At 62.2% G+C, this 57,131-nt stretch carries 54 protein-coding genes (2 of these 54 cut by a window edge); 27 read left to right on the top strand and 27 right to left on the bottom strand.

Going from position 1 to position 57,131, the window contains the following annotated elements; all coding sequences use genetic code 11:
• Positions 1-426, bottom strand: the 5' portion of a protein-coding gene (locus tag NKJ20_RS03700) for a helix-turn-helix transcriptional regulator (protein ID WP_352742638.1). 402 nt of this gene lie to the left of the window's left edge; the window shows 426 of its 828 coding nt (coding positions 1-426); its start codon is at positions 424-426; its stop codon lies beyond the left edge, outside the window.
• A gap of 86 nt (positions 427-512) precedes the next feature.
• Here NKJ20_RS03700 and NKJ20_RS03695 point away from each other — a divergent pair, with 86 nt between their 5' ends.
• Both NKJ20_RS03695 and NKJ20_RS03690 read left to right on the top strand, forming a co-directional pair.
• Positions 513-1,043 carry a hypothetical protein gene (locus NKJ20_RS03695; protein ID WP_352448764.1) on the top strand — a complete coding sequence of 177 codons (531 nt, stop codon included), beginning with the start codon at positions 513-515 and terminating at the stop codon, positions 1,041-1,043.
• A gap of 74 nt (positions 1,044-1,117) precedes the next feature.
• Positions 1,118-1,747, top strand: coding sequence for a MarC family protein (locus NKJ20_RS03690; protein ID WP_023674869.1), 630 nt, complete (start codon positions 1,118-1,120; stop codon positions 1,745-1,747).
• Between the two features lie 8 nt (positions 1,748-1,755).
• On the opposite strand, the gene NKJ20_RS03685 is transcribed toward NKJ20_RS03690, so the two are convergent.
• Positions 1,756-2,181 (bottom strand): OsmC family protein, encoded by a 426-nt coding sequence (locus NKJ20_RS03685; RefSeq protein ID WP_352448762.1) that lies wholly within the window; start codon positions 2,179-2,181, stop codon positions 1,756-1,758.
• Positions 2,182-2,304: 123 nt separating this feature from the next.
• Positions 2,305-2,817: a single-stranded DNA-binding protein gene (locus tag NKJ20_RS03680; protein ID WP_352448761.1), complete on the bottom strand. Its 513-nt coding sequence runs from the start codon at positions 2,815-2,817 to the stop codon at positions 2,305-2,307.
• Positions 2,818-3,025: 208 nt separating this feature from the next.
• Between NKJ20_RS03680 and NKJ20_RS03675 the strand changes: the two genes are divergently transcribed.
• The 9 genes from NKJ20_RS03675 to NKJ20_RS03635 all read left to right on the top strand — a co-directional run bounded on the left by NKJ20_RS03675 (position 3,026) and on the right by NKJ20_RS03635 (position 11,421).
• Positions 3,026-3,415 carry a cupin domain-containing protein gene (locus tag NKJ20_RS03675; protein WP_352448760.1) on the top strand — a complete coding sequence of 130 codons (390 nt, stop codon included), beginning with the start codon at positions 3,026-3,028 and terminating at the stop codon, positions 3,413-3,415.
• A gap of 82 nt (positions 3,416-3,497) precedes the next feature.
• The gene (locus NKJ20_RS03670; RefSeq protein ID WP_352448759.1) at positions 3,498-3,812 is read left to right on the top strand and encodes an ArsR/SmtB family transcription factor; all 315 of its coding nucleotides are present in this window, start codon (positions 3,498-3,500) and stop codon (positions 3,810-3,812) included.
• The gene (locus NKJ20_RS03665; RefSeq protein WP_352742635.1) at positions 3,809-4,333 is read left to right on the top strand and encodes an SRPBCC family protein; all 525 of its coding nucleotides are present in this window, start codon (positions 3,809-3,811) and stop codon (positions 4,331-4,333) included. Before NKJ20_RS03670 ends, NKJ20_RS03665 begins: the two co-directional genes overlap by 4 nt.
• A gap of 26 nt (positions 4,334-4,359) precedes the next feature.
• On the top strand, positions 4,360-4,965 hold the full coding sequence (locus NKJ20_RS03660; RefSeq protein WP_352448757.1) for an ATP-dependent Clp protease proteolytic subunit: 606 nt from the start codon (positions 4,360-4,362) through the stop codon (positions 4,963-4,965).
• A gap of 93 nt (positions 4,966-5,058) precedes the next feature.
• Complete coding sequence (locus tag NKJ20_RS03655; protein ID WP_352448962.1) at positions 5,059-5,355, top strand: hypothetical protein; 297 nt, start codon at positions 5,059-5,061, stop codon at positions 5,353-5,355.
• A gap of 694 nt (positions 5,356-6,049) precedes the next feature.
• Positions 6,050-8,971: an excinuclease ABC subunit UvrA gene (uvrA, locus tag NKJ20_RS03650; protein ID WP_352742633.1), complete on the top strand. Its 2,922-nt coding sequence runs from the start codon at positions 6,050-6,052 to the stop codon at positions 8,969-8,971.
• A gap of 51 nt (positions 8,972-9,022) precedes the next feature.
• A complete protein-coding gene (locus NKJ20_RS03645; protein ID WP_352742631.1) occupies positions 9,023-10,066 on the top strand; it encodes a hypothetical protein in 1,044 nt (347 codons plus the stop codon).
• Between the two features lie 49 nt (positions 10,067-10,115).
• Complete coding sequence (locus NKJ20_RS03640) at positions 10,116-10,586, top strand: GNAT family N-acetyltransferase (RefSeq protein ID WP_502894864.1); 471 nt, start codon at positions 10,116-10,118, stop codon at positions 10,584-10,586.
• Positions 10,587-10,614: 28 nt separating this feature from the next.
• Complete coding sequence (locus NKJ20_RS03635) at positions 10,615-11,421, top strand: DUF72 domain-containing protein (RefSeq protein WP_352742627.1); 807 nt, start codon at positions 10,615-10,617, stop codon at positions 11,419-11,421.
• 45 nt (positions 11,422-11,466) lie between these two features.
• On the opposite strand, the gene NKJ20_RS03630 is transcribed toward NKJ20_RS03635, so the two are convergent.
• The 6 genes from NKJ20_RS03630 to urtA all read right to left on the bottom strand — a co-directional run bounded on the left by NKJ20_RS03630 (position 11,467) and on the right by urtA (position 17,656).
• The gene (locus NKJ20_RS03630) at positions 11,467-11,667 is read right to left on the bottom strand and encodes a hypothetical protein (protein ID WP_023674857.1); all 201 of its coding nucleotides are present in this window, start codon (positions 11,665-11,667) and stop codon (positions 11,467-11,469) included.
• A 212-nt stretch (positions 11,668-11,879) separates the two neighbouring features.
• Positions 11,880-12,575, bottom strand: coding sequence for an urea ABC transporter ATP-binding subunit UrtE (urtE, locus tag NKJ20_RS03625; protein WP_023674856.1), 696 nt, complete (start codon positions 12,573-12,575; stop codon positions 11,880-11,882).
• A 70-nt stretch (positions 12,576-12,645) separates the two neighbouring features.
• Positions 12,646-13,392, bottom strand: a complete 747-nt coding sequence (urtD, locus tag NKJ20_RS03620; RefSeq protein WP_023674855.1) for an urea ABC transporter ATP-binding protein UrtD — start codon at positions 13,390-13,392, stop codon at positions 12,646-12,648.
• 7 nt (positions 13,393-13,399) lie between these two features.
• Entirely contained in the window at positions 13,400-14,632 is a 1,233-nt protein-coding gene (urtC, locus tag NKJ20_RS03615; RefSeq protein WP_352742625.1) for an urea ABC transporter permease subunit UrtC, read from the bottom strand.
• Positions 14,629-16,245, bottom strand: a complete 1,617-nt coding sequence (gene urtB / locus NKJ20_RS03610; protein WP_352742799.1) for an urea ABC transporter permease subunit UrtB — start codon at positions 16,243-16,245, stop codon at positions 14,629-14,631. Before urtB ends, urtC begins: the two co-directional genes overlap by 4 nt.
• A 100-nt stretch (positions 16,246-16,345) precedes the next feature.
• A complete protein-coding gene (urtA, locus tag NKJ20_RS03605) occupies positions 16,346-17,656 on the bottom strand; it encodes an urea ABC transporter substrate-binding protein (protein ID WP_352742623.1) in 1,311 nt (436 codons plus the stop codon).
• A 301-nt stretch (positions 17,657-17,957) separates the two neighbouring features.
• Here urtA and NKJ20_RS03600 point away from each other — a divergent pair, with 301 nt between their 5' ends.
• Positions 17,958-18,353: a hypothetical protein gene (locus NKJ20_RS03600; protein WP_352742621.1), complete on the top strand. Its 396-nt coding sequence runs from the start codon at positions 17,958-17,960 to the stop codon at positions 18,351-18,353.
• Positions 18,354-18,399: 46 nt separating this feature from the next.
• Here the strand turns inward: NKJ20_RS03600 and NKJ20_RS03595 are convergent, their stop codons facing one another.
• The gene (locus NKJ20_RS03595) at positions 18,400-19,110 is read right to left on the bottom strand and encodes a purine-nucleoside phosphorylase (RefSeq protein WP_352742619.1); all 711 of its coding nucleotides are present in this window, start codon (positions 19,108-19,110) and stop codon (positions 18,400-18,402) included.
• An 84-nt stretch (positions 19,111-19,194) separates the two neighbouring features.
• Entirely contained in the window at positions 19,195-21,768 is a 2,574-nt protein-coding gene (gene cckA, locus NKJ20_RS03590; protein ID WP_352742617.1) for a cell cycle histidine kinase CckA, read from the bottom strand.
• Between the two features lie 203 nt (positions 21,769-21,971).
• Here cckA and NKJ20_RS03585 point away from each other — a divergent pair, with 203 nt between their 5' ends.
• A complete protein-coding gene (locus NKJ20_RS03585; protein ID WP_352742615.1) occupies positions 21,972-22,724 on the top strand; it encodes a hypothetical protein in 753 nt (250 codons plus the stop codon).
• 83 nt (positions 22,725-22,807) lie between these two features.
• Here NKJ20_RS03585 and dksA read toward each other — a convergent pair whose 3' ends face one another.
• Complete coding sequence (dksA, locus tag NKJ20_RS03580; protein WP_023674847.1) at positions 22,808-23,224, bottom strand: RNA polymerase-binding protein DksA; 417 nt, start codon at positions 23,222-23,224, stop codon at positions 22,808-22,810.
• A 260-nt stretch (positions 23,225-23,484) separates the two neighbouring features.
• Here dksA and NKJ20_RS03575 point away from each other — a divergent pair, with 260 nt between their 5' ends.
• From NKJ20_RS03575 to NKJ20_RS03550, 6 genes are all read left to right on the top strand, one after another.
• Entirely contained in the window at positions 23,485-23,988 is a 504-nt protein-coding gene (locus NKJ20_RS03575) for a SixA phosphatase family protein (protein ID WP_352742613.1), read from the top strand.
• A gap of 62 nt (positions 23,989-24,050) precedes the next feature.
• Positions 24,051-25,529 carry a YcjX family GTP-binding protein gene (locus tag NKJ20_RS03570; protein WP_352705766.1) on the top strand — a complete coding sequence of 493 codons (1,479 nt, stop codon included), beginning with the start codon at positions 24,051-24,053 and terminating at the stop codon, positions 25,527-25,529.
• Positions 25,526-26,620: a YcjF family protein gene (locus tag NKJ20_RS03565; RefSeq protein ID WP_352448741.1), complete on the top strand. Its 1,095-nt coding sequence runs from the start codon at positions 25,526-25,528 to the stop codon at positions 26,618-26,620. The genes NKJ20_RS03570 and NKJ20_RS03565 overlap by 4 nt, the downstream gene beginning before the upstream one ends.
• An 87-nt stretch (positions 26,621-26,707) precedes the next feature.
• Positions 26,708-27,262 (top strand): hypothetical protein, encoded by a 555-nt coding sequence (locus NKJ20_RS03560; RefSeq protein WP_352742610.1) that lies wholly within the window; start codon positions 26,708-26,710, stop codon positions 27,260-27,262.
• Between the two features lie 365 nt (positions 27,263-27,627).
• Positions 27,628-29,463, top strand: coding sequence for a monovalent cation:proton antiporter-2 (CPA2) family protein (locus NKJ20_RS03555; RefSeq protein WP_352742608.1), 1,836 nt, complete (start codon positions 27,628-27,630; stop codon positions 29,461-29,463).
• A 20-nt stretch (positions 29,464-29,483) separates the two neighbouring features.
• Entirely contained in the window at positions 29,484-30,032 is a 549-nt protein-coding gene (locus NKJ20_RS03550) for a DUF924 family protein (protein WP_352471797.1), read from the top strand.
• Positions 30,033-30,056: 24 nt separating this feature from the next.
• Here NKJ20_RS03550 and folK read toward each other — a convergent pair whose 3' ends face one another.
• The 3 genes from folK to folP are packed head-to-tail and all read right to left on the bottom strand — an operon-like array spanning position 30,057 to position 31,773.
• Positions 30,057-30,581, bottom strand: coding sequence for a 2-amino-4-hydroxy-6-hydroxymethyldihydropteridine diphosphokinase (gene folK, locus NKJ20_RS03545; RefSeq protein ID WP_352448737.1), 525 nt, complete (start codon positions 30,579-30,581; stop codon positions 30,057-30,059).
• Positions 30,565-30,924: a dihydroneopterin aldolase gene (gene folB, locus NKJ20_RS03540; RefSeq protein ID WP_023674838.1), complete on the bottom strand. Its 360-nt coding sequence runs from the start codon at positions 30,922-30,924 to the stop codon at positions 30,565-30,567. Before folB ends, folK begins: the two co-directional genes overlap by 17 nt.
• Before the next feature lie 3 nt (positions 30,925-30,927).
• A complete protein-coding gene (gene folP / locus NKJ20_RS03535) occupies positions 30,928-31,773 on the bottom strand; it encodes a dihydropteroate synthase (RefSeq protein WP_352448736.1) in 846 nt (281 codons plus the stop codon).
• A gap of 96 nt (positions 31,774-31,869) precedes the next feature.
• Here folP and NKJ20_RS03530 point away from each other — a divergent pair, with 96 nt between their 5' ends.
• Complete coding sequence (locus NKJ20_RS03530; RefSeq protein ID WP_352742606.1) at positions 31,870-32,487, top strand: DUF922 domain-containing Zn-dependent protease; 618 nt, start codon at positions 31,870-31,872, stop codon at positions 32,485-32,487.
• 201 nt (positions 32,488-32,688) lie between these two features.
• Complete coding sequence (locus tag NKJ20_RS03525; RefSeq protein ID WP_352455682.1) at positions 32,689-34,170, top strand: MDR family MFS transporter; 1,482 nt, start codon at positions 32,689-32,691, stop codon at positions 34,168-34,170.
• Between the two features lie 26 nt (positions 34,171-34,196).
• On the opposite strand, the gene NKJ20_RS03520 is transcribed toward NKJ20_RS03525, so the two are convergent.
• From NKJ20_RS03520 to NKJ20_RS03510, 3 genes are all read right to left on the bottom strand, one after another.
• Entirely contained in the window at positions 34,197-35,225 is a 1,029-nt protein-coding gene (locus NKJ20_RS03520; protein ID WP_352448733.1) for an NAD(P)/FAD-dependent oxidoreductase, read from the bottom strand.
• Positions 35,226-35,307: 82 nt separating this feature from the next.
• The gene (locus NKJ20_RS03515; RefSeq protein WP_023674833.1) at positions 35,308-35,628 is read right to left on the bottom strand and encodes a 2Fe-2S iron-sulfur cluster-binding protein; all 321 of its coding nucleotides are present in this window, start codon (positions 35,626-35,628) and stop codon (positions 35,308-35,310) included.
• A gap of 97 nt (positions 35,629-35,725) precedes the next feature.
• A complete protein-coding gene (locus NKJ20_RS03510; protein ID WP_292660938.1) occupies positions 35,726-36,094 on the bottom strand; it encodes an Hpt domain-containing protein in 369 nt (122 codons plus the stop codon).
• Positions 36,095-36,379: 285 nt separating this feature from the next.
• Between NKJ20_RS03510 and NKJ20_RS03505 the strand changes: the two genes are divergently transcribed.
• Positions 36,380-42,874 (top strand): apolipoprotein A-IV repeat region-like domain-containing protein, encoded by a 6,495-nt coding sequence (locus tag NKJ20_RS03505; protein WP_352742603.1) that lies wholly within the window; start codon positions 36,380-36,382, stop codon positions 42,872-42,874.
• A gap of 104 nt (positions 42,875-42,978) precedes the next feature.
• On the opposite strand, the gene NKJ20_RS03500 is transcribed toward NKJ20_RS03505, so the two are convergent.
• The 4 genes from NKJ20_RS03500 to NKJ20_RS03485 are packed head-to-tail and all read right to left on the bottom strand — an operon-like array spanning position 42,979 to position 47,061.
• Positions 42,979-43,632, bottom strand: coding sequence for an ABC-type transport auxiliary lipoprotein family protein (locus NKJ20_RS03500; protein WP_352742602.1), 654 nt, complete (start codon positions 43,630-43,632; stop codon positions 42,979-42,981).
• Positions 43,633-43,669: 37 nt separating this feature from the next.
• A complete protein-coding gene (locus tag NKJ20_RS03495) occupies positions 43,670-45,043 on the bottom strand; it encodes an MlaD family protein (RefSeq protein ID WP_352540616.1) in 1,374 nt (457 codons plus the stop codon).
• A gap of 13 nt (positions 45,044-45,056) precedes the next feature.
• Complete coding sequence (locus NKJ20_RS03490; RefSeq protein WP_352593549.1) at positions 45,057-45,875, bottom strand: ABC transporter ATP-binding protein; 819 nt, start codon at positions 45,873-45,875, stop codon at positions 45,057-45,059.
• Position 45,876: 1 nt separating this feature from the next.
• Positions 45,877-47,061 carry an ABC transporter permease gene (locus NKJ20_RS03485; RefSeq protein WP_352742600.1) on the bottom strand — a complete coding sequence of 395 codons (1,185 nt, stop codon included), beginning with the start codon at positions 47,059-47,061 and terminating at the stop codon, positions 45,877-45,879.
• 78 nt (positions 47,062-47,139) lie between these two features.
• Between NKJ20_RS03485 and dgcA the strand changes: the two genes are divergently transcribed.
• Positions 47,140-48,123, top strand: a complete 984-nt coding sequence (gene dgcA / locus NKJ20_RS03480; protein WP_352742599.1) for an N-acetyl-D-Glu racemase DgcA — start codon at positions 47,140-47,142, stop codon at positions 48,121-48,123.
• Here dgcA and NKJ20_RS03475 read toward each other — a convergent pair.
• Positions 48,094-49,311, bottom strand: a complete 1,218-nt coding sequence (locus NKJ20_RS03475) for an MFS transporter (RefSeq protein WP_352742597.1) — start codon at positions 49,309-49,311, stop codon at positions 48,094-48,096. The genes dgcA and NKJ20_RS03475 overlap by 30 nt on opposite strands.
• Positions 49,312-49,438: 127 nt before the next feature.
• Positions 49,439-50,260, bottom strand: a complete 822-nt coding sequence (locus tag NKJ20_RS03470) for a UDP-2,3-diacylglucosamine diphosphatase (protein ID WP_352742595.1) — start codon at positions 50,258-50,260, stop codon at positions 49,439-49,441.
• Positions 50,261-50,380: 120 nt separating this feature from the next.
• Here NKJ20_RS03470 and NKJ20_RS03465 point away from each other — a divergent pair, with 120 nt between their 5' ends.
• The gene (locus NKJ20_RS03465) at positions 50,381-51,160 is read left to right on the top strand and encodes an SDR family oxidoreductase (RefSeq protein ID WP_352502482.1); all 780 of its coding nucleotides are present in this window, start codon (positions 50,381-50,383) and stop codon (positions 51,158-51,160) included.
• Between the two features lie 141 nt (positions 51,161-51,301).
• Here the strand turns inward: NKJ20_RS03465 and NKJ20_RS03460 are convergent, their stop codons facing one another.
• Together NKJ20_RS03460 and NKJ20_RS03455 are read right to left on the bottom strand one after the other, a co-directional pair.
• Positions 51,302-51,967, bottom strand: coding sequence for a hypothetical protein (locus NKJ20_RS03460; RefSeq protein ID WP_352448725.1), 666 nt, complete (start codon positions 51,965-51,967; stop codon positions 51,302-51,304).
• A gap of 24 nt (positions 51,968-51,991) precedes the next feature.
• Positions 51,992-53,392 (bottom strand): selenium-binding protein SBP56-related protein, encoded by a 1,401-nt coding sequence (locus NKJ20_RS03455; protein WP_352448724.1) that lies wholly within the window; start codon positions 53,390-53,392, stop codon positions 51,992-51,994.
• Between the two features lie 399 nt (positions 53,393-53,791).
• On the opposite strand from NKJ20_RS03455, the gene NKJ20_RS03450 reads away from it, so the two are divergent.
• Positions 53,792-56,116 (top strand): NADP-dependent malic enzyme, encoded by a 2,325-nt coding sequence (locus NKJ20_RS03450; protein WP_352742592.1) that lies wholly within the window; start codon positions 53,792-53,794, stop codon positions 56,114-56,116.
• Between the two features lie 12 nt (positions 56,117-56,128).
• On the opposite strand, the gene NKJ20_RS03445 is transcribed toward NKJ20_RS03450, so the two are convergent.
• Positions 56,129-56,749, bottom strand: a complete 621-nt coding sequence (locus tag NKJ20_RS03445) for a DUF1287 domain-containing protein (RefSeq protein WP_352742590.1) — start codon at positions 56,747-56,749, stop codon at positions 56,129-56,131.
• Between the two features lie 23 nt (positions 56,750-56,772).
• Between NKJ20_RS03445 and NKJ20_RS03440 the strand changes: the two genes are divergently transcribed.
• Positions 56,773-56,988, top strand: coding sequence for a hypothetical protein (locus tag NKJ20_RS03440; protein ID WP_352448721.1), 216 nt, complete (start codon positions 56,773-56,775; stop codon positions 56,986-56,988).
• 27 nt (positions 56,989-57,015) lie between these two features.
• A protein-coding gene (locus tag NKJ20_RS03435) for a DUF2865 domain-containing protein (protein ID WP_352742588.1) crosses the window boundary here: on the top strand, positions 57,016-57,131 show its start. Its footprint extends 1,096 nt past the window's final position; 116 of the gene's 1,212 nt are visible here — the first part of the coding sequence; its start codon is at positions 57,016-57,018; its stop codon lies beyond the right edge, outside the window.

Below are 57,131 nucleotides of genomic sequence, written 5' to 3'. Positions count from 1 at the left end.
GAGTTCCTCGAACGCGCCGGTGTCAGCCATCTCGCGCGCCGCCTCCGCTTCGGCAAGCAGCGGCACCAGCGCCGGCAAGGGCGGCAGGCGCGGCGTGCCGAAATCGAGCGTCCTCGTGCCCGGCACGTCGGCGACGATCCGCTCCATATAGGCCGGCCCGAAATGGAAGGAGAGGCAGCGGTCGCCGGCGCCATGCTCGTGACCGCATTCATAGCATGTGCCGGGATTGCCGAGCAGGAGCGCGCCCGGCGCCAGCATCGCCGTGCCCTCGCGCGTACGATAGCGGAAGGTGCCGTTGGTTACGGCGGCAACGCAGAAATCCCGATGCTCCTCCTCGAATGGCCTGTCGGCGGCGCTGGCGGTGCAGATGACATCCGACACCTGCCAGCCTCGGCCCGACGCCAGCCTGTGCGCGCTCGTCGTCATCGCCGAAACATAGCAACTTTTCCCAAGCGCAGAACCCCTGTCGGCCTCTATGCTTGCCGGTCTCCTGACAAGATGAGAGCGAAGCCATGTCCAATTCCTTTGCCAAGGCCCTGCACAGCGATGGGCCCGTACCGGCCCTTGCCGAGAAACTGAATCTTTATGGCCGCTTCGTCGGCGCCTGGACGTTCGACGCCACGCGCCATCTCGAGGACGGTCAGGTGCTGACCGGGCGCGGCGAAGTGCATTTCGGCTGGGTGCTCGAAGGCCGCGCGATCCAGGACGTATGGATCCTGCCTGCCCGTGACGCCGGCCCCTCGCCCTCGCTCGGCAAATGGACCTTCTATGGCACGACGTTGCGCGTCTACGATCCCGGCGTTGACGCCTGGCACATCTTCTGGAGCGATCCGCGCAATCAGTACTACAGCCGCCAGCTCGGCCGTGCCGAGGACGACACCATTATCCAGCAAGGCGCAGACGGCACCGGATCTGCTGTGCGCTGGAGCTTTTCGCGCATCACCGAACATTCGTTCCGCTGGCTGGGCGAACGCTCACAGGACGACGGCGCCACCTGGCGTCTCGAAGTCGAGTTTCTGGCGCGCCGGGCCGTCAGCCCCTGATCCGCACGGTTTCCACTGGCTCCGCTTTGCTCTACCAATCCCGTTATCCGGCTTTGCCGGCGGGGAGGGTCAGCATGCCGAGCTTCGACAGCCTGTTCAACGCCTTCGTCACCATACTGGTGACGATCGATCCGCCCGGCCTGGCGCCGCTCTTCCTCGCCGTGACCCGCGGCATGAACCGCGAGGAGCGCAACCAGGTCTCCGTGCGCGCCTCGGTCATCGCCTTCCTGGTAATGGCGTTGTTCGCAATCGCCGGCGCGTCGATCCTGTCAGTCTTCGGCATCACTCTGCCGGCCTTCCGCGTCGCCGGCGGCTTTCTGCTGTTCTTCATCGCCTTCGAAATGGTGTTCGAGCGCCGGCAGGACCGCAAGGAGAAGATCGGCGACGTCGCCATCACCAGGGACATGATCCACAACATCGCCGCCTTTCCGCTGGCGATCCCGCTTATTGCCGGTCCCGGCGCGATTTCGGCGACCGTCCTGCTCTCAAGCTCGTTTCAGGGTTTGGGCGCGCAGACAGCCCTTGTCGGCATCATCGCCATCTGCCTCGTCATCACCTACCTGGTGTTCGTGCTGTCAGAGCGCATCGACCGTATCCTCGGCCAAACCGGCCGTTCGATCCTGACAAGGCTGCTCGGCGTCATCCTGGCGGCGCTCGCCGTACAGTTCGTCGCCGACGGCATCAAGGCGCTGATGGCGACGTAGGAACAGCCCTACTTCGCTGTCGTTTCAATGACTTCGAAGTCGTGGGTAATCTCGGCAGTCTTGGCCATCATTGACGAGGCCGAGCAGTATTTGTCGATCGAAAGCCCAATCGCCCGCTTCACCTTGTCGTGTGATAGCGCCCGGCCCTTGACGACAAAATGCATGTGAATGCGGGTGAACACCCTGGGATCGGCTTCTGCACGGTCGGCATCGAGTTCGACCACGCAATCTTCGACCGCCTCGCGCCCCTTTTCGAGGATATGGACCACGTCATAGGCCGAGCAGCCGCCAGTGCCGATCAGCACCAGTTCCATTGGGCTCGGCCCCGGCGTCTTGCCCTCCGGCCCGAACGCAGTGCCTAGCACCAGCTTGTGCCCACTGGCGGACTCGCCAACGAAAGTGCGCTCCTCGACCCACTTGACCCTTGCCTTCACCTGATACGTCCTTTCACCGCTCAAACGCACAACGTCCCGAAAATCCAAGACAGATTTTCGGGACGCCATTTCGTGGCCAAGGTGCCGGCGCTTTTCGTCGCAAGGGCAGTCCGCCCCGAGAAATCAGAACGGGATTTCGTCGTCCAGCTCGCGCGACGAACCGCCGCCGCCGCCCTTGTTGGCGCCACCGCGATTGAAACTTTCGCCCGGGCCGGACTGGCCGAAATCGGAACCGCGGCTCGCACCACCACCGGCATAGTTGCCGACCTGGCCGCCGCCCTCGCCCCGCGCATCGAGCATCTGCAGCTCGCCGCGGAATTTCTGCAACACGATTTCGGTCGTATAGCGGTCATTGCCGGTCTGGTCCTGCCATTTGCGCGTCTGCAGCTGGCCCTCGACATAGACCTTCATGCCCTTCTTCAGATACTGCTCGGCCACCTTGGCGATCTGGTCGTTGAAGATCACGACATTGTGCCACTCGGTCTTTTCCTTGCGCTCTCCGGATGTCTTGTCGCGCCAGCTTTCCGACGTCGCGATGCGGATGTTGACGACCGGGTCACCCGAATTCAGGCGGCGGATTTCAGGGTCCGCCCCGAGGTTGCCCACCAGAATGACCTTGTTGACGCTACCCGCCATGATACTTCTCCGCGCTCATCCGAAACCGAATTTTTGTCGCCGCACCTTACAGGCTATGGACAATCCCTGCCTGCCGTCGCTGCCTTTTCCCACAAGGTTTTTGTTCTCTTTTCGTTCTATAGGAGAGGCCCTGCACTGTCAATAGTTGTCAGTAAGAAGTAGTGTCTTGGCGTCGAATTTCCACAGACCATGGGATCGAGGCGACCGCATGAAGATGGTCGAGCATGACGATCAGCCGCAAGAAGAATGGCGGACGGGAGTAAAGACCCGCATGCATGTCTCTGCCCGCAACGGCGCAACTCAACTTTGCATATTCGAACAGTGGGTCGAACCGGCGGTTGGCGCCCCGACACATTGGCACCCGGTCGAGGAAGTGCTTACCGTCATCGCTGGCAGGGCCGAGATGTGGATCGACGAAGAGCATCTCGTCTTGACTGCGGGACAGTCGCTTGTTGTCGCCGCGCACAGGCAACATGGCTTCCGAAACATCGGCTCCGAATTGCTTCACATCCATGCCGTGCTCGCGTCACCAGTTTTCGAGGCGACGTTCAAGGGATCCCCGGACATGGTGAGACGCTGGCTTCCGGCGAGTTTGTAAAACCTCGCCTGTCTTAAAAAACACCGCCTGTCTTAAAAAACACGGCTTGCCAAACAGATAAGTATTGACTTATGCTTTCGGCATGATCGAAGCAGACATTTTTCGGGCACTAGCGGATCCAACGCGTCGCGCCGTCTATGAGCGGCTCGCCGACGGCGAGATGACGGTGTCGGAACTGCGCACTGGCATACCGGTATCGCAGCCGGCGGTATCGCAACATCTCGCAGTGCTGCGCGGCGCCGGCCTCGTGGTCGAGCGCCGGGCCGGTCGCAACGCCTATTACCGCGTCGATCCGAAGGGGCTTGCGCCACTGCTCGGCTGGATCGAACGCTACCGTGCGTTCTGGCCAGAGCGCATCGAAAGGCTCAAGACGGTTTTGAAGGACATGGACCAATGACCAGCCGAGGCAAAGAACGCGCCGAAATGGCCGCAGACAAGATCGAGTTCGAGTGCGAGCTGCCCGAACCGCCGGAAAAGGTGTGGCGGGCGCTGACGGTGCCGGACCTGCTCGCGGCCTGGATGATGCCGAACGACATCAAGCCCGAAATCGGCAACCGCTTTGCCTTTAAAGCGCCGAATGCGCCGATCGAGTGCGAAATCCTCGACGCGGATCCCGGACGGCTGCTGCGCTATTCCTGGCGGGAGCGGCCGGCGCCCGGCGATACGCAGGTGCCGCCCGGCAGCCCCCTGGACAGCGCAATGAACGACAGCCCAGTGGACAGCATCGTCACCTTTACGCTCGACCGCACCGTTTCCGGCGGCACGCATCTGCGTATCGTCCATGATGGTTTTGCTCGGGCAGCAGTGCCGGAGATCGCGATGGCAGGCGCCGGTTGCCGGCTTTCCTTTGAAGCGCGCACTCCCAGGCACAAGCAGGTCGCCGCAAACACCCCGCGCCTCTTCCTGCGCGCGGCCTGAACGACAACAGTCAACGGAGACAACCGATGAGCGGCCTTGCCAATCTGGTGCCGATGGTGATCGAGCAGTCGAGCCGCGGCGAACGTGCCTTCGACATATTTTCGCGGCTGCTGCGCGAGCGCATCGTCTTCATCAACGGGGCGATCGACGACGGCACCTCGGCGCTGGTCTGCGCCCAGCTTCTGTCGTTGGAATCCGACAATCCCGACAAGGAGGTCTCGCTCTACATCAACTCGCCGGGCGGCGTGGTGACCAGCGGTTTCGCCATCTACGATACGATGCAGTATATCAGCTGCCCGGTCTCCACCGTTTGTATGGGCTTCGCCGCCTCGATGGCCTCGTTCCTTTTGATGGCCGGCACACCGGGGCGGCGCATCGCGCTACCCAACACTAGCATCGTGCTGCATCAGCCTCTCGGCGGCTTCCAGGGCCAAGCCTCCGACATCCAGCGCCATGCCGAGGGCATCCTTCGCACCAAGCGGCGCATGACCGATCTTTACGCCCACCATTGCGGCCGCACCTACGATGAAGTGGAACGCACGCTCGACCGAGACTTTTTCATGACCGCGCAGGAGGCCAAGGATTGGGGCCTCGTCGACCATGTTTTCGGTACTCGCAAACAGGCCGCGTGAGGCACCTTCCAACGGAACTGAGCGATATGAGCGCCGGCAACTTTCAGCGCCGTTGGTCTGGCTTCGGCGCTATCGCCGCACTATAGTCCGGTGATGATCGCGAACCGTTTATCCAGCGTGTTATGCCTTGCCGTCGCCACCGTTGCCGGCACGAACATGCTGGTGGGTATGGCACTTGCCCAAGATAATTCGACGTCTTCGCAAAAGGGCGCCCTGCCCGGTGTGACCAGCGATTATCGCATCGCCGAGCCAGCGCCGCAGCCTGAGCCTGACGACGTGGCTCCAGGCAACGGCAACGGCACCTTCAAGATTGGCGATACCGACGTTCGGATTTCCGGCAGCATCACCATCGATGTCGCTACCGGCGGGATCAGGCCCTCCAGCCGCTAAGTTCGCCTGGTGTGAACCACAAATATTGCGCTTCAAACGAACAGCCCCGCCATTGCTTTTGCAACTGACGGGGCTTCTTGGATCTGAAATCCAAATTGCCGGGAGTGTACTGCCGGCTTTTTATTTCGGATGCTTCGCGGCATTCAGCCGACGATCCGACTAGCAGTCTCTGATTTTATGGGGATCGGCAGGTCCGTTTGGCGGGCAGCGAAAACGCCTGACCCTGGCCACTTATACCTGCCGCGGCTCCAGCGACACGTGGAGCCTCAAGGAACAATCCGGTGGAGTCATGCCTCTGCTCTCCTTCTGTTCGTTGCGACTGTCGTCGAAGCGCTCATCGCATAACCCGCGGCGTCTCGCAGGCTAGCCCCAGGCCGCGAGGCCATCGAAAGACGGCCGGCTTCGTTGACAATTGGATTCTGCCCCCATGACGCGGGGACGTCAACCTTGAATAGCCGGGTTGCCGAAAAATGTGATCGCGAGACGCTTTGTGAAGCCGGCTGCGCGGGCAGCTTTTGTCAGGAGCGTGTTCGGCCTTTGTTCTTTCCGCTTGCCCGTTCGCGCGAAAGGCGGTTAAACGCTTTGGTCGAGAGTTGTGGCGTCTCTCGAAAAGGCGGCGAAATTACCTACATAGGGGATGGTCGGGAAAACCCGCCCATCCCACGAATTCCAGATTCTGAGGCGGCGACCGGCGATGGCCGACCATAAATATCTCTCCATTCGCGGGGCACGCGAACACAATCTGAAGAATGTCGATCTCGACCTGCCGCGTGACAGCCTGATCGTCATGACCGGCCTGTCGGGGTCGGGCAAGTCGTCGCTTGCCTTCGACACCATCTACGCCGAGGGCCAGCGCCGCTACGTCGAGAGCCTTTCGGCCTATGCACGGCAATTCCTCGAAATGATGCAGAAGCCTGACGTCGACCAGATCGACGGCCTGTCGCCGGCCATCTCCATCGAGCAGAAGACCACCTCGAAGAACCCACGTTCGACGGTCGGCACCGTCACCGAGATCTACGATTATATGCGGCTTTTGTTCGCCCGCGTCGGTGTACCCTATTCACCGGCCACCGGCCTGCCGATCGAGAGCCAGACGGTTTCGCAGATGGTCGACCGGGTGCTTGCTGTCGAGGAAGGCACCCGGCTGTTCATTCTGGCGCCGATGGTGCGCGGCCGCAAAGGCGAGTACCGCAAGGAACTGCTGGAGCTGCAGAAGAAGGGTTTTCAGCGCGTCAAAGTCGATGGCGTCTTCTATGAGATCGCCGACGTGCCGGCGCTGGACAAGAAGTACAAGCACGACATCGACGTCGTCGTCGACCGCATCGTCGTGCGCGGCGATCTGGCGACGCGGCTCGCCGATTCCATCGAGACCGCGCTGAAGCTGGCCGACGGGCTGGCAGTGGCGGAATTTGCCGACAAGCCGCTCGACGCCAGCCAGACCGGCGAGGATTCGGTCAACAAATCGAAGAACGAGACGCATGAACGCATGCTGTTCTCGGAAAAGTTCGCCTGCCCGGTATCCGGCTTCACCATTCCCGAGATCGAGCCCAGGCTATTCTCCTTCAACAATCCGTTCGGCGCCTGCCCGACCTGCGACGGGCTCGGCAGCCAACGCGCCATTGATGCCAGCCTGGTCGTGCCCGACGAGAATGTCTCGCTGCGCGCCGGCGCCGTCAGCCCTTGGGCGAAGTCGAGCTCGCCCTACTATGCGCAGACGTTGGAAGCGCTGGGCATTGCCTATGGCTTCAAGCTCGGCGACAAGTTCAAGGATTTGAGCGAGGAGGCAAAGCAAGCCGTCCTGCACGGCACCGGCGAGCGCGAAATCACCTTCCATTATGATGACGGTCTGCGCTCCTACAAAACGACGAAAACCTTCGAGGGCGTCATCCCCAATCTCGAGCGCCGCTGGAAGGAAACCGAATCCGCCTGGATGCGCGAGGAGATCGAGCGCTTCATGTCGGCCACGCCCTGCCCGGCCTGCCGCGGCTATCGGCTGAAGCCCGAGGCGCTCGCGGTCAAGATCGCCGGCAAGCACATTGGCGAGGTCACCGAGCTGTCCATCCGCAAGGCCGACCAGTGGTTCACCGATCTGCCCGCTTCGCTCAACGACAAGCAGAACGAGATTGCGGTGCGCGTGCTCAAGGAAATCCGCGAGCGGCTGCGCTTCCTCAACGATGTCGGTCTCGACTATCTGACGCTGTCGCGCAACTCCGGCACGTTGTCGGGCGGCGAGAGCCAGCGCATCCGGCTGGCTTCGCAGATCGGCTCCGGCCTGACCGGCGTGCTCTATGTGCTCGACGAGCCGTCGATCGGCCTGCACCAGCGCGACAATGCCCGCCTGCTCGACACGCTGAAGCATCTGCGCGACATCGGCAACACGGTCATCGTCGTCGAGCATGACGAGGACGCCATCCTGCATGCCGACTACGTCGTCGATATCGGCCCGGCGGCCGGCATTCATGGCGGCCACATCATCGCCCAGGGCACGCCGCAGCAGATCATGGCGACGCCCGCTTCGATCACCGGTAAATATCTGTCGGGCGAGCTCGAAGTGGCGACGCCGGCAGCGCGGCGTGAGGCCAAGAAGAACCGCCGGCTGAAGGTCGTCGGCGCGCGCGGCAACAATCTGAAGAACGTCACCGCCGAAATCCCGCTCGGCACCTTTACCGCCGTCACCGGCGTATCCGGCGGCGGCAAGTCGACCTTCCTGATCGAGACCTTGTTCAAGGCGGCGTCGCGCCGCATCATGGGCTCGCGCGAGCATCCGGCCGAGCACGACCGCATCGAGGGGCTCGAATTCCTCGACAAGGTCATCGATATCGACCAGTCGCCGATCGGGCGCACCCCGCGCTCCAACCCCGCCACCTACACCGGCGCCTTCACGCCGATCCGCGACTGGTTCGCCGGCCTGCCGGAGGCCAAGGCGCGCGGCTACCAGCCGGGCCGCTTCTCGTTCAACGTCAAGGGCGGCCGCTGCGAGGCTTGCCAGGGCGACGGCGTCATCAAGATCGAGATGCATTTCCTGCCCGACGTCTATGTCACCTGCGACGTCTGCCACGGCAAGCGCTACAACCGCGAGACGCTCGACGTCCTGTTCAAGGGCAAATCAATCGCCGACGTTCTCGACATGACGGTCGAGGAAGGCGTCGATTTCTTCGCCGCCGTGCCCGGTGTGCGCGACAAGCTGGAGACGCTGAAACGGGTCGGCCTCGGCTACATCCATGTTGGCCAGCAGGCAACGACTTTGTCGGGCGGCGAGGCGCAGCGCATCAAGCTTGCCAAGGAACTGTCGCGCAAAGCGACCGGCAAGACGCTCTACATTCTCGATGAGCCAACCACCGGCCTGCATTTCCACGACGTCGCCAAGCTGCTTGAAGTGCTGCACGAGCTGGTCGACCAGGGCAACACGGTCGTCGTCATCGAGCACAATCTAGAGGTGATCAAGACCGCTGACTGGGTGCTCGATCTTGGCCCCGAAGGTGGTGACGGCGGCGGCGAGCTGGTAGCGTCCGGCACGCCTGAGGACATCGGTCGCGAAAAACGCAGCTATACCGGGCAGTTCCTGAGGGAATTGCTGGAGCGGCGCCCCGGAGGCAAGCGCGAAGCGGCGGAGTGATGAGCACAGGAGAGAACGCGCCGGGGGAATTCGTCATTTGGCGGTTTTGACATGAAGTTTACGGCACTCTTTGCCCTCTATCCGCCGATGAAGTTTCACACGAATTTTCACTATGACGTCTATTGTGACACCATTGCTTATCTGTCGACGCCAAGGACAATGAACATCCTGGGCTCTGAGGGGCACCGGGGCAAATCGCTTCGCGTTTGGGTCGAGCAGTGTTCGGCCTCTACAAAACGCCGCTACTTTCAAGACCAATTTGTGTTCAACTCCGGCGATACTGTTTTGCGATTTGAATCAAGTTTCAATTTTCCTGGAAGGGCTGAATTCGATATTAAAAAAAGCGATGGAAGTGAAACATCGTATAGCGACGAAGAACTTAAAAGTATATGGGTATCTGTGATGCCATCTCTTCTCGATTTAGACGTTCAAACATACATCCTTTCGCTGAGCTTGGCATTCCCTGGCGGCTTCAATACCATGAAAAACGTCTGGTTAGTCGATGGAAGACGCCATCACCATTCATCATCATATGTTTCCGTAGTCAACGAATGGGTAGATTATATGGTAGAAAGTGGATTTCCGCCCGATCGTCAAATCAAACCAGAAGCAGCTCTTAATTGGGTTTGTACACAAAACGGCATGTTCTCCGGACGAAGCGATACGCCCGCTTCGAGGGCTTTGAACTACTTCACTAGGCTGTTCGTCAGAACTTTTCGCAATGACGAGATTTCTGATCTGGTTTGGGCTGTTGCGGCTTTGGAGGCGTTACTCGTTGATGCTGGCCGATCCTCGATCGGGCAGTTAAAGGGCAAGCTTGACGCTCTCTTTAGGGGACACGAAAAATGCGACTGGCTCCTCCAGTCCGCCGAGCAGATGTATAGCTATCGTTCAAAGATGATTCACGGGAATAGACAGATAAGATCTGCCTTTAGAGATGACGATGATCAGTCAAATCGACCTAGTGAGGAATATGACAGCCTTAGATTTGCGACAGGAATTTTGATCGTTCTTATACAGCGCCTCATCCGGAGCCACGCAACCAGATATGAATTTGAACTTCTTGCTAAGGAAGTACCTCCTAGAACGCTATGAAAACTGAAGGGTGTGAATGATGACCTTGACCCAACAAGCGGCATATCTCTTGAAGCCCAGAAGCGCTCACCACCCTGACCTGCCTGCCGTCATCTCGCTCACCACCGACGCCTACGCGCCCTACACTGCCCTGTTCGGAGCGCCGCCGATCCCCGTCACCGAGGACTATGCGCCGCGCATAGAACGCGGCGAGGTCTGGCTTTCGGAGCAGGACGGACAGCCGGCCGGCTTGATCGTTCTCGAACGACATGCGGACCATACAATGATCTTCAGCGTCGCCGTTGCGCCCGCCTTTCAGGGCAAGGGTTTCGGCATCGGGCTGCTCGACTGGGCCGAGCAGCAGACGCGCCTGTGGAGCTTGCCTGAAATCCGACTCTACACCAATGCCAGAATGGAACGGAACGTTTCGTTGTATAAGGCCTACGGCTTTCGCGAAACGGGTCGCCGGCCCAATCCATATCGGCCAGGATGGACGGTCGTCGACATGGCGAAAGCCGTCGAGACGACCGCCATCGCGTGATCCTTTTCTGCAAACCGGGAGGACGACCATGACTCAATCAGGAACAATCCGCGCCGGCATGGGCGGCTGGACCTTCGAGCCGTGGGACACGTCCTTCTACCCGGACAAATTGTCGAAGGCCAAGCAACTGCATTATGCCAGCCGGCAGGTGCCCACTATCGAGGTCAACGGCACCTATTATTCGAGCTTCAAGGAGCCGATCTTCGTCAAATGGGCCAACGAGGCGCCGGATGGTTTCGTCTATTCGCTGAAGGGCAACCGCTTCGTCACCAACCGCCGCGTGCTCGGCGAGGCCGGGGAATCGATCATGCGCTTCCTCGGGTCGGGCGTCGCGGCACTTGGCGACAAGCTCGGGCCGATCCTGTGGCAGTTCGCGCCGACCAAGAAATTCGACCCAGACGATTTCGAGGCCTTCCTCAAGCTGTTGCCGGAAAAGCAGGACGGCGTTGCGCTGCGCCACGCGGTCGAGGTGCGCAACGACAGCTTCGTCGTGCCGGAGTTCGCCGCCTTGGCGCGAAAGCACAAGGCCGCCATCGTCTATGCCGACCACGCCAAATATCCGGGGATTGCCGACGTTACCGGCGATTTCATCTATGCGCGGCTGCAGACCGGCAGCGACGACAATCCCGATTGCTATACGCCAAAGGCGCTCGACGAATGGGCGGCGCGCGCAAAAACCTGGGCGGAAGGCAAGGTGCCGGCCGACCTATCGCGCGCCGATCCTTCAACCGACGCGCCGGTCAAGCCACGCGATGTGTTCGTCTACTTCATCACCGAGGGCAAGGTCCGCGCTCCATTCGGCGCCATCGCGCTGATGAAGCGGGTCGCAGGCTGACGCCCCGCTGTCGGTGGTCCGCCTGGCTTGGTCCTAAACTACCGGCTATGCGGCGCGTTCGTCCGGACGCCGATCAACCCTGACGATCTCGTTGAAAGCATCGAGATCGACATAGAAGACCTTGGTGATCTCCGCGATGAGTTCGTCGTGGTCATACCCCTGCGATTTCAGAATGTTGATGGCTGTCAGGATATCGACGCGCTCCGTGAGCCGTCGTTTCTGGTAGTCCTCGACATAGCGCTCCATCGTCTGGCCCTGGCTCCCAAGCACCCGAAATGTTGGACGACAACAGATCGTTGGAACGGCTTGCGCGCAAGCGTGCCGGCGCGGCCCGCGCCTTCCCCTGATCTGCCAAATTGGAACTGGTACGGAAAGCGGCCGACTCACCAAGGCCAAGCAAAATCTAGCACGCAATCTTCGGCGCGCCAGAGTTGCAAACCAATGGAATCAATAAGAATTCAGACAGTCAGGAATTTGCGGACGTCCGCCCGGTCGAGATCCTCGGCGGGGCCGGTATGGACGATCTGGCCGCGGTCCATGATATTGACCTCGTCGGCCAATTCCCGGCAGAAATCGAGATATTGTTCGACCAAAAGCACCGCAATGCCGGCCTGGTCGCGCAGATAGCGGACGGCGCGGCCGATGTCCTTGATGATCGACGGCTGGATGCCTTCGGTCGGCTCGTCGAGCACCAGCAGCTTCGGCCGCATCACCAGCGCCCTGCCGATGGCAAGCTGCTGCTGCTGGCCGCCGGAAAGATCGCCGCCGCGGCGCGCGAGCATCTGCTTCAGCACCGGAAACAATTCGAAGACGTGAGCGGGAATGTTGCGATCGGCGCGCTTCAACGGCGCAAAACCGGATTCGAGATTTTCCCGCACCGTAAGCAGCGGAAATATCTCCCTGCCCTGCGGCACGAATGCGATGCCCGACCGGGCGCGATCATACGCCGCGCTCCGGTCGAGCGCCTTCCCCTCGAAGGCAACGCTTCCGCTCGTCAGCCGGTGATGGCCGACGATCGATCTCATCAAACTGGTCTTGCCGACGCCGTTGCGGCCGAGCACGCAGGTGATCTTGCCGGCGCCGGCCTTCAGCGAGACGCCGCGCAGCGCCTGGGCAGCGCCGTAGTGCAGCGTGGCATTGGAGACTTCGAGCATGGTCAGCGCTTTCTCCAACGCGTGAAGAACGAAAGGTCGAAATGATGGAACGGAACGCGCCAGACCATGTTCATCTCCCCAGATAGACTTCGACGACGCGCTCGTCGGCCGAAACGAAGTCGAGACTGCCCTCGGAAAGCACCGAGCCTTCGTGCAGGCAGGTGACCTTGACGCCGAGCTCGCGCACGAAATGCATGTCGTGCTCGACGACAATGACAGAATGGTCGCGCGCGATGTCCCTGAGCAGCCGCGCGGTTTCCTCGGTCTCGGCGTCGGTCATGCCGGCAACCGGTTCGTCGACCAGCAGCAGCTTCGGATCCTGCGCCAGAAGCATGCCGATCTCGAGCCATTGCTTTTGGCCGTGGCTCAGATTGGCGGCGAGTTCGTCACGCTTGTCGCCAAGCCGAATGATGCCGAGGATGTCGTCGATCTGCCGCACGTCCGCGGCCGAACGACGATGGAACAATGCCGGGAAGATCGAGCGCGGGCCTTTCAGCGCCAGCATCAGATTGTCCTCGATCGTGTGGCTTTCGAAGACGGTCGGCTTCTGGAATTTACGGCCGATGCCCATCATGGCGATTTCGGCCTCGTCGTGTTTGGTTAGGTCGACCTCACCGTTGAAGAAAACCTCACCCGCGTCGGGCCGCGTCTTGCCGGTGACGATGTCCATCATCGTCGTCTTTCCTGCGCCGTTGGGGCCGATGATCGCCCGCATCTCGCCCTTGTCGAGCACCAGCGAAAGGTTGTTGATGGCGCGAAACCCGTCGAAGGAAACCGACACGCCGTCGAGATAGAGGATGGTGTTGCTCTTCGACATCAGGCCATCACTCCGCCGGCTGCGGTTCGGCGCCGGAGGCCGACCAGTCGCCCGGCCTTCTCGCCGCCGAGCGGTCGGTTTTCGGCGGCACCGGCGCATCGGGATCGATGCCGACTTCCTCGGCAACCGAGGCCGCCCGCAGCGCCTTGGCGTTGCCGCGCCAGGAATCCCACATGCCGATGATGCCCTTGGGCAGGAACAGCGTGACGGCGACAAACAGTCCGCCCAGCGCAAACAGCCAGAATTCAGGCAGCACGCCGGTGAACCAGGATTTACCGGCATTGACCAGAAGCGCGCCGATGATCGGCCCGACGATAGTGCCGCGCCCGCCGACGGCCGCCCACACCACCACCTCGATCGAATTGGACGGCTCGAATTCGCCAGGGTTGATGATGCCGACCTGCGGCACGTAAAGCGCACCGGCGATGCCGGCCATCACCGCCGACAGGGTGAATGCGAACAGTTTGACGTTCTCCGCCCGCCAGCCGAGGAAGCGTGTGCGGCTTTCGGCGTCGCGCACCGCCATCAAAAGCTTGCCGTACTTGGAACCGACGATTGCCCAGGTGACGAAGACGGCAAACGCCAGCATGACGGCGCTGGCCGCGAACAGCGCCGAGCGCGTCATGTCGGCCTGCACGTTGAAGCTCAAAATGTCCTTGAAATCAGTCAGGCCGTTATTGCCGCCGAAACCCATGTCGTTGCGGAAAAAGGCAAGCAGCAGCGCATAGGTCATCGCCTGGGTGATGATCGACAGGTAGACGCCGGTGACGCGGCTGCGGAAGGCAAACCAGCCGAAGACGAAGGCGAGCAGGCCGGGCACCGCAAGCACCATGACCGCGGCAAACCAGAAATGGTCGAAACCATACCAGAACCATGGCAATTCCTTGTAGTTAAGGAACACCATGAAATCCGGCAGCAACGGATTGCCGTAGACGCCTCGCGAGCCGATCTGGCGCATCAGATACATGCCCATCGCATAGCCGCCGAGTGCGAAGAAGGCGCCGTGGCCGAGCGAGAGGATGCCGCAATAGCCCCAGACGAGATCGAGCGCCAAGGCGAGCAGTGCATAGCAGAGGTATTTGCCGGTGAGCGCGACGATATAGGACGGCACGTAAAACGCACTTGTCGGCGAGACCGCAAGATTGAGCAGCGGCACGACGATTGCAACCGCCAGTAGGATGAAGATGGTGATGGCGACGCGGCGGTCGGCGCCGGCGGCAAAGAAGCGTCCCGTGATCATGCTTCCACCGACCTGCCCTTTAGCGCGAACAGACCGCGCGGGCGTTTCTGGATGAACAGGATGATCAGCACCAGGACGACGATCTTGCCGAGCACTGCTCCGGCATAAGGTTCGAGGAACTTGTTGACGATGCCGAGCGAGAAAGCGCCGACCAGCGTGCCCCAAAGATTGCCGACACCGCCGAAAACGACGACCATGAAGCTGTCGATGATGTAGCCGCGGCCGAGATTGGGCGAGACGTTGTCGATCTGGCTGAGCGCGACACCGGCGATGCCGGCAATGCCGGAGCCGAGTGCAAACGTTAGCGCATCGACCCAAGGCGTCCTGATGCCCATCGAGGCGGCCATGCGGCGATTGGCGGTGACGGCACGCATCTGCAGCCCCCAGGGCGTGCGTTTCATCACGTAGAGCAGCACCGCGAACACGCCGAGCGCGAATACCAGGATCCAGAGCCGGTTCCAGGTCACGGCAAGCTGGCCGATATTGAACGAGCCGGACATCCATGACGGGTTGCCTACCTCCTGGTTGGTCGGCCCGAAGATGGTGCGTACGGCCTGCTGCAGGATCAGCGACACACCCCATGTCGCCAGCAGCGTCTCCAGCGGCCGTCCATAGAGGAAGCGGATCAGCCCGCGCTCGATGACAAGGCCGACGAGCGCCGCCACCAGGAAGGCCAGCGGCAGGGCGATGACCAGCGACCAGTCGAACAGGCCGGGAAAGGAATTGCGGATAACCTCCTGCACGACGAAGGTCGTGTAGGCGCCGAGCATGACCATCTCGCCATGCGCCATGTTGATGACGCCCATGACGCCGAAGGTGATGGCCAGGCCAATCGCCGCCAGCAGCAGCACCGATCCAAGCGATATGCCATACCAGATATTCTGGCCGGCATCCCACAGCGCCAGCGTCGAATTGATGTTGGCGATCGCAGCCGTCGCCGCGTCCTTCACCGCACCTTCGGAATTGGCCTCTACCGACGTGAGCAGCGACACCGCATCGCGGTCGCTGCGCGCACCGATGAGCCCGATTGCCGCCAGTTTGTCGGCCTCCGGCCTGTCGGAAACGAGAATCGACGCGGCGCGGGCCTGTTCTAGCAGCGCCTTGACGCTTGCCACGCTCTCATTTGCGATCGCGGTGTCGAGCGGCTCGATGTTTGCCGCGTCCGGCGTCTTGAACATTGTGTCGGCGGCGGCAATGCGCACGGCCGGATCCTTGGAGCCAAGCGTCAGTGTGCCCAGCGCGTCGCGGATAACGCGGCGCAGCGTGTTGTTGACCTTGATCTTGGTGATGTCGGCCTTGGCAGCTTCGCCCGATCTTTCGCCGGTAAGCGCATCGAGCAGCTCGATGCCGTCGCCGCTCTCCTTGCCGACAAAGACCAGTGAATCGGCCTTGCGCACGTAAAGGCTGCCCTCCGCAAGCGCGGCAAGCGGCCGTTCTACGGCCGGATCGCCGGAAGCCGCAAGCTCCCGCACCACGGCTTCTATCGCCGGAAAATTGGCGGCGGTAGCGAATTTGGCGATGACCACGCGCAGATCTGCTTCGCTGGCGTTCGACGGCAGCAGCATCCCCAGGAGAAGGAGCAGCATCAGGCCAATCGCGCGGATCAGGATCATTGGTTTCTGGTGGCTCATGAAGATTGAATGTCGCCTCCGGGCAGGCTGGAGGAGGAGCCTGCCCGGAGGCTTGCGGGTCTGGGAGGACAGACCGGGAGGATCAGTTGGTTCCCTTGCCGCCGCATTTGCCGGTGGCAACGTTGAAGTTGCCGCAGGACAGAGGCGCGCGCCAATCGGAGATCAGGTCCTTGGAGTCAGGCAGATAGTCGGACCACTCGTCGCCCATCACCAGGCCGGGCGTCTGCGAAACGGTTTCGAACTGGCCGTCGGCCTGGATTTCGCCGATCAGCACCGGCTTGGTAATGTGATGGTTCGGCATCATCGTCGAATAACCGCCGGTCAGGTTCGGCACCGAGACGCCGACCATGGCGTCGATTACCTTGTCCGGATCGGTGGTGCCGGCCTTCTCGACCGCCTTCACCCACATGTTGAAGCCGATATAATGGGCTTCCATCGGGTCGTTGGTGGTGCGCTTGTCGTTCTTGATGAATTTGTGCCAGTCGGCGATGAACTTCGCGTTCTCGGGCGTGTCGACGCTCTCGAAATAGTTCCAGGCGGCGAGATGGCCGACCAGCGGCGCAGTGTCCAGACCGGCAAGCTCTTCCTCGCCGACCGAGAAGGCCATGACCGGGATGTCCTCGGCCTTGATGCCCTGGTTGCCGAGCTCCTTGTAGAACGGCACGTTGGCGTCGCCATTGACGGTCGAGACCACGGCGGTCTTCTTGCCGGCCGAGCCGAACTTCTTGATCGCCGAAACTTCGGTCTGCCAGTCGGAGAAGCCGAACGGCGTGTAGTTGACCATGATGTCTTCCGCAGCGACGCCCTTGGCCTTCAGATAGGCCTCGAGGATTTTGTTAGTGGTGCGCGGGTAGACGTAGTCGGTGCCTTCGAGAACCCAGCGCTTCACCGAACCGCCGTCCTCGCTCATCAGATAGTCGACCGCGGGAATGGCTTGCTGGTTCGGCGCCGCACCGGTGTAGAACACGTTGCGTTCGCTCTCCTCGCCCTCATACTGGACGGGATAGAAAAGGATGTTGTCGAGTTCGCTGAACACCGGCAGCACCGATTTGCGCGACACCGAGGTCCAGCAGCCGAACACCGCCGCGACCTTGTCCTTGGAGATCAGCTCGCGCGCCTTTTCGGCGAACAGCGGCCAGTTGGAAGCCGGATCGACGACCACCGCCTCGAGCGTCTTGCCGAGCAGGCCACCCTTGGCATTCTGCTCTTCGATGAGCATCAGCATGGCGTCCTTCAGCGTCGTCTCCGAGATCGCCATGGTTCCCGACAGCGAATGGAGGATGCCGACCTTGATGGTGTCGTCGGCCGCCTTGGCGGGAACGCTCATCAGCAGGCCGGCGGTGACCACGCCGGCCGAAAACATTTTTGTTATTGTCGAGAAACTGCCCCTCATACTTTTAAACTCCCAAGCTGGTTAACTGCATCGGAACAGACCATGCAACGGCTGTGCCAATCACCGGCGAAAGATCGGAGGGTTTGAGATTTCCCAGCCCTGTCAGTCGGTTAATGTATTAGCCGCAGGAGATGAACCTCGCCTGCCAGGTTTGAAATGAGAAAAGATCACTCGTATCAGCCTAAGTTTTACTCATATACAGGCAAATGCCCGAATTTTGAGCAGCATCATATGAGCACTGGCGAGGATTGCAGCGCCGCAGCGAAATGGGGCAAGTTCGAACCCTTAAACGAGCGACGCCATGGCCTTCCGAACGTCTTGCATTTTCATCACCATGCTTCTGCTGGCGACGACGACCGTAGCGCGCACCGGCTTCAGCGACGGCAAGCTGCCGGACGGCTCCTATCATTGCGAAGTCTATCTGCTGGGCATGTTTCTCAGCCTCGGCGACATTACCATCAAGGGAAACGTCTATGGCGGTCCGGTTAGCTTCGGCACCGCGCCGCAGAGTTATAACTACCAGATGGATGCAGACGGGGTGATTACCTGGCTGGGTCCGCTGGGCGGCTACACCAGCGGTGGCAACTCGATCTCGCTTACGCAAGCGACGCTGGAAAGCGGAACCACCCCGTCCTTCGACATCATCATGAAGCAGCCAGACGGCGCCTTTACCGCCTCGACCTGCACGAAGCGTTGAAAAGTACGGAACCTGGCGAGCTTCCCTACTCCGAAGTAGAAGCCGCCTAGCTCTCCGCCGCCATGTCGAGCGCCAGCCGGGTCATATCGGTGAAAAGGCCCTGGCGTTCGGAATAGTCGGTCTGCTCGCCGGTTGCCACATTGTCGACGACGGTCAGGATCGACAGCGCCCGGGCGCCGAAATCGGCCGCAATGCGGTAGAGTGCGCTGGTTTCCATATCCACGGCGAGCGCCCCCTGTGCCTGTGCTTCGGCAAAGCGTTCGCGCCCCAGCGGATGATAAAAAATGTCGCTGCAGATCGTCAGCCCGGCCCGATGGTCGATGCCGAGTTCCGCAGCCCGGGCCAACGCCTGGGCCAAAAATGCCGGATCGGGGCCGGCATCGGCACGATAGAGCCCAAAAACCTGGCCGCTCTCCGCATTTTCGCCACGCACCGATTGTGCGATCACCAGGCTGCGCAGCGCCGTCTCGGCGGTCAGGCCACCGCAGGTGCCGGTGCGGATCAACGTTTTCGCACCGTAGAAATCCAGCAGCTCGTGCACGTAGACCAGGAATGACGGGACGCCGATGCCGGTGGACTGGACGCTGACAGGCTTGCCGCGAAACAACCCGGTAAAGCCGAGCGCGCCGCGGCGGCGGTTGACGCAGCGCGGCGCTTCCAGAAAGGTCTCCGCCATCCATTCAGCGCGCTGCGGGTCGCCCGGCAGCAGCACCGTGCTTGCGTAGTCGCCTTTGCTAGCCTCGTTGTGTGGCGTCACGGCATGCTTTCCAAAACCCGTCGCCCGTTTCGCCTGCAATCATGGCAGTCTCACGACATTGCGCAAGCGGAGCGTTGGAAGCGGTCAGGATTCCAGCATGTCCTTTACGATCGTGGCCAATTGCTTGAGCGAAAACGGCTTCGGCAAGAAGCCGAAATGCGCGTCGGCCGGCAAGTTCTTGGCGAACGCGTCTTCGGCATAGCCGGACACGAAGATGAACTTGATGTCGGGCTGCCGTTTGCGCAATTCGCCAAGCAGCGTCGGGCCGTCCATTTCCGGCATCACCACGTCCGACACCACGACGTCGACCTTGCCGCCGAGCGCTTCGTAGACTTCAAGCGCCTCGACGCCCGACGACGCCTCGTGGACGGTGTAGCCGCGCGATTTCAGCGCCCGCATGCCGCCCATGCGCACGGCGTCCTCGTCCTCGACCAGCAGCACCGTGGCCGAGCCCGACAGATCCTTGGCTGAGTCGGCGATCTTGGCGGGGGCGGCCGGCACTTCTCCAGCCTCGCCCGCCTTCCTTGCCTCCGCAATGTGCCGCGGCAGGAAGATGCGGAACACGGATCCCTTGCCGACTTCGGAATCGCAGAAGATGAAGCCGCCTGTCTGCTTGATGATGCCATAGACCATGGACAGGCCGAGTCCGGTTCCCTTGCCAACCTCCTTTGTCGTGAAGAAGGGCTCGAAGATCTTTTTCAGCACATCAGGCGCGATGCCGCTGCCGCTGTCCTCGACCTCGACCAGCACATAGTCGGCCGGAGTAAGTTCGCGGTAGGAAAAGGTCTTGCACTCTCCGGCGCTGACGTTGCGGGTGCGCACCGTGAGGTCGCCGCCGGCCGGCATCGCATCGCGCGCATTGACCACCAGATTGACCACCACTTGCTCGAACTGCCCGATATCGACCCTGACCGGCCACAGGTCGCGGCCATGGTCGATCTTGAGCTTGATATCGTTGCCGACCAGCCGGGCAAGCAGCATTCTGAGATCGGCGAGCACGTCGGTCAGGTTGAGCACCTCCGGCCGCAGCGTCTGCTTGCGCGAGAAGGCCAGCAACTGCCGCACCAGCGAGGCCGCCCGGTTGGCATTCTGCTTGATGTTCATGATGTCCGGGAATGACGGATCGGACGGCCGGTGGTTGGTCAACAGCAGGTCCGAGGCCATGATGATGGCGGTCAGCACATTGTTGAAATCATGCGCGATGCCGCCGGCGAGTTGGCCGACCGCCTGCATCTTCTGGCTCTGCGCCATCTGGCCCTCGAGGGCCTTTTGCTCAGTAGTCTCCACGGCATAGACGATGGCCGATTCCTCGGCGCCCTCGCCACCGGTACCGTCTGCGACCGCGTTGACGTAGAAGCGTATGTGGCGCTCCTCATTGCCGGGCAGCACCGTATCGATCGGCTCGATGTCAGCCTGTTGCTGGCGTGCCTTTTCAAAGGCCGCGGCGAAAGCCGGCCGGTCGCGCTCGTGGATCACCGTATCCAGCCGCACACGCCGATCGACCGCGTCGCGGTCGACGACCGAGGAAAACAGCGACAGGAATGGCGCATTGGTGCGCAGGATGCGGCCGGCATGGTCGACGCCGGCTATCGCCATCGGCGTCGAGTTGAAGAACCGCGTGAAGCGTATTTCCGATGCGCGGAGGTCGGCCGAAGCGTCCTCGCCTTGCGTCCGGTTGAGCACGATGGTGCGAGTCGGGCCGTTGAGACCCTCTCGGCTGGCCGAGACACGATGCATGAAGCGCACCGGCAGCGCCTCGCCGGTCATCGTCGTCAGATCGAGGTCGATAACGGCATTGCGCGTGGTACCAGCGTCGGCCTTGACCGAACGGACCAGCGCCATGCCGTCCCCGGCGACGATCTCCGGCAGCGTGATGGCGCCGGGAGTGAAGCTGGCCAGGTCGATGCCCAGCCACTCCGCAAGAGTCGCGTTGATATAGGTGACGCGGCCTTCCTGGTCGGCCGAAAAGAAACCGGCCGGCGCATGGTCGAGGTGATCGATCGCCTTTTGGAGGTCGAGAAAGAACCGCTCCTGCTCGGCCCGTTCCCGCGAGATATCGGCAAGCTGCCAGGCAAGCATGGGCAGCCGCTGGCCGGGAACGCTGAAGGCGCGGGCCCGAACGCGGTACCAGCGCGCGCCCGGTTCGGCGCCTGGCCGAATGGACTGCGCGAGCCGAAACTCGCCGTCGCCCGGCTGGCCGTCCCGCAGGCCGGACGCCAGCCGGTATATGGTCACCGAGGCCTCGGGAACGTCTGAAAGCAAACCTTCGACGGTCTTGAGGTCGGCGGCCGACTCGGCACCCGTCATATCGGCATAGGTCCGGTTGGCGTAGATGATACGGCCTTTGGTGTCGGTGACCAGGAGACCTTGCGACATCGAATCGACGAAAGCTTTCGACAGTTCGTCGCTTGTCGAGCGCGGCGTGATGTGCACGAAGCCGATCGCAGTGGCGAATAGAAAGCCGACGCCGATCATCGCCAGCACGCCAAGCATGCCAAGCAGGAATGGATCGCCAAGGCGCTCGCGGAAAAGGCCGAAGACGATCGCTGCCCCAGTCAGGACGACGATGAAGACGATGAGCCGGGTGACCGCTCCCGGTCGCGTGTTCTGGTCGACGATAGGTACCGGATAGAAATCGCCGCGCGCTTCCTTGGCCATGTGCCCCCTGCTCGTGAATTCCGGTGTCGGTTGAATCATATTCTCAGGGTTGGGAAAAGGCCCGGCTGCAGATGTCCGCTAAAAATGACGCCGTTCGGCTCCCGGCGTTTCAAGCTGTTCACGAAGCGTGAAAGGCAACTTGCGGTGGCCTGCCGCAACAGTCTAGTGTCGCTTCTCTTCGAAAGCTGATTTTGGGGGAACCAATGCTGCAATGGCTGGATGGCGTGGCGGGTCCTGGTTATGCCGCAGCAATCCTATGGACGTTTGCAGTACTTGTCCTTCTGCTCATCATTCTTCTTATCATCAGGCTGATCCGCAGCCTGACGTTCGGGACATTCGTCGCCGGCGGCAGGAACCGCAAGACGCGGCTGGCTGTCATGGATGCCACAGCGGTCGACAGTCACCGGCGGCTGGTGCTGGTGCGCCGTGACGATATCGAGCACCTGCTCTTGATCGGTGGTCCGACCGACGTCGTCGTCGAGCGCGACATCAGGCTCTCGGCGTTGCGGCGCCCGGCATTGACCGGAGACAACGGCCACCAGCCGGCAGCAAGGTCTGCTTCGACCACAGCCGCGCCGGTGAGGCAAGCGCCACCGCAGCCGGCAAGCGTAACCGCGACCCCTGTCCAAGCCCGCCAGACGGCGACGATGCCGGCAACAATGCCGGCGCCGGCGCCGAAACCGGCATCGAACGTCACACCGTTGCCAAGTTATGGATCCGTCAACGCCAATGCCTCGCGGCATGCGCAGCCGCCGGCAAGACAGGACTCCCCGGCAAGATACGAGCCGCCGGCACAGCACGAGTCGATTGACGATGCGCTGATGAAGGAGCTGGAGGTTTCCCTCGACGAGCCACGCTTCAGCCAAACGCCGAGCAAGCCGGTGGCGAAGGCATCGCCCTCTCTCGACGACGAGATGACGAAGCTCCTCGGCGAGTTGTCCAATCAGAAAAGATAGGCCGATAGCGAACGGCCAATGAAAATGGCCGGAAAACCGGCCATTGTGAACGCTTTACCGATGCCGCTGTTTTTCCCGGCGACTCAGTCGTCGCGGTAGACCTTCTCGCGCCGCTCATGGCGCTCCTGTGCCTCGATCGACAAGGTGGCGATCGGGCGCGCGTCGAGCCGCTTCAGCGCGATCGGCTCGCCCGTCTCCTCGCAATAACCGTAAGTGCCTTCGTCAAGGCGCTGGAGGGCCGAATCGATCTTGGAGATGAGTTTTCGCTGGCGATCGCGGGCGCGAAGTTCGATGGCGCGGTCGGTTTCGGAGGAGGCGCGATCGGCGAGGTCGGGGTGGTTGGCGTTTTCCTGCTGCAGGATTTCGAGAGTTTCGCGCGCTTCGCGCAAGATGTCGTTCTTCCAGGTGACGAGCTTCATGCGAAAGTAGGATTTCTGCCGCTCGTTCATGAACGGCTCGTCTTCGGAGGGCACGTAATCGGCGGTAACGATGTCGTTCATTCGACTCACCCAACAAACCCCAAATTTGGCGCCTATATATTCGCGGACCGAAAGCTGCACAAGGTCAATCGACAACAGTTTCACGCAATTGTTAGTCTCGGACAAACCAGCATCGGCGATGCCCTTTTTGCGAAGAATACGACCGAATCCGTACATGATTCGCTATGCTTGAGGGGTGCTTGCCATTGCGCACGGAGCTCTTCTGATGGCAAATCCTGCGGCGTGCTGACGGGTTCGGTGCCCGGCACAACGGGGACCCGGTGATCAGACTTTACCTCCTGAGGCATGCGAAGGCCGGCTGGGCGCTGCCTGGCGTGGCTGACTTCGACCGCCCGCTCGATCCATCCGGCTTCGCCGATTCCGAAGCGATGGGCGTGCTGATGCGTTCGCGCAAATATGCACCGGCCCTCACCCTTTGCTCAAGCGCCAGGCGCGCCCGCCAGACGCTGGAAAGCTTGGCTGGCCATACGGACACGGGCCGGGTGCTGTTCTGTGACACCCTCTACAGCGACGATGCCGCCGCATACCTCACTGCCATCCGGCAGAATGGCGGGCTGGATGCCTTGCTCGTCATCGGCCACAATCCGATGATTGAGGATCTCGCCATGGCGCTCTCAGGCGACGGCGACGAGACCGCGCGGGCCATGCTGAACCACGGCTTCCCGACCTCCGCACTTGCGGTGGTCCGGTTCAACGGCAGACTTGCCGAGGCTGCGCCAGGCACCGGCTATCTCGAAGCCTTCCTGACGCCTGCCGATATCTGAGGCCATTTCAAAGCCGCGCATCAAAGCCTATATCGGATCCTGACCGGCCCGCGAGAACAGATTTGGCATCATCGCTGACGACTTTTACCGACGAGGCGAAGATTGCCTTGGATACGTTGTCAGGCCGCGCTGCCGGGCTTTTCGCTCCGTCACTGCGTCTTGGCGTGACCGGGCTGTCTCGCGCCGGCAAGACGGTGTTCATCTCGGCCCTTGTGCACAATCTGGTCCATGGCGGACGCTTGCCGCTGTTTGAGGCACAAAAATCGGGGCGCATCGCCCGCGCTTTTCTCGAAGAGCAGCCGGACGACGCCGTACCACGCTTCCAGTACGAGGATCACATCGCGGCTCTTGTCGACGACCGCGTCTGGCCGGATTCGACGCGTGCGATTTCCGAACTGAGGCTGACCATCGAATACGAATCGGCCTCTGGCTGGAGCCGCATGTTTTCCGCCGGCAAATTGTCGGTCGACATCGTCGATTATCCCGGCGAATGGCTGCTCGACCTGCCGCTGCTCGGCAAGTCCTACGCCGATTTTTCGCGTGAGGCCTTCGAGATGGCCGTGTTGCCGGTGCGTGTCGATCTTTCGCGGGAATGGCAGGCGCTCTCCGCCTCCGTCGACCCCAACGCCGACGCCGACGAGATGACGGCGCGCCGTCTCGCCGAGAGCTTCGCCGCCTATCTCAAGGCCTGCAAACTTGACGAGCGGGCGCTTTCGACCCTGCCGCCCGGCCGCTTCCTGATGCCCGGCGATCTTGAAGGCTCGCCCGCTCTCACCTTCGCGCCGCTGCCGAATCTGGGCGGCCGGCGCGCCCGCTCGGGATCGCTGCAGGCTATGATGGAGCGGCGCTACGAGGCTTACAAGACGCATGTCGTCAAGCCGTTCTTTCGCGAACACATCACGCGTCTCGACCGCCAGATCGTGCTCATCGACGCATTGCAGGCATTGAATGCCGGCCCCGGTGCGATGGCCGATCTGGAGCGCGCGGTCACCGAAATCCTGTCCTGTTTCCGGCCCGGCCGGGGCAACTTCCTGACCGACCTGTTTTCGAGGCGTATCGACCGCATATTGGTGGCCGCGACCAAGGCCGACCATCTGCACCACGAAAGCCACGACCGGCTGCAGGCGATCGTGCGGCGGCTAGCCGACCGAGCCGTGGCGCGGGCGAATTTCACCGGCGCCGACGTCGACGTCGTCGCTATGGCTGCCATGCGCGCGACCCGGGAAGGCACGGTCAAGCAGGGCCGCGAGACTTTGCCGGTCATTATCGGCACGCCATTGCGCGGCGAAAAAATCGATGGCAAAACCTTTGACGGAAAGACCGAAACAGCCATATTTCCCGGTGACTTGCCGGAGAAAGTTGATGCGGTGTTCGACGTTTCCGAATCGACCCGCCCGCAGAACAATGACGACCCCGCGATCCGCTTCGTGCGCTTTCGCCCGCCGAAACTCGAGCGCACCGCCGAGGGTGTGACGCTGTCGCTGCCGCATATCAGGCTCGACCGCGCGCTGCAGTTCCTGATCGGAGATCATCTCGCATGAGTGCGCCCCGCAGACCGGCGGCCTTTCGCATAGAGCCGGAGCCCCAGCAGAAGGAAGATTCGACGGCTCACCATGCTGCGTCCGAGGCCGCGCCGGCGCGAAAGCCGCGTACCGTGACGGCGGATCTTGCCGTGGTCACACCGGCGGAGATCGACGTCTTCGACGAGCCTGATATCGTCGCTGCCGAACCGCCGCCGGCGATTGCGCCGCGAAAACGTTCGCCGCTTGGCAGCCTGTTCTTCGGCGCGCTGGGCGTTCTGGTTTCGCTCGCCGTCGGCCTCTGGACCGACCAGCTGATTCGCGACCTGTTCGAGCGCGCCGAGTGGCTGGGCTGGCTGGCTGCCGCTATGGCCGCGATCGCCATCCTGGCGCTTCTGATCATCCTCGTGCGCGAATTCATGGCGATTGCCCGCCTTGCCGAGGTCGAAAAGTTGCAGAAGCGGGCGCTCGATGCGATTGCCCGTGACGATCCGAAGGCCGCCCGCGCCGTGGTCGACGAGTTGTCGGTCTTTGTCTCGGCCAAGCCTGAAACCGCGGCCGGCAGGCGCTCGCTGGCCGAATTGCGCGGCGAGATCATTGACGGCGGCAATCTGGTGCGGCTGGCCGAGACCGAGATACTCGGCCCGCTCGATGCCCGCGCCAGGGTGATGATCCTCGAAGCGGCGAAGCGCGTCTCCCTGGTGACCGCGGTCAGCCCCCGCGCGCTGGTCGACGTCGCTTATGTCGTGTTCGAAGCCGGCCGGTTGATTCGCCGGCTATCGGAGCTTTATGGCGGCCGCCCCGGCACGCTTGGCTTTTTTCGCCTGGCGCGCAGCGTTCTGGCCCATCTCGCGGTCACCGGGTCGATCGCCGTCGGCGACAGTTTCGTCCAGCAGATCGTCGGCCACGGCCTTGCCGCCCGGCTCTCGGCCAAGCTCGGCGAAGGCGTCGTCAACGGCATGATGACTGCGCGCATCGGCATTGCAGCGATGGAAACCGCAAGGCCCCTGCCCTTTTACGCGGTCAGGCGCCCCGGATTGGGCGATTTCCTCTCCGCGCTGACCTCCTTTGCAGCAAAGAAAGAAAAAGAAACATCCGCTTCCGGAACATGACTATTGCCTTGGGGTGACAAAGCATTAACCAATCTTGTCCATGGTCGGAAGCGTCCAAACCAGTCTCTTTGTTGCCGGGTGTCGTCGATGAAAAGCGTTATTCTGTCCAGCGGGCTGCCCGTGGCGCTCGCGCTTGTCGCAACCGTCGGCATTGCCGGAAAGACCTCGGCGGCGGAACCGGACAAGCAGTTCTTTCGGTCGGTCGAAGGCAAATGGGTCGGCCCCGGGGAAATCGTTGCCGGCAAATACAAGGGCACAAAGTTCACCTGCAGCTTCATCGGCTCGACGCCTGACGGCAAGGTCGGCATGTCGCTCGACGGCGGCTGCCGGGTAGGCATGTTCACCCAGCAGATGTCGGCAACGATCGAACACAAGGGCCGGCAGGGCTACAAGGGCAGCTTTATGGGCGGGGCCGCCGGCTCCGGCCTCGACATTATCGGCGGCAATGTCGTCGATGCGCACAAGGTGGTTTTCACCATCAATCGCAATCAGTTGCGCGGCGTTATGCAGGCGCTTGTCCCCGACGACAATTCAATGACGGTGACCGTTGCCGTGCGCGTCGACCAGCAGCTGGTCCCGGTCATCGGCATGAAGTTGAAGCGGGTCGATGCGGTAGAAGTTGGCTCCATCTCTCCGAACTGAGCCCCCGGCATGAAAAAAGGCGGCAGCCAAACGGCGCCGCCCTCTTTGACATGCAACTGGGCGCTCAGGCTTTGATCGCGGCAGTCACCTCGTCATAGGCCTTGCAGGCCTCGGCTGCTGTCGTGCCGCCCTGATACTTGGTTGTCACCGCCTGAAAGGGCCGCGACTTGATCGTCGCTCGCCCTTCACTGGCCGAAGCCGGGCGTCCTTAGCGCCGGATTGCTGGAACAAGCAACGCCCGGGAGCCCATTATCCTATTCAGTGCGCCTGCAATATCGCCTTCACAACGCGCCGGATTCGCACTGTTCGATCCGCCCCGTAGCCCCTATCTTGGCCGCTTGTTGCAAGAGAGCGGAACGGCAGGCATGGCGGCAGAAGCATCGAACAGCGATCTGATCCAGGTGGTGGCGCTGCTCGCCGCCGGCGTCGTTGCGGTGCCGATCTTCAGGCGCATCAGACTTGGCTCCATCCTCGGCTATTTGACGGCCGGCGTCGTGATCGGTCCGTTCGGGCTGCGCATCTTTTCCGAATCGGAAGCCATTCTTCATGTCGCCGAACTCGGCGTCGTCATGTTTCTGTTCATCATCGGGCTGGAGATGCAGCCGTCACGGCTATGGGGCATGCGCCGCGAGATTTTCGGGCTTGGCGCGCTGCAGGTCGGCGTCTGCGCGGTCCTGCTGACCGGCGTCGGGCTGGCGGGAGGTTTTCCTATCGCGCAATCCTTCGTCGCCGGCGCCGGTTTCGTGCTCACCTCGACGGCAATCGTCATGCAATTGCTGGAAGAACGCGGCGAACTGGCCACGCCCAAGGGCCAGCGCATCGTTTCGGTCCTGCTTTTGGAAGACCTGGCCATCGTGCCGCTGCTGGCGCTGATCGCCTTCCTCGCGCCGGGCGGCGCCGATATGAGCCTGTCGGATCGGTTGACGGAGGTCGGCATCGGCCTTGCCGCGATCGTCGGGCTGGTGCTTGCAGGACGCTATCTGCTCAATCCGTTCTTCCGTATCCTGGCGGATGCGCGCGCCCGTGAGGTGATGACCGCAGCCGCCCTTCTGGTCGTGCTTGGGTCGGCGCTCGCCATGCAGCTTTCCGGCCTGTCGATGGCCATGGGCGCCTTCCTGGCCGGCGTGCTTTTGTCGGAATCGACCTTCCGCCATCAGCTGGAGGCCGACATCGAACCATTCCGCGGCATTCTGCTCGGACTGTTCTTCCTCGCCGTCGGCATGTCGCTCGACCTGCATGTGGTCGTCGTCAACTGGCAGCTCATTGCCATCTATGTCGTCGCCTACATGATGATGAAGGCGATCGGCATCTATATCGTCGCCCGCATTCTCAAAACCGGCCACCGGGAAGCGCTCGAGCGCGCGGTCTTCATGGCGCAAGGCGGCGAATTCGCCTTCGTCCTCTATTCCGCAGCGGCGGCTGTCGGTATCATCGATAGCCAGGCCAATGCGATGCTGACCGCCATCGTCATCATTTCCATGGTGCTGACGCCCTTAGCGATCATAGCATTGCGGTATCTGACGCCACGCGACGAGCAGTCGCTTGAAGGCGTCGATGTCGCCGAAGGCCTGACCGGCAGCGTGCTGATCATCGGCTTTGGCCGGTTCGGCCAGATCGCCAGCCAGCCGCTTTTGTTGCGCGGGATTGATGTGTCGATCATCGACAATGAGGTCGAGATGATCCAGGCGGCGGCCGATTTCGGCTTCAAGGTCTATTACGGCGACGGCACGCGGCTGGACATCCTGCGTGCCGCGGGAGCCGGGCGCGCACGCGCCGTGCTGATCTGCGTTGACAAGCCCGATGCCGCCGTGCGCATCGCCGAGCTCATCAAGGCGGAGTTTCCGTTGCTGACAGTGCTGGCGCGGGCTTTCGACCGCGGCACGGCGTTGCAGCTCATTCGTGCCGGCGTCGACTATCAGCTCCGCGAGACGTTCGAATCGGCGCTTGTCTTCGGCGGCTCGACACTGGAAGCTCTCGGCGTCGATCCGGAAGCGGTCGCCGAAGTAGTCGAGGACGTCCGCCGCCGCGATGCTGCCCGTTTCGAACTTCAACAGGCAGAAGGCATCCGCGCCGGGCGGCGCTTCCTCAAAGGCAATATCGGCACCCCCATCCCGACGCCGCTCAGCACGCCACGGCGCGTGGGCCAGGCGCTCAACGAGGAGACCGCCGGCGTGCTGCAGAAATCCGAACCGGCCGATTAAACGTTGGAAAGACGCGAATGATGAACGAACTGGACGACCGCGCTGTCTCCATCACCAGATTCTGGCGCGACGCCGGGGAGGACGCGTGGTTCGAGAAGAACGACGCCTTTGATGCCGACTTCCGCACCCGGTTTCTCGATCTGCACTTTGCCGCCGCCCGCCGCGAATGCGACGGCTGGTCCGAACACGCCGAAGGGTCGCTGGCACTGATGATCCTGCTCGACCAGTTTCCGCGAAACTGCTTTCGCGCCACCGGCCACATGTACGCCACGGACCCGCTGGCGCGGCATTTCGCCGGGAAAGCGATCGCTGCCGGCCATGACTTGGCACTCGACGAAGAGCTCCGCGTTTTTCTCTATCTGCCCTATGAGCATTCGGAGGACCTCGCCGATCAGCTCAAATCGGTAGAGCTTACCGCCGCCAAAGCCCCGATCTATCTGAAATATGCGATCGAGCATCGCGACATCATCCAGCGCTTCGGCCGCTTTCCGCATCGAAACAGGATGCTTGGCCGCGAGACGACACCGGACGAACAAATGTTCCTCGACGGAGGTGGGTTCTCCGGCTGATTTCAGGCACCGATGGCGGCAGCGTCAGGTTTTCCACCAATCCCGGCCTGACGGCAGCCGTTCAATGCCCGATGTGTCGACGGCGGCCAGCCGCTCCGATACGCTCTTGCCGTCGACCACAAGCTCCGGCGCAATTTCTGCCAGCGGCGCCAGCACGAAGGCGCGCTCCAGCATGCGCGGATGCGGCACCTCCAGTCCGGTCTCGTGGATGATGCGGTCGCCGAACACCAGAATGTCGATATCGATCAGGCGTGGACCCCAGCGCTCCTCGCGCACCCGCTTCAGTTTTCGCTCGGCGTCGAGGCAAAGGTCGAGCAAAGCCCGTGGCGCGAGCGCGGTCGAGATTTCGGCCGCAGCATTGAGGAAATCCGGCTGATCGAGCTTGCCCCAGGGCGGCGTGCGGTAGAGCGACGAAACGGCAACGACGCGCGTTCTCTCGTTGGCATCCAGAATGCCCAGTGCCGCAGCCATCGACGTCGCCGGATCACCGAGATTGCCGCCAAGGCTGAGATAGACGGTGTTGTTGTTGTTACTATTCTGGCCAGACAACGGTCACCTCGACATGATCGAGCACACCCGGCACCGGGGCGTTCGGCTTGCGCACGGTGATCTCGGCCTTTTTGATCTGCGGAAACCGCGCCGTCAGCGCCCTCGCCACTTCGAGCGCCAGCGCTTCGATCAGAAAGCGCCGTTCGCCGGTAATGATCTTCTCGATGACCGCAAAGGCGATGCCGTAATTGACGGTGTCCTCGATGGAATCCTCGACCAGCGCCCGCCCGGGATCCACCGTGAGTGCCGCATCGACATAAAAGCGCTGGCCGAGCGTCTCTTCTTCGTCCAGCACACCGTGCCGGGCAAAGAAGGCGCAGTTCTTCATGCGGATGACATACATGGCTCAGCTTTCCCCGATCTCACGTGCCAGCATAGCATCGGCGATGGCCAGCGCATCCACGTTGATTGCGACATCGTGGACGCGAAAGAGATGCGCGCCTTTGAGCCTCAGGATGACGCTGGTGGCCGCGGTCCCGGCGCCTCTTGCGGCTGCGTCGCGGCCGGTGACTGTGCCGATAAAGCGCTTTCGCGATGTGCCGGCCATCAGTGGAAAACCCAGCGCATGAAGTTCGGAAAACCGTGCCATCAGGTCAAGATTTTCCGCGGCCGTCTCCTTGGCGAAGCCGAAGCCCGGATCGAGCACGATATGATCGTCGGCAACACCGCTCCGCCGCGCGATTTCCAGCGACTTCCTGAGGAAGAAGAGCTGATCGGCAATCACGTCGGGCAGTTTCTGCCGGTCCCGTCCCGTGTGCATGACGACAAGGCCAGCGCCGGTTTCGGCCGCGACGCGGGCAATGCCCGGTTCGCGCTGCAGGCCCCAGACGTCATTGACGATATGCGCGCCGGCTTGGACGGCAAGCCGGGCCGTATCCTCGCGATAGGTATCGACCGAGATCAGCGTTCCGCCAGACGTCGCGAGCGCCTCGATGACCGGCAATATGCGAGCCTGCTCTTCCTTTGCGGAGACCGCAGACGCCCCGGGACGTGTCGATTCTCCGCCGATGTCGATGACGGAGGCCCCCTCCTCGACCATGCGGCGCGCCTGGGCCACTGCTTTTTCCGGCGCATCGAACAGGCCGCCGTCGGAAAAACTGTCCGGCGTGATGTTGAGGATGCCGACGATCACGGCCTTGCCGTCAAGGTCGAGATGGCGTCCGTGCGCCAACTGCCATCGCCCTGTCATCATTGCCCATCAACCATGTTCGATCCCGCGGCGTGGCGGGGGATCAATTCCGTTGCGCCGAGGACGGCGGTAAAGCAAGGTGGGGAAAGAGGCAACACGATGAAACGATCCCTCCTTTGCGCCCTGATGCTCGCTCTGACCGCATTCCCGGCCGGCGCTGCAACTCTCGTCAAGACATATAGTTATTTCCCGATCGGCGGCAGGACGCTCGACGACATCGAGACCCAGCTGTCGAAACTCGGGCCTCAGGTGAAAAGCACCGGGTCGCGGCATCCGGGAGCTACCCAGATGGCGTTCACCACCCGCGTCAGCTATGCGCAAAAGCCGGGCTCGTGCTGGATTGCCGACGCTGTCGTCACCGTCAAGGTCAAGGTCATCCTTCCTGAGTGGCGCCGCCCGCGCAAAGCCGATGCCGGCGTCAGGCTGTTCTGGGATACGTTGTCCGCCGACATCAAGCGCCATGAGGAACGCCACGTCGAGATTGCCAAGAACCACGGCCGCGAACTAGAAGACGCCTTGAAGGCGAGCTACCCGGAAAAGACCTGCGAACTGGCAAAGGCCCAAGCCGCAAAAATCACTGCGGCCATGCTTGCCAAACACGACCAGGACCAGATGCGCTTCGATCGCGTCGAAAGCGCCAATTTCCAAAGCCGCATCCTGCGGCTTTTGCACTATCGCATCGAGCGCATTGAGAACGGCCGGCTCGCTCCCGGCTGAACTCCGCGTCGTCGGACAAAGCCAATTTTGCCGAAACATAGTGCCAGCTTCGGAAAACTTTCGAGCCGCTGTCGAAATCGGCCTATAGCGAACGACATATGCCAGGTTCGCAGGGATCAGCCTCCGGCAAACGCCAATCGGCGTACTAGATGCTTCCCAGCCCGTCGCGGACGTGCACGCAGGCATAATGGATGAACGGATATGGACCAGGCTGTCGACAAGCAAACGATGGTGGAAACCAGCGCGCCGCTGACCGAAACCGAGAAAAACGCCATCATCGGCGGCGTGCTTTTGTCGATGCTGCTGGCGGCGCTCGACCAGACCATCGTCGCGCCGGCGATGCCGACGATGGCACGTCTGCTCGGGCATGCCGAATATCTGCCATGGATCGTGACCGGCTATCTTCTGACCGCGACCGCCGTGGCGCCGCTCTACGGCAAGATCTCCGATATTTATGGTCGCCGGCCGACCGTCTATGCTGCAATCCTGATCTTTCTCGCCGGTTCGCTGGTCAGCGCCACGGCCCCCAACATGCTGGTCCTGGTTGTCGGCCGGGCGATCCAGGGCGCCGGCGGCGGTGGTCTGTTCGCCCTGACGCAGACCGTGATCGGCGACCTCGTGCCGCCGCGCGAGCGGGCCCGATACGCCGCCTGGATCTCGGGCACATGGGCCGTCGCCAGCATCGCCGGGCCGCTGCTCGGCGGCACCTTCGCCGAACATCTGCATTGGTCGCTGATCTTCTGGATCAACATTCCGCTGGGCCTGCTGGCCATGGCGATCATCAACAACCCGCTCAAGAAGCTGCCGATCGCCGCAAAACATCACCGCATCGACGGCCTCGGCGCGCTGCTTCTGGTCGCGGCCACCTCGCTGCTGCTGCTTGCCTTGAACTGGGGCGGCAGCGAGTATCCGTGGCTGTCGCCTGAAATCCTTGGACTGCTCGCCTGCTCGGCGGTGTTCTGGAGCGCGTTCGCGCTGCGACTCATGCGCGCGGCCGAACCGCTGATCTCGCTCGAAGTGCTCGGCAATCCGATCGTTCTCGCCGGCACATTGTCGATGTTCCTGCTGCAGGCCGCCAATGTCGGCTTGTCGGTCTATCTGCCGGTCTACCTGCAGTCGGTCGTCGGCCTGTCAGTCAGTCAATCGGGCACCGCGTTGCTTGGGCTGATGCTCGGCACGGTGGCCGGTGCGACCTTCAGCGCGCGAATGATCCCGCGCTTTTTTCACTATAAACGCATTGCCATGATCGGAACTGTTTTCTCGATCCTGTGCCTCGGCGTGCTCAGCCTGGTCGCCGGGCATGCCTCACTGTTGCTCGTCGAGGTGTTGACGACCTGCGTAGGCCTGGGCACAGGCACGACCTTTCCGGTTGCCACCGTCTCGGTCCAGAACGCCGTCGATCGTATGCACCTTGGCGTGGCGACCGGCGTTCTCACCTTCCTCCGCTCGCTGGGCAGCGCGCTTGGCGTCGCTATGCTCGGTGCCGTCGCCCTTGGTTACGGGCTGCCGCTGGCCAGCGAAGGCACGCAGCCGGCCGGCCATATCGCCTCGGCCATGCCGTTCGTGATGATCTTTCTTGCCGCGGCCGCGATCTTGCTGTTGTCGCTCATCACGCTCTGGCTGATGCCGGAGAAAACGCTTCGCGGCCATGCCGAGGCTGTGGCCCCAACCCTGGCCGAATAGACCTGTCCGGCGAAATCCGGCGAGCTTCAGTCGACCACGCCGAGCTTCTTGTGCAGGCTGGTCGACGAGGTCGTATACTGGAATACGATGCGCTCGCCGGGGCTGATGATGCGCTTGGCTGCCTGCGCCATCAAGGCGACCTCGTGGAAGCCCGACAGGATCAGCTTCAGCTTGCCGGGGTACCAGTTGATGTCGCCGACGGCGAAGATGCCGGGAACCGACGTCTGGAATTTTTCGGTGTCGACCGGGATCAGGTTCTCGTGGAGGTTGAGCCCCCATTCGGCGATTGGGCCGAGCTTCATCGTCAGGCCGAAGAACGGCAGCATCCGCGTGCACGGCACTTCGACATCGCCCTCCGGCCCCTTGATCGTGGCCGAGACTAGCTGGCCGTCGCTGCCGGTCAGGCCAGTCACCTGTCCAACCTGGAATTCCAGCTGCTTCATCTCCTGCATGGCATACATCTTGTTGACACTGTCGGGCGCTGCGCGGAATTCGGGCCGCCGGTGCACCAGCGTCACGCTCTTGGCGACCGGCTGCAGGTTCAGCGTCCAATCGAGCGCCGAATCGCCGCCGCCGACGATGACGAGGTCATGGCCGCGAAAGTCCTCCATCCGGCGCACCGAGTAGAACACGCTCTTGCCTTCATAGGGTTCGATGCCTGGAATCGGCGGCCGCTTCGGCTGGAACGAACCGCCGCCGGCGGCAATCACCACAATTTTGGTTTCGAACACCTCGTTTTCGTCGGTAATGACGCGGAAGCTGCCGTCGTCCAGCCTTTCCAGGCTCGAAACCATGCGGCTATAGGTGAATTCGGGCTTGAACGGCGCGATCTGCTCAAGCAGCTTGTCGACCAGGCCTTGCGCCGAGATCGAGGGCCAAGCCGGAATGTCGTAGATCGGCTTTTCCGGGTAGAGTTCGGCGCATTGCCCGCCGGGCCGGTCGAGTATGTCGATCAGATGGCACTTCATGTCGAAGAGGCCGAGCTCGAATACGGCAAACAGGCCGATAGGCCCTGCCCCGACAATGAGTACGTCCGTCTTGGTGATAGCGGTCATGAAGCATGCGCCTTTATGGGAAAACGGCGCGACACTGCATGACCATTGGTCCGCTGCCAAGCGGCAGCCGCAAAAATCGGCTTCAGCCCTGGCGGGCCGGCACACGCACGACCAGCCCGTCGAGGGCGTCGCGCACCTTGATCTGGCATGACAGCCGCGAGTTCGGCTGGACCTCGTAGGCGAAATCCAGCATGTCCTCTTCCATGGCTTCCGGCTCGCCGACCTCCGCCGTCCAGGCTTCGTCGACATAAACATGGCAGGTCGCGCAGGCGCAGGCGCCGCCGCATTCCGCTTCTATTCCCGGCACCGCATTGCGGATCGCATTTTCCATGACGGTCGAGCCGTTTTCGGCATCCACGTCAAAATGCGTGCCGTCATGGGCGATGAAGGTCAGCTTGGTCATTTGTCACCTGAAGGGAGTCTGAGCCGACATAATCACTCTGCCGGACAAGTCAACTGCGGCGCCAAAGCGCCGCTGTGTGGCGTTTTGGGAATAAGCGCTACCGGCTGATGGCGGCGACGAAGTCGCGCACTTCTTCGATCAGCGAGCCAAGCCGCTTCAGCGTGCTGGCGTCTTCGGGCCGGCATTCGATCGCGCTGGCGCAATCGGCAATGGCGAAGGCGCCGACCCCGCGCGCCGAGCCTTTGAGCCCGTGTGCCAATAGCAGCCGCTGCCTGACATCCGCATCGACGATCTTGTCGCGCACCGACAGCGCCTGCTGCACGAACAGAGCCAGCACCTCCTGCTCGAGGCTCCGATCGCCCATCGTCTGGCGCGCAAGATGCGCCAGGTCGATCGGCCGCGCCCCGGCTGTCCCCGACACGTCGCCGCCGGGCATCGAGAAGGCAATGCCGTTTTCGCCACGTATCACTTTGAGACTCCGTTCTTCGACCGCCGCAAAAACTAGGCGTATCCGGTGGACAACGGGTTAATGATTGGCCCGGAAAAATGTCGCGATAACGGCGCCGGAATCACGGCTGTGTTAACCTTATATTTAAAGTTTTACGTATCGGGCGGAATGCATGTTTTCTTTACCCGGCTGTGTCATTACGATACGACAGGTCCATTTTCAGCCTCCTGCGCGGGACACGCTAGGCAGAATCAATAAGCAGAACCATAAGTCCCGCGGCAGCTTGTACAGGGTAGCGAAGGCATGGCGAAGAAACCAACGACGACAAGAACGCTCGACAGCGACGTAGCCAGGGAACTTGAAAAGGCACTTGATATCGATCTGAGCGGCGATGCCGGCGGCGACTTCGACATGGCTGCATCCATGGAAGATCTCGAAGCGCAAATATCGCAAGCCGCCGACGAGCTGGCGCGCGAAGGTCGCAGCCAGAACGAAGCGCCTGCCCCGGACCAGACCCAGAACGCGGCACCTGCCGCCAATCAAAGCCAGATCGCAAATCCCGCGCCAAAGGCCAAGCCGGCTGAGTTGCGTCCTGTCGCAACGCGCAATGGCTCGCAGCCGGCAGCTTTCTCGCCGGCCAACGACGATCGTCAAAAAGACTATAAGACGCTCCTGCACACCCTCAATCGGCGCGCCTCGAACACGATCTACTGGGTCGTGGCTTTCGTTTCGCTGGCCTGGATCGCCGGCGCTGGCGGCCTTGCGAACCTGTTGTTCGGACCTGGCATCTGGAACATCCGCACCTTCGATCAGTTTTTCGCTCGTCCGGAGCTGATCGGCCTGGCGGTCGCGGCAATCGTGCCCGTCATCCTGTTCTGGGCATTCGCAGTGATGATTCGCCGCGCTCAGGAGATGCGCCTTGCCGCGCAGTCGATGACCGAGGTGGCCTTCCGTCTGGCCGAGCCGGAAAATCTTGCCCAGGATCGCGTCATGATGATCGGCCAAGCGGTTCGCCGCGAGGTGGCAGCCATGGGCGAAGGCATCGAACGCACGCTTGCGCGTGCCGTCGAGCTCGAAACGCTGGTCCACAGCGAGGTGAACCAGATCGAGCGCTCCTATTCAGAGAACGAGTCCCGCATCCGCTCGCTGGTCGACGGGCTGGGCAGCGAGCGCGAAGCGGTCGTCACCCATGCCGAGCGCGTGCGCGCCTCGATCACCGGCGCCCACGAGACACTGAAAGACGAGATCAACGCCGCCAGCGATATCATTCGCGACAGCATTCTCAACGCCTCGACCAAGCTGTCGATGACGATCAACGAATCCGGCGACACGCTGATCGACAGGATCAACGGAAGCTCGATGTCGATCTTCGATTCGGTGGAAGGCCGGCTCGAATCGATCACCGATCGGCTGTCGACGTCGGGCGAGGCCTTCGCCAGCCTGCTCGACACCCGGATCGCCAAGCTGACGGACACCACCGATGGCCTGACGCGGTCACTGACCGACCTGCTCGACGACCGCACGAGCGGCATGGTGTCGCTGCTCGGCGGTGCCGCCCGCACACTCAATTCGGAATTCGAAGCCAGCCTCAACGGCATCGAGCGGACGCTTGCCGAACGTGGCCAGGCGCTGATCAGCGAGTTCCAGACCCGCGCCGAGGCGCTCGACACCGGCACGCAGAAGCTCAACGCCGCGCTGGAGGCTCGCGCACGCCAGATCAACGAGACGCTGGTCGAGCGCGCCCGCGAAATCGCCCACACCTTCCAGGATAGCAAGGAGACGCTGTCGGCGATGATCGATCAGGGCAAGACCCAGATCGGCGCCGACATGGCCGACATCATTTCATCGACCTCGACCATGCTTGAAGCCCGCGCCGGCGATTTCGCCGGGCGCATGGAAGCGGCGCGCCATGTCGTATCGCGTTCGTTCGATACGGACATCGAGCGGCTTGCCGATGCTCGCGCCGGCATCGAGGAAGCCGTCGAGAACCACAGCCGCAAGCTTTCCGAAAGCCGCGACCGGATGGCGGCGGCAATGCAGGCCGATCTGGCGAAGTTCGCCGAAGGTCGCGCCGAAATCGACGCAGCGGTGGCTAACCAGGTGCAGAAGCTAGCCGAAGGCCGCGGCCTGATCTCGCGCGCCCTTGAAGAGGATCTGCGCAAGGTCAACGAATCGCGCGCAGCGATCGACGCTTCGCTGGGCAGCCATCTCGAAAGCCTTGAAGAGGGTCGCAACAGGCTTGCCCAGGCCTTGAACGAAGACTCTGGAAAACTCGTGCAAGCCCGCACGATAATTGATGAAATGGTTGCCGGGCATGTCGGCAAGCTCGCCGAAGGCCGCAGCATCCTTTCGCGCGCGCTCGAGGCCGACCTCGGCAAACTGGCAGAGAGTCGCGCCAGCATCGACGGCCTCGTCGCCGGTCAAGTCGAAAAGATCGCCGAGGGCCGCGCCATACTCGCCAGTGCGCTGGAAGCCGACATTGCCGGCATCAATGGCCTCATCGAGGCCCATTCGGCGAAATTGGCGCAAGACCGCAGTGGGCTTTCCCAGTCACTCGATAACGACCTGTCCGACCTCAGGAGCCTGATCGCCGATCATTCGGGCAGGCTCGCCGATGATCGCAGCCTGCTTTCGAAGACGCTTGAAGACGATCTTGCCAAGCTGGCCGAAAGTCGGTCGAGCATCGATGGGCTGGTTGCCGGCCAGGTCGAGAAGCTGGCCGAAGGCCGCGACATCCTCAAGCGCGCGCTGGAATCGGACCTGAACGCTATCAAGGGCGTCATCGCCGGCCAGTCCGAAAAGCTGGCGGAAGACCGTGGCCAGTTGTCGCGGGCACTGGAGAGCGACCTGCAGGCTGTGCGGGGCGTTGTCTCCGATCACATGAACAAGCTCGCCGAAGACCGTTCAACCCTTTCGAAGGCGCTCGAAGACGATCTCGCCAAGTTGGCCGAAAGCCGCTCGAGCATCGATGTGATGGTTGCCGGCCAGGTCGAAAAGCTGGCAGAGGGCCGCGACATCCTCAAGCGTGCGCTCGAAGCCGATCTGAGCACCGTCAAGGGCATTATCGCCAGTCAATCCGAGAAGCTGGCCGAGGATCGCGGTCAGCTGTCGCGGGCACTGGAGACCGATCTCGAGACCGTGCGGGGCGTTGTCTCCGAACATATGAACAAGCTTGCCGAAGACCGTTCGGCCCTGTCGAAAGCGCTCGAGGACGATCTTGCCAGGCTGGCAGAGAGCCGTTCGAGCATCGACGGGCTGGTCGCCGGCCAGGTCGAGAAGCTCGCCGAGGGTCGCGACATCCTCAAGCGCGCCTTGGAAGACGATCTTGCCAAGCTGGCCGAAAGCCGATCGAGCATCGACGGACTGGTTTCCGGCCAGGTCGAGAAGCTGGCCGAGGGTCGCGACATCCTCAAGCGCGCGCTGGAAGACGATCTTGCCAAGCTGGCCGAAAGCCGCTCGAGCATCGACGGACTGGTTTCCGGCCAGGTCGAGAAGCTGGCCGAAGGCCGCGACATCCTCAAGCGCGCCTTGGAGGCCGATCTCAGCACGATCAGGGGCGCCATCGCCGATCAGTCGCAGCTATTGACCGATAATCGCGCGCAGTTTTCGCGTGCGCTGGAAGCCGATCTCGGCAACGTCAACAGCCTTGTCGCAACCCACGCAGAGAAGCTCGTCCAGGACCGCTCGACCCTGTCGAAGGCGCTCGAGGACGATCTCGCCAAGCTGGCCGAAAGCCGCTCGAGCATCGATGGGCTGGTTGCCGGCCAGGTTGAGAAACTGGCGGAAGGCCGCGACATACTCAGGCGCGCGTTGGAAGCCGATCTGGAGAGGCTTGCAATGAGCCGCAGCGAAGTCGACGAGATCGTCGCCGGTCATGTCGGCAAGCTGAGCGAGGGCCGCGACGTGCTGACCCGCGCATTGCAGGACGATCTCTCCAGGCTCGCCGAAACGCGCAAGGATGTCGACCGTTCGCTGTCCGGCCATATCGACCAGATCGCCGCCAGGAGCACCGACATCTCCGATGCGATCGCTGCGGACGTAGAAAAGATCGAGCAGGCGTTCAGCCGGCAGACAGGCATCATTGAAGAGCGCGCCAGCACAATGGAGCGGGCGCTGTCGACGGGTGTCGACAACGTGCGCAGTGTGCTCGAAAGAAGCGCGGTCTTCGTCGCCGGCGCGCTGCGCGAGAAGGTCATGGAAGTTACCAGCGCGCTGCATGAGCAGGCGGGCGCGGCATTCAGCGATGCCGACCGCAAGATCGCCGAGCGCGCCGAGCAGACCTCGGCCGCCCTGCTCGCCAGGGCGGAGGACATCGCCCGCACCTTCGAGGAGGCGGATCGTCGCCTCGCCGCCCGCGCCGAGGATACGTCGAGCGCACTGATTGCCCGCGTCGACGACACGTCGAACACCTTGTTCGCGCGTGCCCAGGAAACGGCCGATCAGCTGGCAGCCCGGGCAAGTGAGATTGCCGGTACCTTCGACGCGGCGGACCACAGGCTGGTCTCTCGCGCCATCGAAACGGCCCAGTCGCTGGCTGCGCGTGCCGGCGACATCCTGCGCAATTTCGAAACAGCCGACGAGCGGCTGGGCGTGCGCATCGGCGAATCCGCCGAAGCTCTCGCGGCACGTGCGTCGGATCTCGGTCGCATTTTCGATGCCGCCGACCAGCAACTTATTTCGCGCATTGCCGAAGGCTCTGAAGCACTTTCGGCCCGTGCGTCCGAGATCGGCCGCATCTTCGAGGAGGCCGATCATCGCCTGGTGGCCCGTATCGCTGACAGCAGCACCGCAATCGGCGAACATGCCGACACCATTGTCGGTGCCTTCACCAGCACCGAGCAGCGGGTTGCCGAACGCGCCAGGCAGACTGGCCAGGAACTCGCCGTCCATGCCCGTGAAATCGAGCAGCTGCTTGCCGGTGCCGACGAACGCCTGGCATCGAGTGCTGCCGCCACTGCGGCCCGCGTCGAGGAGCAGGTCGCCACCGTCGAGAACCGCCTCGCCTACTCCGCCGAGACAATGGGCCAAAAGCTCAACGAACAAGTCTCGGGTGCCGAGGCGCAACTGGTCTCGCGCGCCAACTCGATCGCCGAAACCTTCACCGCGGTCGGCCAGCATATCGGCCAGAGCACCAATGACGCTGCAAAGACCATCGGTGCCAATACTCGCGAGCTCAATACGATGCTTGCGGCACGTTCGGCCGAAATATCGAAAATCCTGGACGAGACGGCACGGCCTCTGGTCGAGCGCTTCGCCCAGGGCGGCTCCGAGCTGCAAAAGAGCATGGAAGAGGTCACCGAACGTGCGACCGAGAAGCTGCGCACTCAAAACGCCGCCCTCGTCGACGCCCTCGCCAGCCGTACGGCCGAAACCCTGTCGGCCGTCGAAGGCGCGCGCTCGACGCTTGCCGACAGCGTTGCCGACCTCATCGGCCGCATGACCACCTCCAGCTCGCAGCTCGGTCAGTTGATCGAGCAGGCGGCGACCAATCTCGGCCAGGTCGACGAACGCCTGACCGGGAGCACGCAAAGCTTCGCGGCGACCACGGAAAAGACCGCGCAGACCTTCGCCAGTTCGGCGCGTCTGGTCGATTCGAACACGACGCGGCTCACCGAGCTGTCGTCGTCGACCTTGCGCGAGGTTGCTTCAATCGCCACCAAGTTCGACGAGCACAGCCGGTTGCTTTCCAGTGCCTCGGACCTGTTGAGCTCGGCCCAGAGCAATCTTGAGCACACGCTCGAAAGGCAATCGTCGCTGGAGGACCTTGCCGTCGGTCTTGTCAAGAAATCGGAAGATCTCGAAAGGGTCATGCGCTCGTTCGAGAATCTGGTCGGCCAGACGCTGCAGAACGCCGAAGGCAAGACGCTGGAATCCGCCGACAAGATCCGTACCGCGATTTCCGAAGTGGTCGATTCGGCAACCAAGCGCTTTGCCGATGCGACCGAGGAGATGCGGCGTACCGCCGGCTCGATCAAGAGCGAGCTCGACCTCACCCGGGCCGAGCTTAAGAAAGGCGTCATCGAGATGCCGGAAGAGGCAAAGGAATCAACCACGGCTATCCGCCGTGCCGTTTCAGAGCAGATCAACGCGCTGAAGGAACTTTCTGAAATCGTTGCGAAATCTGGCCGCAGCGCCGACAGTTCGGAACAGCGCAACCTGCGTCCGGCGCCGCAAGCGCCTGCCGCACGCCCCGCCGAACCGCCACGTCGCCCGGCTCCGGCTCCCGAACAGCGCCGTGCACCGCAGGCGCCTTCGGGCGAGACGGCGCTGCGCGGCACGCTCGACCTCGAACGTCCCGCAGACCAAGCGCCGCGCCAGCGCGACCCCAACGGCCGCACGCCGCAGGGCGGTTGGGTGCGTGACCTCCTGACCGGTGCATCACGCGAAGACGACGCCAAGCCGGCAGCGCCTGCCGAAGCGCCGCGCCCGGCTCCCGCTGCGCGGTCGCCGCTTCATGTCGTGGAATCGCTGAACTCGCTCTCGGTCGATATCGCACGCGCCATCGATCACGATGCCTCGATCGAGCTGTGGAACCGCTACCGGCGCGGCGAGCGCGACGTCTTCACGCGCCGACTTTACACGCTGAAGGGCCAGCAGACGTTCGACGAGATCCGCCGCAAATATCAGTCGGAGGCGGAGTTCCGCGCTGCTGTCGATCGTTACTGTGACGATTTCGAAAAGCTGCTCAAGGACGTGTCGCGCAACGACCGCGACAACATCATGGCACAGACCTACCTGACGTCGGATACCGGCAAGGTCTACACCATGCTGGCCCACGCCAGCGGCCGCCTGCACTAAGCGGGCGACAGAGAACAAACGAAAAGGCGGGATTTCCCGCCTTTTTTATGCCGTACTGAATTCCATTGGCGCTGTAGAGTGCCGTGCCGGCAGTTTCGGCTGTGTCAGATCACGGTGTCCGTCCAGCGGACGATTTGCCCTGCCGCATCGCCGAACGCGGCATCGAGCGCGCCGACATAGGCCTGGTTGCCATTGCCCGAAACGGGCGCGATGGCGCTAAACGTCTTCGACGCCCGCACTTCACCGTTGCGATCGTTCAACAGGCGCACGAACAGCTCGACCTCGGCATGTTCGCCGCCGTCGACACGCACCTCGAACGAGCGGATCTCGACGATCACCTGATAGTCGATCGCCAGCCCCTCGCCTGGCTTGCCAACGCCGGTGAAGCTGCCCGAGCGCTGGAACGTCTCTGCCAGCCGCGCCTGTACGATCATCGGCAGCCGGTCGGCCCATTGCGCGCCCTTGAGATACTGGATCGATCGCGGCGATGGCTTAATGACGATGTTCTGGCTGTCCAGCGCCTTGAGCGCCGATGGCTGGGCGATGAGGATCTGGCGACGGCTGTGGGCACGCGCTTCCAGCGACGGCGCCGAAAGCTCGAACGTATCCAGCGGCGCCGGCTTGCCGCCCAGCGCCGCGCAGCCGGCGAGCGAAAGCGCCAGCAGTGCCACTCCGGCCTTGAACCCACTCGATCTGACGCTGCCTGAACTGATCGACTTCAAACGCGATCCCCCCCGGATCGTGGAAACAATGCGCATCTGCCAGCTATGTTCTTGCGGTGGGCGCAGGCCGAAGTCAACGGCGCACCCTGCCGTCGAACTGCCGGACCTCACCCTCGCCGCCGGACAGGATCCGCTGTGGATTGCGGCTGAGGTCGGTCACCGCCTCTTCGATGCGGTTGATCGAACGACGGCTGTCCTGGACCAGCGATTCGACGTTTTGCAGCCCCTGTCCCGAGAACCGCGCCAGATTGTCGGTGATGGTGCCGAGGCGGGCGTTCAGCGTGTCGGCGACCTGCTTGAACGATTTGAGCGTCGCCCTGGCATCGGCCATGACGCCGTCGGCCTGACCGGAGCCGAGCAGTTTGTCGACCTTGGCAAGGATACCGTCGACTCGCACCGAGGCATCGTTGAGGCGTCCTGCGAGTTGGTGCGCGTCTTTGATGGTTTCGTCGATGTCGTCGGCCCGGTTGGCGAACTTGTTGGTCACCTTGGCGATGTCGGCGGCAGCCTCGTTGGCGTTTTCGCTGGCCTTCTGGATATTGGCCAGCGCGGTGCGAACCTCAGCCGGATCGATGCCGTCGAGAACGCCGTCGACCTTGGCCAGTGTGCCTTGCGTCTTCTGGGCGAAGTCGTTGATCGAGCCGACCGCGGTGTCCACGTTCTTGATGACCGTGTCGAACTGCTTGCTGGTTTCCTTGAGGTTGGAAGTGACCGTGTCGACATTGGCGACGATGCTCTTGATCTGGTCCTTGTCGACGGCGTTGAGTAGCCCTTCCGCCGCCTTCAGGGTGCCGTCGAGTTTGCCCGAAACACCCTTCAGTTCGTCCGCCAGCGAGCTGACGCTGGCCAGGAACTTGTCGACGCCGTCCGCATTCCTGGCCAGTGCATCGGAGAAGGTCTGGACATTGTTGACGGTCTGCGTCAGCGGCCCGCGAACATCCTTGGTGAAGCCTTCGAGCTCCGAAAGGACCTTGTCGGCGCGGGTGAAGATGTTCTGCGCTGTCTGTAGCAGATTGGTGACCGCCGACGGGTTGGCAACGATCTCGGCGACACGGCCTTCCTTTTCCGCCTCGTCGAGAAGTTTTGGCTCTTTGGGGTCGGCGCCCTTGAGCTCGATGTTGGCCTGGCCGGTGAGGCCGGCAAGCCCGATATCGGCCTGCGTCGACTTGGTGATAGGCGTATTCCGGTCTATTTCGGTGTCGGCGATAGCAGCGGTCGGATTGTCGACGTCGATATAGACACGGCGCACGTCGCCGACTTTGACGCCATTGAACAGCACGAAACTGCCACGGCCGAGCCCCGAAGCGGAGCCTGGAATGCGCACGCGCAGCACCGTCGTCTCACCCTTTTCGCCGATTGCCGCCGTCCAATAGACGAAAGCGAAAGCCGCGAGGATCGCGGCCAGCGTGAAAATGCCGACAATGACGTAGTTGGCCCTGGTTTCCATTGCTCACTTATGGCTATGCGCGCGCCGCAAGATCAAGTTGCCGGGCGCGTTTTCCGCGGAAATAGGATTTTACCCAGGGTTCCTCGCTCCTGAGCATGTCGTCGATCGTGCCCTCGACCAGCACTTTCTTGTTGCCGAGCACCGCCACGCGGTCGCACGCGGTAAACAGCGTGTCGAGATCGTGCGTGACCATATACACGGTCAAATCCATCGTATCGCGCAGTTTGACGACCAATTCGTCGAACTCAGCCGCGCTGATCGGATCGAGCCCGGAAGTCGGTTCGTCGAGGAAGACGATATCCGGATCGAGCGCCAGAGCGCGCGCCAGCGCAGCACGCTTAATCATGCCGCCGGAGAGCTCGGAGGGGAATTTCTGCGCCGCATCCGGCGGCAATCCCACCAACTCGACCTTGAGCATGGCAAGTTCGTCCATCAGCTTCTTCGGCAAATCGAGATATTCGCGCATCGGCACCTGGACGTTTTCGAGGACGGTCAGCGCCGAAAACAGCGCACCATGCTGGAACAGCACGCCAAGCCGCATGTCGATGCGAAGGCGCTCCCTTTCGGTTGCCCTCTCGACGTCGACCCCGAACAGTTTGATTGTTCCCGATTGCTTGCGCGTCAAGCCAAGGATGGTGCGCAAGAGAACAGATTTGCCGGCACCGGAGGCACCGACGAAGCCGAGAATCTCCCCGCGCCAGATATCGAGCGATAATTTGTCGAGAACGACCTGATCGGCGAACGACACCGTGACGTCGTGCGCCGACAGCACGATCTCGTCTTCTTTGGCTTTCGCCGCCACCTTGGTCGTGTTTGTGCCCGGCAGCGCCATCTCAGAACTCGATCGCTGCATAGAACATGGCGAAAAGCCCGTCGAGGATAATGACCACGAAGATCGACTTCACCACTGAGGCGGTCACATGCTGGCCAAGCGATTCGGCGCTGCCGCCAACCTTCATGCCCTCGACCGAGGCGATTATGCCGATGATCATGGCCATGAACGGCGCCTTGATCAGGCCGGCAAAGATGGTGCTGAGGTCGATTGCGACACGCAGCCGGTCGATGAACGCTGCCGGTGCAATATCGGAGTAGAGCCATGCAGCCAAAATGCCGCCGCCCAACGCGGCAAAGTTGGCGACGATCGTCAGGCAAGGCAGCGCGATGACCAGCGCGACCAGCCGCGGAAACACCAGCACGCCGATTGGATTAAGACCGATCACCTTCAGCGCATCGACCTCCTCGCGCATCTTCATCGAGCCGATCTCGGCGGTGATCGCACTGCCGGAGCGGCCGGCGATCATGATCGCCGTCATCAGCACGCCGAGCTCGCGCAGGATCAGCACCCCGACCAGGTCGACGACGAAGATGTCGGCGCCGAAATAGCTGAGCTGATAAGCGCCTTGCTGGGCGACGATCGCACCGACGATGGCCGACATCAGCACGACTACCGGTATGGCGCCGACACCCATGCGATCGATCTGGTTGAAGATCGCCGCCATGTTGACGGCATGGCCACGGCCAAGCTTCATCTGCGAGCCGCGTATCGTGGCGCCGAGGATATTCATTGCGGCCAGGAAATCGTCGCGCATCTCATAAACGCGCCGGCCAACCGCCTCGAGCCCGCGAATGATGAAGTTGGGCGGCTTTGCCGGACCTGATTCGGGCTCGCGTCGGACCGCATCACCGACGGCGCCGAGCAGGATCGAGGCAATCTCGCTTTGCCCCTGCATCGTGATCTCGACGCCCTTCTTTTCGAAGCTGCTGACCAGGCGGTCGATCAGCCACGCCCCGGCTGTGTCCATCTTCTCGATTTGTGAAAGGTCGAGCGCCAGCGTCTTGAAGCCGCTGCGCTTCTCGATCTTGCGCATCTCGGCATCGACCAGCGCCACGGTGCGCGTCGTCCAGGTTCCCGAGAAAGCGCAGCCGAGAACGCCGCCCTCCTCGCCGATCGCGATGCGCGGCTGGTGGTCGGGCTCCTTGGCAGGGCCGCTTGCGTCGCGTTTGCGGATGGTCAACATGGCGTCCTGTTTAGCCTGACGGGGCCGACCTGTCGATTTGCCGATATCCTCCTTGTTGCACAGCCGGAGCAGAAAAATATGGCGCGTGTCATTTCGGTCGAGGCCGAGCGCTTTCCGATAGCCGGGACCTTTACCATTTCGCGCGGCTCGAAGACCGAAGCGGAGGTGATTTCCTGCGCCATCACCGAAAACGGCCGTACAGGACGCGGCGAATGCGTCCCTTACAAGCGCTATGGCGAAACCATGGAGGATGTGCGCGACGCGATCGAGGCGATGCGCAGCGAGATCGCGCGCGGCATCAGCCGCATCGCCCTGCTCGATGCCATGCCTGCCGGCGCGGCACGCAGTGCCATCGACTGCGCGCTCTGGGACCTGGAAGCGAAGATCAGCGGAACACCCGTGGCGCATACGATACGAACCGTTCCGTTACGACCGCTTGAGACGGCGTATACATTGTCGCTCGCCGAGCCGGAGGCGATGGCGGGGCAGGCCCGCGCTAACGCCCAGCGCCCGCTACTCAAGGTCAAGATCGGCGGCGACAACGACATCGCGCGCATCCGTGCAGTGACGGCGGCAGCACCCGACAGCCGAATCATTCTCGACGCCAATGAGGGCTGGAATGACGACAATATCGTCGCAAACCTCGCCTTTGCCGCCGAGCACGGTATCGCCTTGATCGAACAGCCGCTGCCGGCGGGACATGACGGTATTCTTCGCCACATCGCACATCCGGTACCGATCTGTGCCGACGAAAGCGTGCACGAGGCGAAGGACCTTGAAGCGCTTGTCGGCCTTTACGACGCCGTCAACATCAAGCTCGACAAATCGGGTGGCCTGACCGCTGCACTCGTGCTTCGCGACCGCGCCCGGGAACTGGGTCTTGGTGTCATGGTCGGCTGTATGGTCGGCACATCGCTTGCGATGGCGCCGGCCGTGCTGTTGGCGCAGGATGCCGATTTCGTCGATCTCGACGGTCCGCTGCTGCTGGCCCGCGACCGCGTTCCCGGTCTCGTCTACCAAGGTTCGCTGGTGTCACCGCCCGAGCGGGCGCTGTGGGGCTGAACGCGCGGCAAGCCCGATCAGAGCCAGGCCCGTCAGGGCGATCGGGATCATCGCAAAGAAGCCATTCGCGCCGAAGCGGTCGTAAAGAGGACCGGAAATCAGCGTCGCCGCCGCCATGAAGAAGCCATTGGAGAAGTAGGCGATGCCTTGCGCCGCCCCGGTGCGTTCTTCCGCGACCGTCTCACCGATCATCTTTTGCAGGCCGATCAGCACCAGCGCCACCGAAACCACGTGCAGCGTCTGGATCGCGAAAAACCCGCCAACGCCAAGCCCAAGCGGCCAGATCAGCGGAAAGGCGAACCAGCGCACGATCGCGCCGATCCCGGCAATCAGCATGATCGAGACGACCGAGAAGGAGGCGAAAGCGCGGGTGAAAACGACGAACATGCATATCTCGGCGACGACGCCCCACCCCCACAGAAGCCCGACAACCGAATCGCTGATGCCGATCGACTTCCAGTAGATCGACACGAAACCGTAGAGAAATGCGTGGCTGGCGGTGATGACGCCGACGCCTGTCGAAAAATAGAGGAAGTACCGGTTGAGGAGTTTCGGTGCCGATTGCTGGATATCGGCGGCCGAAAGCGGCGAGGCGCGGCGTGGACGGCCAAGGCGCGGCGCAATCAGTCCGGCGGCTAGCGCGGCACACAGCGCCGCGAAGATGATCACCGGGACAGCCTGGGCACCGCTCGCCGACAGGATGAAACCGCCGGCGAGATTGGCACAGAGATAGGAGATCGAGCCCCATTTGCGCATGCTTGCGTAATTCGAGCCGAAGCGGCGAACACCTGAAAGGGCGAGCGAATCGGCAATCGGCGAATGCGGCGTCCAGACGACCGTCAGGGCCAGCGACACGGCAAGTACCGTTGCGTAGGTCGGCGGCAGGAGGTAGCCGGCGGACAGGATCAGCGATGCGGCGACCAGCGCAACATAGACATTGGCGCGGTCGCTCGCTTTGTCTGCCAGCGCAGTAAGAAAAGGCGTCGTCGCCACGCGCAGGAACATCGGCGCGGCGAGGATCACGGCTATCTGTTCGGCATGGAACCCCTTCGCCTGCAGCCACAGCGGGAAATACGGCACATGCGTCCCGAGCGGAACGAAGAGCGTAAAGAAGATCAAGCTCATGCGCAGTTCGAAATGGCGTGGCTTGACGAGCTGTTCGGGCGAAAGCGGCGGCAGCGAGGACATTGACAGGCGATCCGTCGGCACGGCATTCAGCCGGGTCGGCCCGCCACACCTGCCGCTGCTTAACACGGCGAAAAAGTCGATGAAACCGCTGGACTAACCGATTGAAGCGAGATGCGGCCGGATTTGGTCAAGCCGCCTGGACTGCCCTGCCCTTGATGTCGATCGGCACGAGCACCTCGCTGCCGACCGGAGTCTCCGGCAGGACATGCGCCCAGTGCAGGATCTCCATCCTGCCGTCAAAATGCTCGACCACCGCCGTGCAGCTCTCCACCCAGTCGCCCGTGTTGATGTATTGCACGTCCTCATAGCTTTCGATCGCGGCATGGTGGATGTGCCCGCAGATCACGCCGTCGACATGCGAGCGGCGCGCCTCCTCGGTCAGCACGGTCTGGAACGAGCCGATGAAATTCACCGCCTTCTTGACCTTGACCTTGGCCCAGGACGAGAACGACCAGTAAGGCAGGCCGAGCACCTGGCGCAGACGTGTGATGACGCGGTTGAGCAGGATCGCCGCGTCGTAGGCATAGTCGCCGAGATAGGCCAGCCAGCGCGCATTATGGACGACGGTGTCGAACTGGTCGCCATGGATGACAAGAAGGCGTTTGCCGTCGGCGGTCTCGTGGATGGCGCGGTCGGCGACGACAATGCCGCCGAAATGAACGCCCTGGAACTGTCGCGCGAACTCGTCATGGTTGCCGGCGATGTAGGTGATGCTGGCGCCCTTGCGCGCCTTGCGCAGCAATTTCTGGATCACGTCGTTATGGCTTTGCGGCCAATGCCAGCTTCGTCTCAGGCGCCAGCCGTCGACGATGTCGCCGACGAGATAGATGATATCGGCATCGTGATGGCGCAGGAAATCGATCAGGAATTCGGCCTTCGCCGCCTTCGATCCGAGATGGACGTCGGAGATGAACATGCTGCGGAAAGTGCGAGGCTCTGCGCCGGACATCATTTGTCACCGTTGCTTTCGCCTGAGCCTATGCTCCGATTCATGCAACAACCGTATGACGGTTGCGATTGGTCCAGCCATCCGGATAGGTTGCCGCGGCAATCAGAGGAGAAAATCACCATGGATCTCGGCATTCGCGGCAAGAAGGCCATCGTCTGCGCTTCGAGCAAAGGCTTGGGACGCGGCTGCGCCATGGCACTGGCAGAGGCAGGTTGCGATCTGGTGATCAATGGCCGCAACGCCGACGTGCTGGCCAAAACCGCCGCTGAACTGCGCGAGAAATTCGGCGTCAAGGTGACCGAAATCGTCGGCGACGTATCCAAGCCCGATGTCCAGAAGGCGCTGCTTGCCGCCTGCCCCGATCCCGACATCCTCGTCAACAACAATGGCGGTCCGCCGTTTCGCGATTTCCGCGCGCTCGACCGCGAAAAGATCCTCGAGGGCGTCACCCAGAACATGGTGACCCCTGTCGAACTGGTTCAGGCCGTGATCGACGGCATGGCGGCGCGCGGCTTCGGCCGCATCGTCAACATCACCTCGCTGTCGGTCTATGTGCCTATCCCCGGCCTCGACCTGTCGTCCGGCGCCCGCGCCGGCCTCACTTCGTTCCTCGCCGGCGTCGCGCGCACGGTGATCGACCGCAATGTGACGATCAACAACATGCTGCCGGGAAAACTCGATACCGACCGGCTGCGCGGCCCGCACGAGGCCGGCACGCCCGAAGATCCGGCCGCCGCCGCCGCGCGCAAAGCGCAAGCAGCAGCCAACGTTCCGGCCAAACGGCTCGGTACACCGGAGGAATTCGGCCAGATCTGCGCCTTCCTGTGCTCGGTTCATGCCGGTTACCTGACCGGGCAGAACATACCGGTCGACGGCGGCCTCTACGTCAGCGCGTTTTAGTGGCAGAATCCAAGGCTTGGTTACCCTCTGGACGGCGGAAGAACGACCCTTTGCGGTTGTTGGGTTGCGAGCGCCGCATGATGCGATCTGATCTTTCCTGACATCCGGAGAAGGGAGAATTCCTTTGCCAATGCATGCAACCTACCGAGCGAATCCGATACTCGCGATCCCAATTCCCCCCACCAGGATCAGGCTCACGGCCCACACAGTGTCGAGATTGAACCAGCTTTGTGAGATGAACTTGGGTCCGAGCCATCGATAGACGGCAATGGCGATAACACCGCCGCTTACAATCATCGCGGCCGTATGGACTACGGAGACGGCGGTGGCGGTGATCAGATTACCTGCCATGAGCGTGATAGCCGCCTGGTGTCCAACATCGAGATCGCCTGCCTGGCACAGGCCGAGATAAATCGGCACCAGCATCAGCCCGGCGCCATGCGCGGTGGCGGCCGCGAAGGACCACAAGGCCAGTTGTGCCGGCGGGATACGGGCAAGAACACGCGGGTGGCGCCGGTTGATCAGGAGATAGATCCCGGCTGCGATCACAATCAATCCCGCCGCGATGCGAATCTGTCGTTCCCAGACGATGAGCGTCAGCATCGCGCCGAAGGGCAGCAGGATACCGATCATCGCCACAAAGTGGCCCATTGCCAAAAGGCCGAGCGCCCGGAACAATTCGCCGGCACGTCTGTCCAAAAGTCCGGTCGAAACGGCCAACGGCCAGCCCATGCCAGGATTGATACCGTGATAAATACCGCTGGCGACGACGGCCAGCCAGAGACCGGCCGTCGTCCACTCGCTCATCGCTTCATTGACCCGGGCAGTCGGTTACACCGACGGATAGCAGAACGAATCCGTCGAGCAATCGCCGCCTTCCAGACGAATCTGGTGGGAGCGATACCCCTCGGGGAATTCGACATAAAAGTTCTTGTCCAGGGTGATCCCACCGTTCTCGCCGACATTGGCCTTGACCATGGCTGCCGGAATACCATCGCGATAGAACTGGTCGTCCCAAGTCGAATACAGGGAGTTGGTCCAGTAAACGCGTTTGCCGTCGCGGCTGATCTCGACCATCTGCGGTCCGCCCCTGTAGTCGCCGCCGCCGGGATGCTTGGTCTTGCGCGTGATGCCGCCAATATGGATGGACCCTGCAAGCTTAGGCTTCATCGGATCGGTCACATCGTATTGGCGCATCTCGCCGGTGCCCCAGCAGGATACGTAGAGGAATCGGTCATCGAGCGACAGGTCGATGTCGGTTACTAGCGGCGGCACCGCCTCGAAGCCCTGAAGCAACGGCGGCAGGTCATCCTTGGCGGCTGCCTCGGGCGGGATGGTCGCCGTCTTTTCGCAATGGAATTTGCCGCCCTCGCGCCACCAGGTCCAGATCGATCCCTCGAGGTTTGTCGTGTCGACGACCACTCCAAGGAAACCGTATTCCTTGACCGGGTCATGGGCGGGGCGGACTTCCAGCGCCATCTGGTGGTTGGCGCCCAGATCGATGGTCTGCACGTTCCTACGTTCGCGCAAATTCCAGAAATGCACCCGGTGTCCATATTTGTTCGACAGGAGGTCTTCAGGCACGATGCCCTGCTCGAACTGGGGCGGAAGGGCCCACTCGCTCGACACCATGTAGTCGCGTGGCAGGTTCCACCAGAAATCATATTGCTTGTCCTGCGGCCCGCGATCGATCTCGTAGCGCCCGATGACGTCGAACGTCTGGCAATCCATGACAAAGATGCCGGGAGGTCCGTCGGTGCCGTCAGGGCCACCGCCCCCAAGCGTCGAGACATAAATACCTTCCGGACCGCAGTGAATCGTATGAGGCCTGGAATAGCCCGTCTTGGCAAACACCTCTTCTGGCTCGATGACCTTGTGGATCTTGGCCTTGGTCGGTCCGCCCTTGGTGTCTATGACGTAAATGCGCGAAGATCGAATACCGGGAATGATCAGAAAGCGGCGCTCGAGAAACGGGTGACCATTCAGCGGCGAAAGGGCCGACGAGCACGCGTTCCAGCCGAAATGGTGAAACTCGTCGCCTTTGTTCGGCATTATCACGCTATGGACGACCTTGCCGTAGTCCTTCGACTTCGGGTTTACGTCAACTATGGCTAGTCCATCTGGCTGAGAGAAGTCGGGACTCAACATCAAAGTGTAGGCAAAATTTTCGACTGGCGCCTGCATTGCGAGCTTGGCAGTCGCGTGGAAAGTCGGGTCTGGCCGTACAGTCATTGTCGTCCTCCCTTGGCAGGTTAAGCAGTCCGACCGACAATCAGGGGCACGATCTGTGACGCGTTTGGATGTCCGCCGAAAACGTCGGGGCGCTTTGTTGTTCGCACGCTATTTCGTGCGACTTTTCGAAGAATCTCACGGATTTTGGAGAACTGCAATGTCGACTTGTTTCGCCGCGAGGCCTCTGTGAGTGACGAGCGCCACCAGACATTCGAACTGGGCGGCGTACCTCGCCGCAGCACCCCGCCTATCGCCCCAACATCTCAATGGCAGACCGCACAGGAGGGCGGGGGTGCAAGCCGTAAGCTCGCGCTTGCGACATATCACCCCTCGAAAAGGCTCGGCTGCATGCTAAGAGACTCAAAACATCAAACGGACTGAACTGAGGAGGCGGCCGTCATGACAGGCGAAAGCAAGAAGGCGGCCCGATCCGACCTCGACGAAGCCGCCCTCTACTTCCACAAGCACCCGAGGCCCGGAAAGCTCGAAATCCAGGCAACGAAGCCCCTCGGCAACCAGCGCGACCTGGCGCTCGCCTATTCGCCCGGCGTGGCGGCGCCCTGTCTGGAGATCCGCGACAATCCGGCAACCGCGGCCGACTATACGGCGCGCGCCAATCTGGTCGGCGTCGTCTCCAACGGTTCGGCGGTGTTGGGCCTCGGCAATATCGGCCCGCTCGCCTCCAAGCCGGTGATGGAAGGCAAGGCGGTGCTGTTCAAGAAGTTCGCCGGCATCGATGTCTTCGACATCGAGATCGACGCACCGGGCATCGAGCGCATGGTCGAGACGATCTCGGCGCTGGAACCAACCTTCGGCGGCATCAACCTGGAAGACATCAAGGCGCCTGAATGCTTCGAGGTCGAGGAGCAGTTGAAAGCGCGCATGGGCATACCGGTCTTCCATGACGACCAGCACGGCACCGCCATCATCGTCGCCGCCGCCGTGCTCAACGGGCTGGAATTCGCCGGCAAGTCCATCTCGGACATCAAGATCGTCACGTCAGGCGCCGGCGCTGCGGCGCTTGCGTGCCTCAACCTTCTGGTCTCGCTCGGCGCGCGGGTCGAAAACATCTGGGTCACCGACCGGTTCGGCGTCGCCCATAAGGGCCGCGTCGAGGAGATGGACCGCTGGAAAGACCCTTATGTGAAGGACACCGAAGCGCGCACGCTGGCCGACGTTCTGCCCGGCGCCGACGTGTTTCTCGGCCTGTCTGCCGCCGGCGTGCTGAAACCGGAATTGCTGCACCACATGGCGCCCAAGCCGCTCATCCTGGCGCTGGCCAACCCCAATCCCGAGATCATGCCGGAAGCGGCACGTGCAGCACGGCCCGACGCGATGATCTGCACGGGCCGCTCCGATTTCCCCAATCAAGTCAATAACGTACTCTGTTTTCCTTATATCTTCCGTGGCGCGCTGGACTGCGGAGCCAGCGCCATAAACGAGGAGATGAAGATGGCTGCGGTGCGGGCGATCGCAGCCCTTGCCCGCGAAGAGCCGTCCGATGTCGCCGCCCGCGCCTATTCCGGCGAGACGCCGATCTTCGGTCCTGAGTTCCTGATCCCCTCGCCTTTCGATCCGCGGCTGATCCTGCGCATTGCCCCTGCCGTCGCCAAGGCAGCCTGCGAGACCGGCGTCGCGACCCGGCCGATCACCGATTTCGCCGCCTATATCGACAAGCTGAACCGCTTCGTCTTCCGCTCCGGCCTGGTCATGAAGCCGGTATTCTCGATGGCCAAGACGTCGAGCGCCAAGCGCGTCATCTATGCCGACGGCGAGGACGAGCGCGTGCTTCGCGCCGCGCAGGTCGTGCTCGAGGAAGGCATTGCCGAACCGATCCTGATCGGCCGCCCGCATGTCATCGAGGTGCGGCTGAAGCGCTACGGGCTGCGCATCAAGCCGGGCGTCGATTTCGGCTTGATCAACCCGGAAGACGATCCGCGTTACCGTCACTACGTCGATCTCTTGATCGAGCTTGCCGGCCGGCGTGGCGTGACGACGGAAGCGGCGCGCACCATGGTGCGCACCGACAATACGGTGATCGCCGCCCTTGCCCTGAAACGCGGCGATGCCGACGCCATGGTCTGCGGCCTCGAAGGCCGTTTCGAGCGCCATTTGCGCAACGTCACGCTGATCATCGGACCGCGCGCCGGCATTAGGGATCGCGACCTGTCGACGCTTTCGATGCTGATCTCGCAGCGAGGCATCATTTTCCTCACCGATACCCATGTCTCGGTCGACCCGACCGCCGAGGAGATTGCGGAAATGACCGTTCTGGCGGCCGAGGAGATTCAGCGTTTCGGCATCGAGCCCAAGGCAGCCCTGCTTTCGCATTCGGATTTCGGCTCCCGCGATTCGCCAAGCGCCATGAAGATGCGGCAGGCAGCGGCAATCCTGGCGCGCATCGCGCCCGACCTGCAATGCGACGGCGAGATGCATGCCGACTCGGCACTGTCGGAACAGCTGCGCCAACGCGTCTATCCGCATTCGCGGCTGAAGGGCGAAGCCAATCTGCTGGTGTTTCCCAATCTCGATTCGGCGAACATCACGCTGACGGCACTGCGCACAATGATGGACGCGCTGCATGTCGGCCCGATCCTGCTCGGCACCGATAGCCCGGCGCACATATTGACCCCGTCGGTCACGTCGCGCGGCGTCGTCAACATGACGGCACTGGCCGTGGTGGAAGCCGCGCACAAGGCGCAAGCCATCGTCGATCTGGGGTAGCCGCGGGCTTTCTCAGATTGGCCTGAACCGGAAATGCCCTGTCTGCCTGAAGGCAAACAAAGTGTCCTCTTCCCTGGCGCCGCCGCCGATATTGTGAATGACCAGTCTTCTTGTCGGTACCAATGTGGAGCGATTGGACGACACGATGGCAATATGCGACAGATTGCCGGGCAGCATCTGGGCGATGAGATCCCCTGGCCGATAGTCGGCCGGGTCTTGGCTGACGGGCAAGGCAGCACCGCGCCGCTCGAAATAGACCGCAAGGTTGGGCACACGGCGGTGGTCGATGTTGCGGTCGGGCGCTTTCAAGCCCCAAACCTTCGGATAGGCGGCAAAATTGGCCCGCATATCCTCATGCACCAGCTCTTGCAGATCGACATCGAAGGCGCGGCGATAGGCACGGATCACGACATCCGTGCACACACCCCGCTCGGGCTCAACGTCCCCGCCCGGATAGGCCAGGCGTGTATAGGTCGGATCGTAGAGTGTGGTGACGCCGATCTGCTCACGGGCGGCTTCGACCAATTTGGTGCCCCAATCCGGCGTGATGGGCTTTTCCTGCGCCATGGCAACCGGCATCGCCAGGCACAAAAGACCAAATTGCAGTGCGGCTCGACGGGTAATCGCGGTCATGCCAAGCCTCCGGGCATTGCTGGATGCAGGCATTCTTCTGGGCGAATACGCCTTTTTTCGTGCAACGCCAGGATGTCGCGGTTCTGGCTCTGTCCGAATATGTCGTGTGGCGTGGTCGATATGACAGCACCGTCGTGATCGAAGCCGCGCACTGGCGCAAGCCATCGCCGATTTGGGCTGAAGCTGGAATCGGCGGTATGCTAAACAAACGGTTAACCGCAAGCGCGGTAGCTTTCTGAACGACAGGCAGGCGGAGTTTCGGAGGGATGACGGGCGCATGTTGGAAGCTGACGCGTGCCGCCGCGCTGCTCGGTGCCCTGCTACTGTGCGACATTGCCGTCACTCAGGCGCAGGCCGCTCCGCGCCTCTGCCGCCAGCTTGA

It is taken from the genome of Mesorhizobium sp. M0185, assembly GCF_040322175.1.
Classification (GTDB): Bacteria; Pseudomonadota; Alphaproteobacteria; order Rhizobiales; family Rhizobiaceae; genus Mesorhizobium.
The sequence above is the reverse complement of the archived record's forward strand: the minus strand, read 5'-3'. Positions and strand labels throughout refer to the sequence as shown.

Coding starts and splice junctions, on each gene's coding strand:
- urtC (WP_352742625.1), bottom strand. CDS start 14,632: ATGATCACGGGACGCTTCTTTGCCGCCGGCGCCGACCGCCGCGTCGCC.
- urtD (WP_023674855.1), bottom strand. CDS start 13,392: ATGTCGAAGAGCAACACCATCCTCTATCTCGACGGCGTGTCGGTTTCC.
- NKJ20_RS03445 (WP_352742590.1), bottom strand. CDS start 56,749: ATGACCGCGATTACCCGTCGAGCCGCACTGCAATTTGGTCTTTTGTGC.
- NKJ20_RS03460 (WP_352448725.1), bottom strand. CDS start 51,967: ATGAGCGAGTGGACGACGGCCGGTCTCTGGCTGGCCGTCGTCGCCAGC.
- NKJ20_RS03635 (WP_352742627.1), top strand. CDS start 10,615: ATGACTCAATCAGGAACAATCCGCGCCGGCATGGGCGGCTGGACCTTC.
- NKJ20_RS03495 (WP_352540616.1), bottom strand. CDS start 45,043: ATGGAAACCAGGGCCAACTACGTCATTGTCGGCATTTTCACGCTGGCC.
- urtE (WP_023674856.1), bottom strand. CDS start 12,575: ATGCTCGAAGTCTCCAATGCCACGCTGCACTACGGCGCTGCCCAGGCG.
- NKJ20_RS03440 (WP_352448721.1), top strand. CDS start 56,773: ATGCAGGCATTCTTCTGGGCGAATACGCCTTTTTTCGTGCAACGCCAG.
- NKJ20_RS03670 (WP_352448759.1), top strand. CDS start 3,498: ATGATCGAAGCAGACATTTTTCGGGCACTAGCGGATCCAACGCGTCGC.
- NKJ20_RS03530 (WP_352742606.1), top strand. CDS start 31,870: ATGAAACGATCCCTCCTTTGCGCCCTGATGCTCGCTCTGACCGCATTC.
- NKJ20_RS03695 (WP_352448764.1), top strand. CDS start 513: ATGTCCAATTCCTTTGCCAAGGCCCTGCACAGCGATGGGCCCGTACCG.
- NKJ20_RS03500 (WP_352742602.1), bottom strand. CDS start 43,632: ATGCGCATTGTTTCCACGATCCGGGGGGGATCGCGTTTGAAGTCGATC.
- NKJ20_RS03515 (WP_023674833.1), bottom strand. CDS start 35,628: ATGACCAAGCTGACCTTCATCGCCCATGACGGCACGCATTTTGACGTG.
- NKJ20_RS03475 (WP_352742597.1), bottom strand. CDS start 49,311: ATGTCCTCGCTGCCGCCGCTTTCGCCCGAACAGCTCGTCAAGCCACGC.
- NKJ20_RS03680 (WP_352448761.1), bottom strand. CDS start 2,817: ATGGCGGGTAGCGTCAACAAGGTCATTCTGGTGGGCAACCTCGGGGCG.
- NKJ20_RS03485 (WP_352742600.1), bottom strand. CDS start 47,061: ATGTTGACCATCCGCAAACGCGACGCAAGCGGCCCTGCCAAGGAGCCC.
- NKJ20_RS03665 (WP_352742635.1), top strand. CDS start 3,809: ATGACCAGCCGAGGCAAAGAACGCGCCGAAATGGCCGCAGACAAGATC.
- folB (WP_023674838.1), bottom strand. CDS start 30,924: ATGTATGTCATCCGCATGAAGAACTGCGCCTTCTTTGCCCGGCACGGT.
- NKJ20_RS03490 (WP_352593549.1), bottom strand. CDS start 45,875: ATGGCGCTGCCGGGCACAAACACGACCAAGGTGGCGGCGAAAGCCAAA.
- urtB (WP_352742799.1), bottom strand. CDS start 16,245: ATGATCCTGATCCGCGCGATTGGCCTGATGCTGCTCCTTCTCCTGGGG.
- NKJ20_RS03690 (WP_023674869.1), top strand. CDS start 1,118: ATGCCGAGCTTCGACAGCCTGTTCAACGCCTTCGTCACCATACTGGTG.
- NKJ20_RS03450 (WP_352742592.1), top strand. CDS start 53,792: ATGACAGGCGAAAGCAAGAAGGCGGCCCGATCCGACCTCGACGAAGCC.
- cckA (WP_352742617.1), bottom strand. CDS start 21,768: ATGGCCAAGGAAGCGCGCGGCGATTTCTATCCGGTACCTATCGTCGAC.
- NKJ20_RS03525 (WP_352455682.1), top strand. CDS start 32,689: ATGGACCAGGCTGTCGACAAGCAAACGATGGTGGAAACCAGCGCGCCG.
- NKJ20_RS03630 (WP_023674857.1), bottom strand. CDS start 11,667: ATGGAGCGCTATGTCGAGGACTACCAGAAACGACGGCTCACGGAGCGC.
- NKJ20_RS03505 (WP_352742603.1), top strand. CDS start 36,380: ATGGCGAAGAAACCAACGACGACAAGAACGCTCGACAGCGACGTAGCC.
- urtA (WP_352742623.1), bottom strand. CDS start 17,656: ATGAGGGGCAGTTTCTCGACAATAACAAAAATGTTTTCGGCCGGCGTG.
- NKJ20_RS03550 (WP_352471797.1), top strand. CDS start 29,484: ATGAACGAACTGGACGACCGCGCTGTCTCCATCACCAGATTCTGGCGC.
- dksA (WP_023674847.1), bottom strand. CDS start 23,224: ATGAACGACATCGTTACCGCCGATTACGTGCCCTCCGAAGACGAGCCG.
- NKJ20_RS03675 (WP_352448760.1), top strand. CDS start 3,026: ATGAAGATGGTCGAGCATGACGATCAGCCGCAAGAAGAATGGCGGACG.
- folP (WP_352448736.1), bottom strand. CDS start 31,773: ATGATGACAGGGCGATGGCAGTTGGCGCACGGACGCCATCTCGACCTT.
- NKJ20_RS03470 (WP_352742595.1), bottom strand. CDS start 50,260: ATGTCCGGCGCAGAGCCTCGCACTTTCCGCAGCATGTTCATCTCCGAC.
- NKJ20_RS03660 (WP_352448757.1), top strand. CDS start 4,360: ATGAGCGGCCTTGCCAATCTGGTGCCGATGGTGATCGAGCAGTCGAGC.
- NKJ20_RS03455 (WP_352448724.1), bottom strand. CDS start 53,392: ATGACTGTACGGCCAGACCCGACTTTCCACGCGACTGCCAAGCTCGCA.
- NKJ20_RS03560 (WP_352742610.1), top strand. CDS start 26,708: ATGAAAAGCGTTATTCTGTCCAGCGGGCTGCCCGTGGCGCTCGCGCTT.
- NKJ20_RS03565 (WP_352448741.1), top strand. CDS start 25,526: ATGAGTGCGCCCCGCAGACCGGCGGCCTTTCGCATAGAGCCGGAGCCC.
- NKJ20_RS03600 (WP_352742621.1), top strand. CDS start 17,958: ATGGCCTTCCGAACGTCTTGCATTTTCATCACCATGCTTCTGCTGGCG.
- dgcA (WP_352742599.1), top strand. CDS start 47,140: ATGGCGCGTGTCATTTCGGTCGAGGCCGAGCGCTTTCCGATAGCCGGG.
- uvrA (WP_352742633.1), top strand. CDS start 6,050: ATGGCCGACCATAAATATCTCTCCATTCGCGGGGCACGCGAACACAAT.
- NKJ20_RS03655 (WP_352448962.1), top strand. CDS start 5,059: ATGATCGCGAACCGTTTATCCAGCGTGTTATGCCTTGCCGTCGCCACC.
- NKJ20_RS03520 (WP_352448733.1), bottom strand. CDS start 35,225: ATGACCGCTATCACCAAGACGGACGTACTCATTGTCGGGGCAGGGCCT.
- NKJ20_RS03585 (WP_352742615.1), top strand. CDS start 21,972: ATGCTGCAATGGCTGGATGGCGTGGCGGGTCCTGGTTATGCCGCAGCA.
- NKJ20_RS03645 (WP_352742631.1), top strand. CDS start 9,023: ATGAAGTTTACGGCACTCTTTGCCCTCTATCCGCCGATGAAGTTTCAC.
- NKJ20_RS03555 (WP_352742608.1), top strand. CDS start 27,628: ATGGCGGCAGAAGCATCGAACAGCGATCTGATCCAGGTGGTGGCGCTG.
- NKJ20_RS03465 (WP_352502482.1), top strand. CDS start 50,381: ATGGATCTCGGCATTCGCGGCAAGAAGGCCATCGTCTGCGCTTCGAGC.